Annotated in this window: 36 protein-coding genes; 27 read left to right on the plus strand and 9 right to left on the minus strand. The window is 45.6% G+C overall.

Translation table 11 applies throughout. From position 1 onward, the window contains the following. Positions 1-335 precede the first annotated feature (335 nt). The gene (locus YWE_RS0115230; protein WP_029095318.1) at positions 336-2087 is read right to left on the minus strand and encodes a sigma-54 interaction domain-containing protein; all 1752 of its coding nucleotides are present in this window, start codon (positions 2085-2087) and stop codon (positions 336-338) included. 446 nt (positions 2088-2533) lie between these two features. On the opposite strand from YWE_RS0115230, the gene dpaL reads away from it, so the two are divergent. The 9 genes from dpaL (at position 2534) to dinG (ending at position 16344) form a co-directional block, all read left to right on the plus strand. Further along, positions 2534-3751: a diaminopropionate ammonia-lyase gene (gene dpaL / locus YWE_RS0115235; RefSeq protein WP_029095319.1), complete on the plus strand. Its 1218-nt coding sequence runs from the start codon at positions 2534-2536 to the stop codon at positions 3749-3751. A 37-nt stretch (positions 3752-3788) separates the two neighbouring features. Next, the gene (locus YWE_RS0115240; RefSeq protein WP_029095320.1) at positions 3789-4973 is read left to right on the plus strand and encodes a YgeY family selenium metabolism-linked hydrolase; all 1185 of its coding nucleotides are present in this window, start codon (positions 3789-3791) and stop codon (positions 4971-4973) included. A 174-nt stretch (positions 4974-5147) separates the two neighbouring features. After that, on the plus strand, positions 5148-6740 hold the full coding sequence (locus tag YWE_RS0115245) for an N-acyl-D-amino-acid deacylase family protein (RefSeq protein WP_029095321.1): 1593 nt from the start codon (positions 5148-5150) through the stop codon (positions 6738-6740). Positions 6741-6818: 78 nt separating this feature from the next. Continuing rightward, positions 6819-8117: an MFS transporter gene (locus tag YWE_RS0115250; RefSeq protein ID WP_029095322.1), complete on the plus strand. Its 1299-nt coding sequence runs from the start codon at positions 6819-6821 to the stop codon at positions 8115-8117. A 961-nt stretch (positions 8118-9078) separates the two neighbouring features. Beyond that, entirely contained in the window at positions 9079-11664 is a 2586-nt protein-coding gene (locus YWE_RS0115260; protein WP_029095323.1) for an autotransporter outer membrane beta-barrel domain-containing protein, read from the plus strand. 166 nt (positions 11665-11830) lie between these two features. Continuing rightward, positions 11831-12154, plus strand: a complete 324-nt coding sequence (locus YWE_RS0115265; protein ID WP_029095324.1) for a heavy metal-binding domain-containing protein — start codon at positions 11831-11833, stop codon at positions 12152-12154. Between the two features lie 551 nt (positions 12155-12705). Beyond that, positions 12706-13581 carry a hypothetical protein gene (locus tag YWE_RS0115270; protein WP_029095325.1) on the plus strand — a complete coding sequence of 292 codons (876 nt, stop codon included), beginning with the start codon at positions 12706-12708 and terminating at the stop codon, positions 13579-13581. 52 nt (positions 13582-13633) lie between these two features. After that, positions 13634-13870 carry an autotransporter outer membrane beta-barrel domain-containing protein gene (locus tag YWE_RS0115275; RefSeq protein WP_029095326.1) on the plus strand — a complete coding sequence of 79 codons (237 nt, stop codon included), beginning with the start codon at positions 13634-13636 and terminating at the stop codon, positions 13868-13870. A gap of 302 nt (positions 13871-14172) precedes the next feature. After that, on the plus strand, positions 14173-16344 hold the full coding sequence (gene dinG, locus YWE_RS0115280) for an ATP-dependent DNA helicase DinG (RefSeq protein WP_029095327.1): 2172 nt from the start codon (positions 14173-14175) through the stop codon (positions 16342-16344). 223 nt (positions 16345-16567) lie between these two features. On the opposite strand, the gene YWE_RS0115285 is transcribed toward dinG, so the two are convergent. From YWE_RS0115285 to YWE_RS27475, 6 genes are all read right to left on the minus strand, one after another. Continuing rightward, on the minus strand, positions 16568-17833 hold the full coding sequence (locus tag YWE_RS0115285; protein WP_407641167.1) for an amino acid deaminase: 1266 nt from the start codon (positions 17831-17833) through the stop codon (positions 16568-16570). Between the two features lie 88 nt (positions 17834-17921). Further along, entirely contained in the window at positions 17922-19364 is a 1443-nt protein-coding gene (locus YWE_RS0115290; RefSeq protein WP_029095329.1) for a sodium:solute symporter family protein, read from the minus strand. Between the two features lie 49 nt (positions 19365-19413). Continuing rightward, positions 19414-19803 (minus strand): RidA family protein, encoded by a 390-nt coding sequence (locus YWE_RS0115295; RefSeq protein WP_029095330.1) that lies wholly within the window; start codon positions 19801-19803, stop codon positions 19414-19416. Positions 19804-19875: 72 nt separating this feature from the next. Continuing rightward, on the minus strand, positions 19876-21318 hold the full coding sequence (locus YWE_RS0115300; RefSeq protein WP_029095331.1) for an N-acyl-D-amino-acid deacylase family protein: 1443 nt from the start codon (positions 21316-21318) through the stop codon (positions 19876-19878). Positions 21319-21368: 50 nt separating this feature from the next. Then, on the minus strand, positions 21369-21992 hold the full coding sequence (locus YWE_RS0115305; protein ID WP_029095332.1) for a 2-dehydro-3-deoxy-6-phosphogalactonate aldolase: 624 nt from the start codon (positions 21990-21992) through the stop codon (positions 21369-21371). Between the two features lies 1 nt (position 21993). Next, positions 21994-23025, minus strand: coding sequence for a 2-dehydro-3-deoxygalactonokinase (locus YWE_RS27475; protein ID WP_051323370.1), 1032 nt, complete (start codon positions 23023-23025; stop codon positions 21994-21996). A gap of 279 nt (positions 23026-23304) precedes the next feature. On the opposite strand from YWE_RS27475, the gene YWE_RS0115315 reads away from it, so the two are divergent. Both YWE_RS0115315 and YWE_RS0115320 read left to right on the plus strand, forming a co-directional pair. Next, a complete protein-coding gene (locus YWE_RS0115315; protein WP_029095333.1) occupies positions 23305-24066 on the plus strand; it encodes an IclR family transcriptional regulator in 762 nt (253 codons plus the stop codon). Positions 24067-24289: 223 nt separating this feature from the next. Beyond that, positions 24290-24511: an FMN-binding negative transcriptional regulator gene (locus YWE_RS0115320; RefSeq protein ID WP_029095334.1), complete on the plus strand. Its 222-nt coding sequence runs from the start codon at positions 24290-24292 to the stop codon at positions 24509-24511. Between the two features lie 343 nt (positions 24512-24854). On the opposite strand, the gene YWE_RS27480 is transcribed toward YWE_RS0115320, so the two are convergent. Next, positions 24855-27467, minus strand: coding sequence for an autotransporter outer membrane beta-barrel domain-containing protein (locus tag YWE_RS27480; protein WP_051323371.1), 2613 nt, complete (start codon positions 27465-27467; stop codon positions 24855-24857). An 840-nt stretch (positions 27468-28307) separates the two neighbouring features. Between YWE_RS27480 and YWE_RS0115335 the strand changes: the two genes are divergently transcribed. The 16 genes from YWE_RS0115335 (at position 28308) to idnR (ending at position 46388) form a co-directional block, all read left to right on the plus strand. Further along, positions 28308-28949, plus strand: coding sequence for a 4Fe-4S dicluster domain-containing protein (locus YWE_RS0115335; protein ID WP_029095335.1), 642 nt, complete (start codon positions 28308-28310; stop codon positions 28947-28949). Then, the gene (hyfB, locus tag YWE_RS0115340) at positions 28949-30967 is read left to right on the plus strand and encodes a hydrogenase 4 subunit B (protein WP_029095336.1); all 2019 of its coding nucleotides are present in this window, start codon (positions 28949-28951) and stop codon (positions 30965-30967) included. Before YWE_RS0115335 ends, hyfB begins: the two co-directional genes overlap by 1 nt. Before the next feature lie 55 nt (positions 30968-31022). Further along, positions 31023-31946, plus strand: a complete 924-nt coding sequence (locus YWE_RS0115345; RefSeq protein WP_099044324.1) for a respiratory chain complex I subunit 1 family protein — start codon at positions 31023-31025, stop codon at positions 31944-31946. 18 nt (positions 31947-31964) lie between these two features. After that, complete coding sequence (locus YWE_RS0115350) at positions 31965-33404, plus strand: hydrogenase 4 subunit D (protein WP_029095338.1); 1440 nt, start codon at positions 31965-31967, stop codon at positions 33402-33404. Between the two features lie 11 nt (positions 33405-33415). After that, complete coding sequence (gene hyfE, locus YWE_RS0115355) at positions 33416-34066, plus strand: hydrogenase 4 membrane subunit (protein WP_029095339.1); 651 nt, start codon at positions 33416-33418, stop codon at positions 34064-34066. Between the two features lie 6 nt (positions 34067-34072). Next, on the plus strand, positions 34073-35626 hold the full coding sequence (locus YWE_RS27485) for a hydrogenase 4 subunit F (protein WP_051323372.1): 1554 nt from the start codon (positions 34073-34075) through the stop codon (positions 35624-35626). Between the two features lie 25 nt (positions 35627-35651). Beyond that, positions 35652-37364 (plus strand): hydrogenase large subunit, encoded by a 1713-nt coding sequence (locus YWE_RS0115365; RefSeq protein WP_029095340.1) that lies wholly within the window; start codon positions 35652-35654, stop codon positions 37362-37364. A 15-nt stretch (positions 37365-37379) separates the two neighbouring features. Further along, the gene (hyfH, locus tag YWE_RS0115370; protein ID WP_029095341.1) at positions 37380-37934 is read left to right on the plus strand and encodes a hydrogenase 4 subunit H; all 555 of its coding nucleotides are present in this window, start codon (positions 37380-37382) and stop codon (positions 37932-37934) included. Next, the gene (locus YWE_RS0115375; protein WP_029095342.1) at positions 37931-38719 is read left to right on the plus strand and encodes an NADH-quinone oxidoreductase subunit B family protein; all 789 of its coding nucleotides are present in this window, start codon (positions 37931-37933) and stop codon (positions 38717-38719) included. The genes hyfH and YWE_RS0115375 overlap by 4 nt, the downstream gene beginning before the upstream one ends. Further along, complete coding sequence (locus YWE_RS0115380; protein ID WP_029095343.1) at positions 38719-39129, plus strand: formate hydrogenlyase maturation HycH family protein; 411 nt, start codon at positions 38719-38721, stop codon at positions 39127-39129. Before YWE_RS0115375 ends, YWE_RS0115380 begins: the two co-directional genes overlap by 1 nt. Next, positions 39129-39599 carry a hydrogenase maturation peptidase HycI gene (hycI, locus tag YWE_RS0115385; RefSeq protein ID WP_029095344.1) on the plus strand — a complete coding sequence of 157 codons (471 nt, stop codon included), beginning with the start codon at positions 39129-39131 and terminating at the stop codon, positions 39597-39599. The genes YWE_RS0115380 and hycI overlap by 1 nt, the downstream gene beginning before the upstream one ends. Before the next feature lie 521 nt (positions 39600-40120). Beyond that, positions 40121-40666, plus strand: coding sequence for a 4Fe-4S dicluster domain-containing protein (locus tag YWE_RS0115390; protein WP_029095345.1), 546 nt, complete (start codon positions 40121-40123; stop codon positions 40664-40666). Positions 40667-40705: 39 nt separating this feature from the next. After that, positions 40706-42850, plus strand: coding sequence for a formate dehydrogenase subunit alpha (gene fdhF / locus YWE_RS0115400; protein WP_084167114.1), 2145 nt, complete (start codon positions 40706-40708; stop codon positions 42848-42850). A 223-nt stretch (positions 42851-43073) separates the two neighbouring features. Further along, a complete protein-coding gene (gene idnO, locus YWE_RS0115405; protein ID WP_029095348.1) occupies positions 43074-43838 on the plus strand; it encodes a gluconate 5-dehydrogenase in 765 nt (254 codons plus the stop codon). 153 nt (positions 43839-43991) lie between these two features. Continuing rightward, complete coding sequence (locus YWE_RS0115410) at positions 43992-45248, plus strand: MFS transporter (protein WP_029095349.1); 1257 nt, start codon at positions 43992-43994, stop codon at positions 45246-45248. 147 nt (positions 45249-45395) lie between these two features. Continuing rightward, complete coding sequence (idnR, locus tag YWE_RS0115415; RefSeq protein WP_029095350.1) at positions 45396-46388, plus strand: DNA-binding transcriptional regulator IdnR; 993 nt, start codon at positions 45396-45398, stop codon at positions 46386-46388. Between the two features lie 21 nt (positions 46389-46409). Here idnR and YWE_RS27490 read toward each other — a convergent pair whose 3' ends face one another. After that, positions 46410-48053, minus strand: coding sequence for a sigma 54-interacting transcriptional regulator (locus tag YWE_RS27490; RefSeq protein ID WP_051323373.1), 1644 nt, complete (start codon positions 48051-48053; stop codon positions 46410-46412). Positions 48054-48977: the final 924 nt, after the last annotated feature.

Here is a 48977-nt window from a genome sequence, read left to right on the forward strand (position 1 = left end):
CTTGCCCTTGCCCTTGCCCTTGCCCTTGCCCTTGCCCTTGCCCTTGCCCTTGCCCTTGCCCTTGCCCTTGCCCTTGCCCTTGCCCTTGCCCTTGCAGTAGGGTCGTCATCCCGTTGAAAAACGGGATCCAGTCCTTGAATTTGACCTTTGGTCTTGGTCTAGTAACCTAAGCTCAAATACTGGATGATTCGCTATGCGATGTTTGCTTCGCCTGCGGCTACGCGTTGCGTTTTTCAACGGGATGACAGCCTGAGGAACAAGGCTTAGAGCCATCAGAAACTAAGAGTAAATCCAGCGCCAAATATTAAATGACCTATACCCAAAAACTCAGCCAATTATCCCAAATCATACACTTTAATCTTGCGGTACAGCGTCGCAATACCGATTCCAAGTTCTGCTGCCGCCTGTTTTTTACCCTCAACGCTGGTACCGCAACGGGCTAATGCCTGTTCGATAATACTCCGTTCGGCGCTACGCCCCTGTTTATCCAAAGACTGAAGCCCTTCACTGGTTTTCTTTATATCTCCGTTCATCGAACTCAGTAAATGCGGCGGCAAATGGCTGGCATTCATACCGGAAGCGTCGCCCTGCATCACATAAATGTATTCAATGACATTACGCAGTTCTCTGATATTTCCCGGCCAATGATAGGCATAGAGTAGGTTAATAATTTCAGCGGGAATCTTTCTGTTAGGCCGCTGATAATTTTCAGAAAACTCATCGGCAAAATACTGAGCCAGACTGGCAATATCTTCACGGCGTTCACGCAGCGAAGGTAACACTAGCGGAACAACATTGAGCCGGTAGAACAGGTCTTCGCGAAACTGGTGGTTTTCCACCATGTCATAAATATTTTTATTGGTCGCGGCAATAATCCGCACATCAATATTAATCACATTGTTAGAACCAACCCGTGTAATCGCTTTCTCCTGTAATACCCGCAATAGCTTAGCCTGCAAGTGCAGAGGCATATCCCCGATCTCATCTAAGAACAGGCTTCCGCCATTAGCCAGTTCAAACTTACCGACTCGCCCTTTGGGGTCAGCGCCGCTGAATGCGCCACGCACGTAGCCAAATAGCTCACTTTCCAGCAGTTGTTCAGGAATCGCCGCACAGTTAATCGTGACGAAAGGCTTATCTTTACGCGGGCTGTTTTGATGGATAGCAAAAGCGACTACTTCTTTGCCTGAACCACTTTCACCGGTAATCAGTACGCTGGCGTAGCTATTGGCTATCTTGGCAATAGTACTTCTCAACTGCTCCATTGGTTGAGAATGGCCAATAAGCCGGGCCCGACGATCTGATTCATAAGTGGTGGTAGTAATCTGGCTCATATAGTCACGAGCATCGTGAAAAATGACCATCGTAAGGCTTTCATTTTCCAATGACGACAACGTAATTTGCTTACATAGCACATGACGCTTTTGGTCTTCTAAGGTTATCCAGGCTTCTTCATCGCCATAAAGAATATCGCCGGTGGTCTCAATGCTCAACGAGCAGCCTATAACCTCACGGTTAAACAGCCGGGCGGCAGACACATTGGCATGCCAGACCCGATTATTACCGTCAATCGCTACCACGCCGCGATCCATAGCATCAATCAATCGGCGAAATGCCCCCAGCGTTTCCTGTGCCCGTAGCCGCTCCAGGCACTCAAACACCTTGCTGGAAATCATCACCGCAATCTGCTCAATAAAAGTGACAAATTTATCGATTTGACTAAGCAGAGTGTTACGCTGTTCTTCGGTTGAGCAAATAATACCGATAACACCAATAACTCTATTATTCAAAAAGATAGGTGCATTTAAATCGAGCATTTCAGAACAGTACAAATGCTTTTCACAGTGCTGACACAGCGCATTCTCACCGGGATTTTTAATCAGAACGGTTTCCTGTACCCGTAAAACATGACGATAGATATAGCCATTCTTAGAGACATTCTGGTTCAGCATATGTCGGTATTTTCCGGTTCCGGCAATCCGCATTAGTGACTCATCAATAATTTCAACGTCTGTACCTGTGATGCCCGAAATAGCATCGGCATAGTTACAAATATCGTCCTGAATATTACTAAGAACAGAAATCATGTTTATTCTTCCTGGGCGATGGCTAAATTTATCACTTTTGATAAAAATGATTTTTAAAATAAAAACCCGAACTGACATTTAAATTAATTATTTGATTATTAATTATTATTTAAGTTTATCTACGGACATCACATAAATTATCAATATTGATAATTTATCACCATGATGATAATCAACAAAATGGCACTCAAGCAGCCGGCAAGAAAAATTGAATATATAATTCATTAAAAATCAAATGGTAACAATATAATCTTCCATAATTTTTTAATAAAATCCAATTTGGCACAGGGATTGCTCTTATAACTTCATGAGACCCTTTATTTTTATTCTTCACTCACTGGTGTGAAGAAATATTAAAACGACACCCCAGGTCATTTGAGATGGCAATGTTGTATACCCGCCATACTTCAAATACTCCGGGTCAATAAGACCATGAGGCTTTTTCCATGCAAGACAAATTACAATTTTTCATAAACCAAACCTCTTTTACAGAACGACCAAGCGCACCGCTAGCACCCTTTCAGTATCAAGAATTAATAAAAGCGCTAAATTTCCACCGTTCTATCCCCGGATATGCGCCAACGCCGCTATATAGCCTACCGGCCTTATCCCAAAAATTAGGTATAAAAAGCCTCTGTCTGAAAGATGAGTCACAACGCTTTGGATTAAAAGCATTTAAAGTGCTCGGCGGCGCCTATGCCATGGCCTGCCATATTGCCGATATTTTAGGCAAAGATATCAGCGAACTGCCATTTGACGTGATGACCAGCGATGAAACCCGCAAGGCACTGAAAGAAGTCACCTTTGCCACCACAACCGATGGCAACCATGGTCGGGGCGTGGCATGGATGGCCCGCCAGCTCAAGCAAAAATCCGTGGTTTATATGCCGAAAGGCTCTTCAGCAGAGCGTCTGGCGGCGATTCGGGGGGAAGGTGCAACCGCTGAAATCGTTGATATGAACTATGACGATGCCGTACGCATGACCGCAGAACAGGCTGAAAAATATGGCTGGGTTGTGGTTCAGGACACCGCATGGGAAGGGTATGAAAAGATTCCATTATGGATTATGCAAGGCTACGGGTCGTTGATGCTTGAAGCATTAGACCAGATACATCAGGTTTGCCCGACTCACGTTTTTGTTCAGGCCGGAGTAGGTTCATTCGCCGGTATGGTTCAAGGCATGCTAACCGCCACCTACGGCGAAAACAGACCAAAAGTAATTGTCGCTGAAGCGTTAATTGCTGACTGCCTGTATCGCTCAGCGGTCTCTAAAAAAGGTGAAGCTATTGCCGTTGGCGGCGACCTGCAAACCGTCATGGCCGGGCTGGCCTGTGGTGAAGCTAACAGCATTGGCTGGGATTTACTGCGCGATTACGCGACCGGCTTTGCCTCCTGCCCTGATTTCGTCGCCACCCACGGCATGCGTATTTTAGGTAATCCGCTGCCGGGCGATCCGCACATTATTTCCGGTGAATCCGGAGCCGTAACAACGGGCCTGTTATCCATTTTGATGCAATCCCCGGCTATGGCAGAAACCCGCAAACAGCTGGGTTTAGACCAGAACTCACGCGTGTTAGTCATCAGTACTGAAGGTGATACCGACCCGCAACGCTACCTGGACATAGTCTGGGACGGTGAAATTCCAAGTTTTAATAAATATTAAAAACCAATTGATATCAGTAAAAACGGAGAACAAAACAATGTTATCAGAAAGTCGTTTTGATGAAGTAATCAAGAACTGTCAGGCCCTGATCCGTGAGAAAAGCTATTCCGGTCAGGAAGGCGACGTGGTTAAAGCTATCGAAAAGATAATGAAAAGCTACCAGTTTGACGATATCCACGTAGATAAATACGGCAATATTATCGGTGGAATCATCGGCAATAAACCCGGAAAAACCTTAGTCCTTGATGGCCACATTGATACCGTTCCGGTGAACGAAGAGAAGTGGAGCCGTAATCCGTACGGCGGTGATATCGAAGGCGATAAAATGTATGGTCGTGGCACTACCGATATGAAGGGTGCCGTTGCTGCAATGATCTCTGCCGTTGGTTTTTATGGCCAAGACCACCAGCGTAACTTTGCCGGTAAAATCTATGTTGCCTGTATCGTTCACGAAGAGTGCTTTGAAGGAATTGCCGCCCGTTTAGTGAGTGAGCGCTATAAGCCTGACTACGTGATCATCGGTGAAGCCTCTGAGCTTAACCTGAAAATTGGCCAGCGTGGCCGGGCAGAGATCGTGGTTGAGACCTACGGCAAGCCGGCTCACTCGGCGAACCCACAGGCCGGTATCAACTCAGTGTACAAAATGGCTCAACTGATTGAAAAAATCCGCACCGTTACACCACCGACACATCCGGTATTAGGTTTAGGGATTCTTGAGCTGACTGATATTAAATCTTCGCCGTATCCGGGTGCTTCCGTTGTGCCTGATTACTGCCGAGCTACCTATGACCGCCGTCTGTTGGTGGGTGAAACCAAAGAGAGCGTACTGGCTCCGTTGGAAAAAGCGCTGGCAGAAGTTGCTGCTCAAGACCCTGAATTTAAGGGCAAGGTATCTTACGCCTTTGGCCAAGAGTCCTGCTATACCGGTTCAACCATTGAAGGTGAGCGTTTCTTCCCTGGTTGGGTATTAGATGAGTCTGATGAATTCGTTCAGGCCGTACTGAGCGGCGTACGTCAGGCCGGTATCGAACCGACTATCACTCAGTACTCTTTCTGTACTAACGGTAGCCATTATGCGGGCGAAGCGGGTATTCAAACCGTTGGTTTTGGCCCATCACGTGAAAATCTGGCCCATACCATTGATGAGTTTATCGAGCTGAAACAGCTGACCGGTTCAGCTTCCGGCTACTACGGAATTCTCCAGAGTATTTACGGTAAGTAAAAACGGTACCTGACCTTATTGGGGTTGCATCAAGGCGGTAAACCTAGCCCGCCATGGTGTAACGCCAACGGCCAGAGATACCGCAAGACCATCTGAACGTAGAACATCGATAATAATATGAGAATGATGCCTCTGCTGCCCTACACAGTCAGACATCATTCCGGAGAGTAAATAATGAAAACGATATTCAAAAACGGAAAGATCATAGACGGAACGGGTAATGACGGATTTATCGCTGATGTAGTGGTTAATGAAGGGCATATTGTTGCTATCGGTCACGCAGAGATCGGCGTTAACGATCAGGTGATTGATGCCACCGGTAAAGTCATTTGCCCCGGTTTTATTGATACCCATACCCACTCAGACCTATCCGCCATCATCAATCCGGCACTGTCAGCCAAAATTCGCCAAGGCATAACCACTGAATTATTAGGTCAGGATGGCGTAGCCTTAGCCCCGCTGCCGGAACAGTATATTGCCGCATGGCGTAAAAATATTGCAGGTCTGGACGGCGATACCGACAAGATCGACTGGAAATTCAAAAATACCGAAGGCTACTTAAACCTGCTGGAAGAACACAAGCCGGCTACCAACCTCGCCTATTTAGTTCCACACGGAAACGTACGTATGGAAGCAATGGGTCTGGAAGGTAAACCTTCGACCCGCGAAGACGTGGCTAAGATGTGTGAAATTCTGGAGCGTGAGCTGAAAGCCGGGGCTTTCGGTCTGTCTACCGGTCTGATCTACATGCCTTGTGCCTTTGGCGATACCGCTGAAATGATTGAGTTATGCAAAGTTACCGCCAAGTACGACGGTCTGTTTGTCGTCCACCAGCGCAGCGAAGCCGACGATATTCTGACGTCAACCCAAGAGCTCATTGACATCGCTAAAGCCTCCGGCGTATGGCTGCATATTTCCCATATGAAAGTATGCGGTAAAAAGAACTGGGGCCTGATAGATCAAATGCTGGGCATGTTAGAACAGGCTCAGAAAGAAGGTATTCGTATCTCCTATGACCAATATCCTTATGTTGCCGGCAGCACTATGTTGGGCGTTATTCTGCCACCGTGGGTTCACTCAGGCGGAACAGACAAACTGTTAGAGCGCCTGGAGTCTCCGGAACTACGGGAAAAAATGATTGCCGATATCAAACAGGGCATTCCGGGCTGGGACAACTTTATTGACTTCGCCGGACTGGACCAGATCTTTGTAACCAGCGCCAAAACCGCAAAAAACCAAGATACCGTCGGCCTCAACCTTATCCAGTTGGGCGAACTGCGCGGTAAAGATCCATATAACGCCACCTTTGATCTGCTGTACGAAGAGGACAACGCGGTCGGCATGGTGGATTTTTACGGTACCGAAGAACACGTTATCAAGTTCCTGTGTCGCCCGGAGCAAAACGTCTGCACCGACGGTCTGATGGGTGCTGGTAAGCCTCACCCTCGGGTGTTCGGTGCATTCCCTCGCGTACTGGGCAAATACGTTCGTGAAGAAAATTGCCTGAGCTGGGAAGCCGCAATTCGCAAAATGACAGGCAAACCTGCAGAAGTGATGGGCCTGAAAGATCGCGGACTAATTAAGGTCGGCTATGCCGCCGATATCGTGATGTTCAACCCCGAAACAATTATGGATAAAGGAACCTTTATTGAACCAAACCAATATCCGGAAGGCATTGATATTGTGATGGTTAATGGACGACTTGCGTTAATTAACGGCATCGAAAGTTACGCATGCAGCGGTAGTGTAATTAGAAAAACATATTAATAAATAATTATAACAATAAGGCTATCCCTCGCAGATATCGATTATCTGCGAAGGGTGCCCCTACCCAAGGATATCAACATGAACATTAAATCTGATTTATCGGATCTTCCTAAAGCCGGTCAGGCAAAGACCTGGAAGGCCCGATATACCATCCTTTCACTTATCTGGTTAGCCTGGTTACTCTCATTCCTTGACCGTATGGTCATGAGCGTTTCTCTACCGTTTATTGGTCGTGACTTAAATTTGGATACCACAGAGCAGGGCCTTATTATCAGTGCATTCTTCGTTGGCTATGCGGCATTCCAAATACCCGGCGGCTTTTTAGCGGATAAATTTGGTGCGCGCAAAATAATGGCTATCGGTATTGCCTGGTGGTCAATCTTTACCAGCTTAACCGGCATGGTTTTCACCCTACCGTTATTATTAGCCGTGCGTTTTCTGTTCGGTATTGGCGAGGGTTGCTTCCCGTCTGCGTCATGGAAAATGATCTCAACTTACTTCCCGTCCAAAGAACGTGGTCGGGCAACGGCAATTCAGTCAACGGTTAACACACTCGGCCCGGCACTGGCCGTGATTGTAGCGGCCAGCATTATCGGTGCATTTGGCTGGCATATGGTATTTATTGTTCTGGGTATTCCGGGACTGTTAATCGCTGCCGCTATCTACTTTTTTACCCGAGATAATCCCAAAGATCACCCGAGCATCACTAAGGCCGATCTGGATGAGTTAGCCGCAGATGGTTCAGATGTTGCCTCTCAGGGCGAACCGGTGCCATTTAGAGAGATCGCTAAAATGCCGGTATTGTGGCAAATGGCAGCAATCTGGTTCCTGTTTGATATTACATTCTGGGGCTTTTCAACCTGGTTACCGAGTTACCTGATCACCGTTCGTGAATTCTCTTTAGCGAAAACCGGCGTCATGGCGGCGATTCCATTCCTGTTCGGCGCTTGCGGTACTTTATTAGGCGGCTACTTCTCCGATAAATTTAAGCCACAGCGTAAGCTTCTGTATGTTTCAACCTCCGTGGTTGCAGCAGCCTTCCTGTATATGACTTTCACCGTCGTTAGCGCTGATATGGCCGTGGTCTATCAGTGTATCTCTGCCTTATTTATGTTCTTCGCGATGGCGATGTTCTGGGGCATTTTGATGGACACCATTCCGAGCAAAATCATGGGGCGGGCATCAGGTATTGTTAACTTCGGCGGACAAATGGCCGGCGTAGTTTCAGCGCCAATTATGGGCTTCCTGATTAAGTCGAGCGGAGGCAGCTATAACAGTGCCTTTATCTTTATGATTATCGCTCTGTTAGCCTCTGCAGTAGTGACCCTGACGGTTAATAACGCGCATTCGAATAAGGCGGCGGTAAAGCCTGCGTAAACACTCCCCCGGTTGTCATTAAGTGACAGCTCAAGCGTTTGGTCAAAAAGTGACTTCAGCCCGTAAGCTGAAGTCACTTTTTTTATGCCATCAGGTTTCTCGGCGGAGAAAAGGGATAGTTTAATTGCGGGCCATAGTAGCCACCTGATGACTGATGATGGCACTACCCTTGAAATTTATCGGTATACCTTATGGCCGGACTCAGCACCTTCTCACACTCAAATTGTCGTATTTTTGTCTACTGAAGTAGATGCGGGCTATGGAAAGAGCGACTCTAATATTAAAAATAAAAACATGGCGAATTGTTCAAACTAATTCAACAGATATCAAAAATGTTTAAATAGCTCATTTATCAAAATTTGATTTAAGTACGAATTATTTCACTTTCGCAATGACACATTCAAATCAAAATTGTGACACACATCAAATTTAATAAAAAATTCCTTTTTAATCATAAAGATAAAAAATAAATTCAATTATTTAATTGAATAAACTTTAAATCATAATATTTAAATAAAAATAAAAACCAATTTAAATAAAATTAATTTATAAAATAACCAATGACAACAAAATAAATAACCAACTCTTATAATTCACGATATAAAAATAATTAAAAATCATAATAACATTTAAATTATTTTCATTAAACAATTAAAAAATTACTTTCACAAAAAATAGCAACCATAGTTACAAAAAATTAAATGTCATTGATTTAATTGAATAAATTTAAAAATAAAACGATATTAAAAGATAGATAAAGACCTCCCGCAACCATAATACCCAAACAACATCACAACGCATTGATGAGCAAGAAAATAATTCAAAACACAATAACAAAAGATTAAAAAAACACCAAAAAGAAACCCTTTAGAACGATCAATAGGTGGATCTTTAATTCATTATGGCTTATATTTTAGCCCAATGAACGACCCGTGGACGTTGTATTACAGGATGTATTCTAATGAAAACAAAATTATCTTTTGTTGCTCTATCTATTTTCTCTGCTCTGACGTTTAGCCAAACGGCTGCGGCTGATACCTTCTGTCGCGCTGACCAAAGTGCTACTTGGGGTGGTGGCTCAACGTTTGAAGGTGAACTGACAGGCCAGGAGTGCATTGAAATCGGTGCAGGCCCTTCTGATGGCAACGGTATCGACTATGCCGGTACCGGAATTAACATGGAGCTGCAAGACGGCAGCATTGTCAGCGTTCTTGGCTACTTAAAAGATTCTAACGTCAACAGCGGCGCAACGGTATTCGTCGGTAAAGTCGCTAACATCGCCTGGGATGGCTACGTATTTAATGCGCCGGCTCTTGCCACCAACATTAATATCAATACCGGTGGATTAGTCCGAGTTCAGGACGGCGGAACGCTTAAAGATTCTACGGTAAATGGCGGCAAGGCTTACATCTCGAACTCTGGCACCACTGATTACGCAGGACTTGCGGTTAATAACACCGTTAGCAATGGCGGTAATCTGTATGCCTACCTTGGTGGTATATCCGAAGGTACGCAGGTTAATAGTCAAGGCTTTGAATATGTACAGCAAACCGGTCAGTCTACAGGTACCGTTGTTAATAGTGGCGGCGTTCAAATGCTGACCTCCGCGGGTACTGCGATCAACACGACGGTCAATGCCGGTGGCAAACAACAAATTAGCAGCAACTCTATCGCCGAAGGCTCTGTGATCAATAAAGATGGCCTGCAGTACGTGATCAATACCGGTACGGCCAATAACACTATCGTTCGCGGCACTCAGTTTATATTTATGAATAACTCAGTTGCGGGTACAGCGACTAATACCAAGCTGTACGATGGCGGAGTTCAAAATGTTCAACAGGGTGGCAAGGCGATTGGCGTAGAGCTGTTTGATAACTCTATCCAGAAAGTCCTTGCAGACTCTTTTGCTGAAAATGTTGTTATCAATAACAATGCCAAATCATGGGTCACCGCTAACGGTAAAATCTTCAATACCACGGTGAATGACCAAGGCCAGCTACAGCTAGTTGCCGGCGAAGGAGCCAGCGGTGCCTATGCAGATTCAGTTAAGCTAAATGGCACAGATACCGCGCTGTTTGTTATTGCCGCCGCCAACGATACTGATAGCGTCCAGATAGACCGCCTTGAAGGCAACGGGAAAGTACAGTTTAAAACTACCGCTGCAAGTGACGATACCCTGACCTACTCTCAGCTCAACGTTGATAATTTGTCGGGTAATATGCACTTCTTTTTCAATACGTCGATTGAAAATGGCCGCGGAGATTACTTAACCATTAAGCAAAGCAGCGGTCAGCATTTAGTCACCGTCGCAGATTCAGGCGTTGAAATTACCGACCCGATGCAGCGCTCTTTAGACCTGATTACTGACACAAATGGCGGTTCGAGCTTCAGTCTGGCAAGTTTAGGCGGTACCCAAATCAACGCCGTTGATGGCGGCACCTATATGTACTATCTGAATAACCGCACCGAATCAGGAAAAGGTGAAATTTGGTATCTGAGCGCAAAAGAGGGTGAAGCTGTGACTCCTGAGCCTGAACCACAGCCAGAACCAGAGCCGGGTGGTGAAATTCCCGGAGGAATTATTCCGTTACCTGAAGTTGAAATTCCGGGTGAAATTCCGGGCACCGGCGGAATTACAACGCCGGGTACTGATGCGATTTTATCAATGGCCAGCGCTCCTCAGCTGATTTTCAACAATGAGCTGAACAACCTGCGCTTCAGAAAAGGCGCGTTACAGCAAAATGATGGCGCCGCCGGCGCATGGGTACGGACCATTGGCAATAAAACCAACGTAAGCTCCGACCATACTCACTTCAAGATGGAACAATCCGGCCTTGAGATCGGTGCTGACAAAGTGGTTAGCTATGACAGTGGTAAAGCCTTCTTCGGTGGTTTTACCAGCTATGGCAACGTTGATGTCAAACATCAGCGCGGCGGCACCAGTAAAGTAGACAGCTATAGCGTAGGCGTTTATGCAACCTACTTTGATCGGTCAGGTGTTTATATCGATAGCGTTTTGAAATATAACCACTTCAAAAATGACCTACAGGCCCAATCGACTAACGGTTCTGCCATCAACGGCAGCTATAACCAGAATGCACTGGGTGGCTCGGTTGAAGTGGGCTATAACACCATGGTGGCCGATAGCTTCTGGATCGAACCTTATAGCAAACTGTCTTACGTTCAGGTTCAGGGTAAAGATGTTGCGCTAAATAACGGTATGAAGGCCAATATCAATAATCAGGATTCATTGAATACTGAATTGGGTATTAACGTAGGCAAAGACTTCACGGTTGGCGCATCCAGCGTGGTGACACCTTATGCTAAAATGGCATGGAATCATGAATATATTGATAACAATACCACCGTGATCAACCACCGTAATTCTTTCAACACCAACCTGTCTGGTGATGTGGCTAAAGTCGGGCTGGGTGTTAATGCCAGCCTGTCTAAGCAAGTCAGCCTATTTGCTGAAATGGATTACAGCAAAGGCAATAAAATTGAAAACCCAATCGCGGCTAATCTAGGCCTGCGCTATAACTTCTAATTGCCCAGCTTGATTAAACGCCGCTATGTAGTTACTGATGACAGAGCGGCATTTTTATATCTATATGATTATTATAATTTATATCAGATTTTACCACTAAACTTATCGTCATACCGGTACCCCTTCATATATGATTCAGCTTATATAACATGATAAGGAGATAACAATGTACCTGACGACAACCCCTTCATTTGATGGCTTTACCATTACTGATTATCACGGCATTGTGACCGGTGAAGCTATTCTAGGTGCAAACATTTTTAAGGACATTTTTGCCAGCATCCGGGATATCGTCGGCGGACGCTCAGGGGCCTATGAAAAAGAGCTACGTAAAGCGAGGGAAATCGCTTTTGCTGAACTGGAACAAGAAGCAAAAAAGTTAGGTGCAAACGCCATCGTCGGTATTGATATTGACTATGAAACCGTTGGCTCGAATGGCAGCATGTTAATGGTTACCGTAACCGGAACCGCGGTATGGGTTCAAGTATAGGCTGAGCCCGATTTGAGACTACTAACAAAGAGATTTAACCACATTTCAACTTACGCTTCATCCGCGAAAAGAGCCCCTATATACGCTCCTTTTAAGGACTGGCTGCAATAAAAAATCAGCAGTTTAAGTGGCTTTATCCTAATAGGCTAAAGTCACTTTTTTATGTCACTTCATGCCATTAAGAAGACGTTCAGTCGAGGACAACAAAAGTTTTCAATGGCTGGCAATCAGATTACCTACATATCCTTAGGGGCACTTAATCCGGCATGCTATCAAGAAGCCCGAGGTATTTCCGACGACCCAATAGTAAGAAAAGTGATTTATATCGCTATTCAGGAAGCATCGAAAAGTGGGGTATATCGATAACAAAATAGCTTTAGCCGATAAACCGTTTTATTATCGAATTCGAAGATCGACTAATTGGCCATATTTGATGAAATGGTAGTTACACAGAACTATGGACAGGGTCAAGAGTGCCCATTATTTAAAGGCGCTGTGCTGCTAAACGCATTTGCATCATCAGCTTATAGGAACATCAGTTAAGGAAAACCATGAATATTATTGTTAAATCAATACTATTGAGCATACTTTGTATAGGCGTTTCACAAGCTAAAGTTATCTGGCCTGCGGCAACGGATGTGGAGATGACAAATAAAACGGGGACATTAACAGAAGGTCACGCTAAAAATGCCCTTCAAATCCTTGAAAAGATGCCTTGGATTGAAGAGGGAGCTCAAAAAGGGCAAGGTAAATACCTATATGTATTTTTTAATCCCGCCTCTTCTACCAGCAAAGACCTCTATACCAAAACACGCCCTTATCTTAACTACGTCAATATCCGCTGGATCCCAATAAGAACAGATGAGACAAATGTTAATGGCCTTTATGAGACCCGCACGCCACAAGCATTGGCAGATGCCTTTAATAAAGGCGTGATGCCCAAAATACGCAATCAAAAACAGATGAATGCTGTCGAAAATATGACGTTTACAGGCTTTATAATGATGCGTGGCGGAAGGATGCTTTCTCCAGAGGGTGAATCTTATTTCCCGACGATGATTTATGGCGATAGCGATAAACTCTCTGTTGTTAGCGCCCCGGGCTATATTGAAGGGATGATGAATAATATTCCACTCACGCTGCCCAATATCACCCAGCCCACGATTGTTGAATTAGCCGAACGCCAACCAGTGACTTTACATCGTTTTAAAGAAGATACACGTTATCAGACCCAAGAAGGTGAGCGTGCACCAATGTTACTGTACCCTAGTGATGATGCAGTAAGAACCGGGTCTTTAGGATCAGACAATCCACCGGTTATTATTGATGGCATGACCGATAACGGTTATCTTGCGATTGATTTTAATGGTATGGGTAATTTTATATATATTAAAGATGATCCAAGCATCATACGCCTCAGTAAATAACTTCGATTAGATAACACCCGGTATCACCAATCGATATGGGTGTTATCTAATTATGCCAGCGATCGTTAAAAACTTAGTGAACCATGAATATATTGATAACAATACCACCGTTATCAACCACCGTAATACCTTCAATACTAACCTGTCTGGTGATATGGCTAGAGCCGGGCCGGGTGTCAGTGCGAGTCTATCTAAGCAAGTCAGCCTATGTGCCCAAATGGATTACAGCAAAGGCAACAAAATTGAAAAATCAATCGCGGCTAATCTGAACCTGCGCTATAACGTCTAATCATCGGACCTGATTAAACGCCGCTATGCAGTCACTGATGACATAGCGGCGTTTTTGTATATATAGCTGATTATATTAAACTTTATTTATAATTACCCCTATACAGTATTTTCCAGTTCACTCTCTTTGCTATTATCTTTTTTATCTCACGGGTTTTTATCTATAAATTAATTAAGTGTATTTCTCAGGCTAATAACTGTATAAATACTCAGTTATTTTATGATGTAGGCTGACTACGCTAGCTGTCTGTGTGACAATAGACCCCAGATATATTCCTATAACCCCAATCCAATAAGAGATTAATGGCCCTTTCCTCCGCAGTTAAAGAGCAGATAAGTCAGTGGTACAAAGCCCTGCAACAGCAGATCCCGGATTTTATTCCTCGCGCCCCCCAACGCCAAATGATCGCTGAGGTTGCTAAAGCATTTTCCGGTGATTCCGGCCGCCATCTGGCTATTGAGGCGCCAACCGGCGTGGGTAAAACCTTGTCTTACCTAATCCCGGGCATTGCCGTCAGCCGTGAAGAAGAAAAGCCCCTGATAGTCAGCACTGCTAACGTGGCACTACAGGATCAAATCTACAGTAAAGACCTCCCTCTGCTGAAAAAAATCATTCCAGACCTTAAATTCGCAGCGGCCTTTGGCCGTGGCCGCTACGTTTGCCCGCGCAATCTGGCAGCAATCAGCGACGAAAGTCCGCAGGGCGATCTGGGCCTGATGCTTGATGACGAGCCGATTACCTCCAGCGGCGAAGAGATGAAAATGGCTAAAAAGCTGGAGACGGCACTTTCGCGCTACGAGTGGGATGGCCTGCGTGACCATTACAAGCTGACCATTCAGGATCCGCTGTGGATTAAAATTAGTACCGATAAAGCCAATTGCCTCGGGCGCAACTGCTACTACTTCAAAGAATGTCCGTACTTTGTGGCGCGCCGAGAAATTGAAAGTGCCGACGTGGTAGTAACCAATCATGCGCTGGTCATGGCGGCACTGGAGTCTGAGTCGGTGCTGCCACCGGCCAAAGATCTGCTGTTAGTTCTGGATGAAGGCCACCATTTACCCGATGTCGCCCGTGATGCGCTAGAAGTCGAAGCAGAGATCACCGCCGTCTGGAACAATTTGCAGCTCGAAGGATTCGTACGTCAAATTGAACAATGTCTGGCATTCTTTACCCCCAAAAATCCACCGCCGTTAACCAATGCCGAGCGGCTGAGCAACCACTGTGGTGAAATGCGCGAGCTGCTGTTATTGATTGAACAGCAGGTTAGTCAGTACTTACCGCCGGACCTGTCCGACGCTGAGTATCGTTTTGAGATGGGAGCGCTGCCCGCAGATCTGACTGACCTGTGCGCCAGATTATTCAAACTGACCGATGCATTAACCGGCCTGGCGGAATATATGGTCAATGACCTGAGTGAAAAAACCGGCAAACACGATATCGTGCGTCTCCACAGAGCTATTTTGCATATGAGCCGTATGCAGGGCTATTTTGAAACCATGAGCAAACTATGGCGTCTGGCCGCCATGGAACAGGCATCTAATGCACCTATCGGTAAGTGGATAACCCGGAAATATATCGACAACCAAACTCATTTGACGTTCCATGGCGTGGGTATCCGGGTCAGCGATCAGCTAGAACGGCTGCTATGGCGTAAAGTTCCTCATGTCGTAATAACCTCTGCCACGCTGCGCTCATTGAACAGTTTTTCACGTTTACAGGAAATGAGCGGGTTGAGTGAAAAATCCGGCGATCGTTTTGTCAGCCTGAACTCTCCTTTTAATCACTGGGAACAGGGCAAGCTGGTCATGCCGCTGATGAAGAATGAACCCATGATGGCCAATGAAGCAGCCCATCTGCAAGAAATGGCTGATTTCTTTCGCAGCGAACTCGCCAAAGATCTGCACAAAGGTCAGTTGGTATTATTTGCCAGTAATCGGGCGCTGCAACAGTTTGTCGCCCTGCTGCCGGATTTGCGCCTGACGCTGCTAGTACAGGGTGACCAACCTCGTTACCGGCTGGTAGAAGAGCACCGCAAACGGGTTGAGGCCGGAACCACCAGCGTGCTGGTCGGGTTACAGTCTTTTGCCGAAGGCCTTGACCTGAAAGGAGACTTGCTGACTCAGGTGCATATCCACAAAATTGCCTTCCCGCCTATTGATAGTCCGGTGATTGTCACCGAGGGTGAGTGGCTAAAAACCCTAAAGCGTTATCCGTTTGAAGTACAGAGCTTACCCAGCGCCTCATTCAACCTGATTCAGCAGGTTGGAAGATTGATCCGCAGCCATGAATGCCGGGGTGAAATCGTGATTTATGACAACCGATTGGTTACTAAAAACTACGGTTCTCGTTTATTAAGCGCCCTGCCCGCTTTCCCCATTGAATATCGTGAGATGCCTGAACCGGGTTCAGTAAAACGACCCGGTCTGCTAAAAACAGCGGCAAAAACCGTTAAGCGCCGTGGTAAATCTACATAGTCATTTCGCTGAGCGGATACCGATAAATTAAAATCTATTCACTCCTTTACTGCTCACGTAAATGCCGCTATCAATAAACACTAACTTATTCTTATCGTAACAATTAAAAAAAGCCGGACCTATTTTCATAGGTCCGAGGCGTAGAGTAAAACAGGAGCTTAATTCCTAACGTTGCCTGAATATCATCGTCAGAATCGCCGTTCGATGCTCAATATAAGTAGAGTTAAAAGTACGTATCCATTTGTTCTAAAATGGTATATTCCTCATCGACTAAAAATAACGTTTTCCATTTATCAAACGTTAGACAAGGGTGAGAGGTAGAGAAAACGAGAATATCGCCAACCTGTAATTGCACACTTTCAGGGTAATGAACCATAGCATGCTGATCCATGATATCTACTGTAACCATAGCGTTGTTAATAAAAGGCTGCTTTTCACCCTGACGATAATGCGCCGTAGGCTGTGGTAAACCTGCATCAAATGCGGCATCACGCTTACCAAAACCAATAATCGCCAGGCCTTTTTCAGGTAATGACTGAACATAAGCACACAGCTCTAAAGCCGAGACCAATCCCCCGTCAAGACTACAGGCAAGGCTGTCACGTGCAGTTAATGCATTTTGTGACTGCTCATATACGCCTTTATCATGAGTAATATAACAACCCGGGCGGATAACATAGCGCAAGTTATCCGGTAAGTTCGCCTCTATCAGCTGATGACAAACAATGTCGTACCACACAGATCCAGCACCGGTTAACAAAACTTCATTGCAATGGGCAAAGAGGCCTTTCTTAGTTAACCGATGAGTCAGTTCAATTACTTCATTAAGAAACGCATGAATTATTGCCAAATCGGCCTGTTCATCATGACTATGAATAATACCCTCATAAAATTCAACGCCTGCCAGCCTTAAGCCCGGTAAAGTCGCAATATAATCAGCCAGATTTTCGGCTTCGTCAGCCGAACGACAACCACAGCGACCGCCCGGCAGTCCCAGCTCAACCAACACATTCATTGTCTGGTTATTTGCTGAAAAGAATTCAGACAATTGCAATGCATTCGATTTGCTATCAACACAGCAAAATAACGAGGCCGAGGATTGCTGTTTTAATTGCGAGACCAGTGCCATATTGGCTCGTCCGATCAGTTGGTTTGCCATAATGACATTAGGAACGCCGGCCGCGATTGCCACCTTGGCCTGATATGCAGTTCCGACACCAATCCCCCAAGCTCCGTTAGCTATTTGCAGTTTAAAAATAGCCGGCGTCATAGTTGTTTTACCGTGCGGAGCTAAAGAAATACCACAGCGTTCGGCATAAGCTTGCATCCACTGAATATTATTCTCTAATGCACTCTTTCTAATGGTTACAGCCGGCAAACACACATCTTCGTTCATAATATGAACATTTCCGACATCGTCAGCAAACATGATAGTGGCTTTATTCTGCAGGTTTTGTAGGCCGTCAAATTTATTGTTCATTGATTTCATAATGTCTCTCTTAGATCGGAATATATAAAGAACACACCGCTGGTGTATTCTTTATATTTCGTGCCAGTATCAATAGGTCATACAATGACTAAGCGTTATTTTCCCGCTCGTCGGTAATCAGTTTTAATACTTCTTCCCGGCTCAGTTTATTCTTCGGAGTCACTAAGGTAACAACCACAGAAACAACCAAGCTCACCGTCAATGCTGGAATACTTGGATTACCCCAGAATTTAGACCATTCAGGGGTCAGGATGATAGCTAACGAAGTTAAACTTCCGCCTAACAGCGCGGCAACACAGCCTTGCCAGTTAAAACGATGCCAGAACCTGCCGAACAGTACTGAAATACACATACCGGACATAATCATCGAGATCATTTTTGTGATATAGCCGATAATATCATTGGATGTCAGAGCAAATAGTAGTGCCAGAGCAATAACCACTAATAAGAACATTCTAGATAGGTTAATGGCTTTTTCCGGTGGCGGCATTTTTCCGGTAATCAGGGTATATATATCACGTAAAATAATAGAAACGCCGGCAATCGCATCGGAACTACCTGAGGACATATTGGCAGACATACCGGCAATCAGAACCACCATTGCTAATACGTGAGGTAACGCATTTGTAGCATACAAAAAGGCAAAGCTGCTATTTTCTAAGCTAGGATCCATAGCATGGGTTGCCATGCCTATAATTGCAGGTAAGAATGAGAACCCCATATATAGCAAGCCCGTAATCACGAATGATTGTCTGATTGCTTTTGTTGAATTAGCAGAATAAATACGTTGACGATAAGACGGCGTCGCTAGAACACCTATACAGATAACAACTGCGAGCGACATTGCCGGATAGATACCTAACTTACCAATACCAAACAGCGTATATGCTTTAGGGTCCGTACTCGCCACCACCACATCCCATCCACCGACATAGCTTACAGATAGTACTGCTAATAAAATAAAGCCGGCAAACAGAACTATCGATTGCAGCGTATCAATCCAAGATACTGCTTTATATCCACCGATACCGACATAGAATATAAATCCAACGGCAACGATAATTTTAGCAGTATTAATATCAATACCTGAAGCCCAAGCTAAATATAATCCACCGCCTAAAATATGAGCACCTAGCCAGCCAATTGAGGCTAAGAATATAATAATAGCCACCATATTTTTAACGATTTTACTACCGCCGGTATAATAACAAAGCTCTTCACTCATGGTCATAAAGCGCAGTTTTCTGACCGGAGCAAATAACCAGGCCGTCAACAAAATACCGGTGGCACCACCAATACCATATAACATTCCAGCCCAGCCGTTAGCATAGCCAAAGCTTACTGCACCAATACTTGAACCTGTACCAACCATGGTGCCAACCGTTGAACCAAGCGTAAGTAACATCGGTAATTTACGCCCGCCGAGAATAAAGTCTTCTCCGGTCTTCTGATGTCGGGTTACATACCAACCGACAAACATCATGCATGCAGCATAGATCAGAAACCACATTAAAAAATTATTATCATTCATAAATGATATCCTTATATATAACTGTAATAAGATTCAAATAAGTGGTTTCTTATTTAAATTTTTGATTAAAGCAGGTGATATCAACTTCCACCATGCAATCAACAACTAAATCAGCAACGCAGCACACCCTTGCCGGTGGATGTTCATGAAAAAATTCTTTAAAGACTTTATTGAAAGATTGAAAATAGCGAGCATCAGTTAAAAAAACCTTCATATGAACGATGTCTTCTTTGCCGTATCCGGCCTCAGCCATAATGTCTAAACAGTTTTGGATAGCCAATTTAGACTGAGCAATAATGCCGCCATCAATAATCTCGCCATCGATCATCGGTGTCTGACCGGAAACGTATAGCCAACCATCTGCAGCAACTGCCTTGGAAAAAGGTAATGCCTGCTCGCCGGTTCCTTTACTGCCACCCACTCCATATCTTTTAATCATGTTCTTCACCTGTTCCATTACGTTTTGTTTTATAAAAACATTTATAAATTAATATGTTCTGATAGTTATTTATTATTGGTTCTTTTCTCTTTCCATAAATCTACCTGCCCTATTGCCAGTCATTTGCTTATCGGTGTAAGCCACTACACCGTTGACAAAAACATATTCAATTCCATCGGCTCGTTGTTTTGGTTTTTCAAACGTCGCAGTGGCATTAATTTTATTTGCATCGAATAACACAATATCGGCGAAATAATTTTCTTTAATAAAACCCCGGTCGGAGAGAGAGAATCGTTGTGCAGATAAACCGGTCATTTTGTGAATGGCCGTAGCCAGAGAAAATAATTGTTCATCACGACTATAGTGTCCTAACACCCGTGGAAAAGTTCCCCATAGGCGTGGGTGCGGATTAGGATCGCGAGGTAAGCCATCAGAACCAACCATTGAACTAGCGTGTTGTAATACTCTTCTGACATCATCTTCGTGCATTTGGAAATAAATCGCGCCAGCAGGCTGTAAGCGCGCCGCCGCTTGATGTATATCCGTTGACCAAGCGGCAGCAATTTCTTCTAATGTCTTACCCGACATTTCAGGATGGGGCGTTGACCAGGTAATCAAAATATCGTAATCCGCCGTAACCTGAGACAGGTCTAGGTTTGACGAGCCAGCGCGGTAAGGGTAGCAGTCGCAGCTGATATCTTGTTCCAGACGGCACTTATCAATCAGGCCTAGCGTCTCTACCGTTCTGCCCCAGTTTTTAGCTCCGGCACATTTATGGTGTGATATTTGAACCGGTACCTTGGCATGTCTGCCAACCAAAAATGCCTCTTCCATTGCACCGATAATGCCATCATATTCGGTACGCATATGGGTGGCATATAAGCCACGATAAGCGGTTAAAACCTCAGAAAGCGCACAGATTTCTTCCGTTGAAGAGTTAATCGCATTTCCATAGGACAATCCGGTACTTAAGCCTAATGCCCCTTGCTCTAACGCCTCAGTCAGCTTAGTTTTCATCACTTCAATATTGTCTTGGGTGGCCGGTTTTAGCAGGCTTTCAACGCAGTTATTTCGTAATGTGGTATGGCCGACTAAAGTGCCGACATTCACCGATGGTGAAATCTGATTAATTCTTTCTTTATAAGAAGTGAGATCGGGGAACGTAAATTCATCCAAGCTCCCTAATAGATCGATTGGATCGGGAACAACGCCGTGTAAAGTGGCACATACCGCGCTGATACCACAGTTACCAACAATAATACTGGTCACACCTTGAGAGGTTTTTTCAATATAATCCGGTTTCTGAATGACAATTAAATCGTCATGGGTATGAACATCAATAAATCCAGGAGATAAAACTAAGCCAGTACAATCAATGGTGATATCAGCATCATCGGTAATCTGCGGGCTGATTTTAGCAATACGATCGTTGTTAATGGCAACATCAGAGCTGAAGCTATCATTTCCAGTACCATCAAAAACCGTTGCATTCTTTAATAGATAATCATATTTCATGTTAAATATCCTTGAATAAATTTCGCTTTAATACGGATGCATGGCCTGTATTACGCTTGCTGTTGCCATTGTTTGTAAGCGTGAATAAAGGCTTCTGCCTGCCGTTTAGTTCTTTCAGGCGATTGCCCTGCTTTATATAAGTCACCACCTAAGCCGGCACCAACACACCCGGCATCGAGATATAAGTGCAGGTTGTCAGGTGTCACGCCACCTACCGCAAAAACTGAAATATCGTCAGGCAGAACCGCTTTTAGTGCTTTAACATAGTCAGGGCCCAGCGTCGAAGATGGGAAAATCTTCAAATTAGGTGAACCGGCCTCTAGTGCAATAAATGCCTCAGTGGCAGTCACGCAGCCGGGGCAAACGGTCATGCCATATTCAATGGCCTTACGGATAACCCCGGGATGAATATTGGGAGTTACAATTAACCGGCAACCCAATTTTGCAAGCTGATCGACATTCTCAACTCGCAACACAGTACCGGCACCGATTAATGCCTGATGGCCGTAATGCTGAACTGCCTGCTTTATACTGTTCTGCCAATCTGGTGAATTTAGAGGGATCTCTATCGCGTCAAAACCGGCCTCAATTAATAACGGGATATGCGTATGGATCTCATCGGGTGTTATGCCCCGCAAAATTGCAATCAAGGGCATTTTGGTATTCCACGCCATATTATTCTCCGGCTAACCGCTGTATGGGTTGGTGATTAAATTCATTTATCCGTTCGGCAATCGATATCGCGCCGATAACGGAAAGTGGCTTACTGTTATCTTCATCTACCGCAATAATCTTGCCGGTAAAAAACGCATCATTTTTAATAAGTATTTCTAACGCTTCTTTTAAAATTTTTTTTCCGCAGATAACGATGGTTGAATCCGGTTCACACGCCAATGCCTGACTATTTTTAATCGTCAAAATGTCGGAGTACAAAATAGTACCGAGTAAAAAATTAGCGCGTTGATTGAGGGTTGTTTGGCTAAAAAGATCTAGAATTCGAACAGAAAAGCAGCTGCGGGCTAATCCAACCTCTCGGCACAACTTAGCACCTTGAAGTAGATATTCTTGGTCAATAATGTTGGTGAATTGGTGATCAAGTGAATTAGCAAGAATGGTATTCTGTGTAACCACACTGAGTAACTCACCGGCAATCGTTGTGGCACTGCTGACAATATTATTATTGTTATCCAGCTTGACGAATTTAGAGTGAGAGCCCGGCAGAATAACTAGCGCGGGGCCGGTGATATCAAATAATGATATTACTCCGATAGTTTCGGTCTCTTCACCGCGCATGACATCCATCATTTCACAAGAAGCCATATCAACCGGAGAGACACTGTTTTTAACGCCCGGAATAAACCAGATCGGATGATCAATGATTTCAGGTAAGACTTTTTGTACCGCCCCGTAGGCTAAGTCATCACGATTAACGGGGGCTGAGATATGGGAAATTTCACACAACCCCATATTTGAAGTAATCATGCCGGAAGCTAAAATCTGCATCTCATCACATTCAACGTTCACATTAGCCTGACTTAACGCTTGGCACAGTACGTCTCTCACGCCTTGTACTAATACACATTGACTACCGGTAATCGCTGTATCTCTAACGCCAACGGCTCCACTCGCTTCAGCAATGACAGTGTTGCCTTTACATACCCTGACCCTAGTGTTGGTTGTCCCTGAGTCAATAGTAACAATAAACATGGTTATTCCTTAGTTGAAGAGATGCACAGCATCTATCTTTGAAATGCAATTCCATCTCAGCGCCTATTAATCAAGTAAAATGGAACGCTATTCCTTAATCATAATATTTACTCAAATAACGGAATGCAATTCCATTTTATTGGCATCGTGATAGTTATCACACAAAGAGATAAGAGAGCAGCGAAACGGCAGGTAGGGGAGAAACGGGGGAGATTCTATTCAATCTATATAAATTAAGGTTATAATGGATTATCGTTCCATAAACAGAACTCAATATTTATGTCAGATAAACTCAATTCATCAAGTATAGATAAAGTATTAACAATTCTTGAAAGTGTCAGTAAACATCCTACTGGTATCTCATTAGCTGACTTAGCTAAAAATACAAAAATTGCTAAAACAACCGTATTCAGAATTTTAGAAACGCTGAAACTTAGGGAATATGTAACATTAGATAACCTCACTGAGCGTTATATATTAGATATAAAATCACTGGAGCTCGGAATTAAGGGCCTAATGAATGTCAACTTGGTCGAAGTTGCTATTCCTTATTTAAAAAAACTTTCCAGTCTGACACAAGAAACCTGCTTTTTAGGTGTTTATAATCATGGACATGTCGTCTATCTCTATAAGAGCGAAGGCACGCTAGCTATTCAAACCAATGCACATTTAGGTAGCCGAATGCCTGCCTATTGTACTGGCATTGGTAAAGCCTTATTAGCTTATCAGCCACAGGAAGAAATTGATCTACGGCTTAAAGAGCCGTTAGTTAAATATACTGAAAATACCATTATCGACCGAGTTGGCTTATATGAAGCACTTGCAGATATACGTTTAAAAGGCTATTCATTTGATAATGAAGAAAATGAAGAAGGCCTGACCTGTGTGGCAAAACCTATTTTTAATTATACCGGTAATGTTATAGGCGCAATTAGCGTTGCAGGCCCGACGAACCGAATGAAACCTAAAATTGATCAAGTCATTAACGAGCTTAAGAATGTCTGTCAGGTCGTTTCCCGGCGCTTAGGCTACATAGAATAGAATATCATTCCATCAGGTGTGGTTATTTTTTCACCTTGCCGTTCATATCCAACTCATATGCAGGATCCCACGGATCCTGCCTCGGCTAAACGCTCAGATGTATAAAAACCGCCACTAGCACGGTATAACGCTACCTTAACGATCGCTTTTTTTCGCCTTTGACTCGCAGCGTAAATACCGCTATCAATAAATGCTGAATAACTGATTCTTAAGGAACGTCGCCATGTACTTACCTTCGGCATTTAAACAAAATGATTTAATCGCTCAGGTTGAATTGATCCGTCAATATCCGCTAGGGCTGTTGATCTCCTACAGCGCCGAAGGCATTGAAGCAAACCCCATTCCATTTTTAGCTGACGTTGATGACACCGGGCAGCTCATCCTGCGCGCTCACCTTTCACGAGCTATCGGCAATAAAATGCGAGTTGACCAATATTTTAAATAATACAAAGTACTCTTTTACAACTTAAAAGATTTTTCTATTTATCTTCGCAGTCAAAAAATTCATAAATCCTGCAATTTATCTATTTCTCATTACACATGGCCTACTGTGGTACTTTCCATCCCTCCTTTCCCGACCAAAACCGACCAATTATCCACTGCCGACACGAATGTCGACAAACACTTGCTATCGCTCAAACCATGAGCAAAAAACCCGGAGGGATAGCTATGAGCCTCTTGGTCATCACAGAACCAAAAGATTACATCGGATATGGCACCTGTAATGAAAAAAGGCCTGCAATTGATAATTGCAGGCCTTCACTTAACCGTACGACATACGTTGGCTATCAGAACTTATATTTAAACCCAAGGGTAACCGCTGTATCACTATAGCCATTATCACCCATTTGTTGGGCAACGTTAGACCACAGGTTAAGGTGCTGATTCAGTCGACCTTCAGCCCCTACTTTCAGTTCACCAACGTTAGTATTTCCTGATTGCTTGATAGACACCCCGTCCATCGTGGCTCCGGCCTGTTCGGTATTATGTAACCAGTTGACTTCGGTATAGACGGTAAACAACTTGTCGCTGCCTTTATCTATATCGTTTACGCCGTCACGGGATAACTTGACGCCTAAACGAGTCTGAACGTTATTGTTACCCTCGGACGTAACGCGTGTACCGTTAGCTTCAGTATGGTCATCTGCTTTAATGCCGTTCCAGGTAATTTGAGCCTGAGGCGTGACAAATACATTGCCGTTTTCACCCTGATAAACCGGCATACGATAGCCGCTCTCTACCGAGGCACTAAAGCCATTCATATCATAGCTTTCGCCGGATAGTCGATCGCCATCCACTTCTCCGTTCAACATACTGTACTGAACCCAGCTATCAACATACAGGCCATTCAGAGTATTAGCATCCTGATACCAAGTGGCGTAAACGCCGCCGCTGTAACCGTCAACCTTACCTTTAGAGTTATAACCGCTGTGGCTATTTCCACTCTCGCTGTCTGACTTGCCGTAGCCTAACATCAGGCCAAGACCTAAACGGTCGGTATTACTAAACTGAGTTTGCGCAACTTCACCACCACCCTGAATCACGTAAGTATTGGTAGCCGTTTTGATCTGACCGCTGGAATCTCTGAACTTGGTGCGGTTGCCTTGCTGGCGCAGCCACATGCTGGAGTTTTCTGCCCGGCCTTCACGGTCCTCTAAGCGCAGATTAAATAGCTTACTGGCTGCCGCCATATTAGCCATATAGCTACCCGCTTCTGGACGATAGACCGGTGTAATATCTTCGCCCGGAGTCGGAGGAACAACAATCGGTGGTGTAATATCAGACACTAAATACCAGTTCTTCGCATCTGCCCCGGCAATTGAAGCGCCTGAACGAACGGAGTAATCAAACGCACCGGCAACAATACGTCCGCTATTGCTAAATGTTCCTGCCGAATTACCATCAACCTGAACAATCTCAATGCCCTGAATCGTTTGTGCGCCTTGGCCACCAAGATTGTTAATTGCCACATTGGTATGCCCTGCGGTATCACCATTTACCACCAGCTTATCAGTTAATGAACTATCATCACCCAACACGCTGTTTAGCACCAACGTACCGTTATTACCGGTGTAATTTCCGGTCACGGTCAGCGTTTTTGGCACCATTGGTGAACCTGAAATATCGCTATATTTTAATGTCGCACCGTCTAACGTCAGATCGGTCAACGTTGAGTCACCGGTCATATTCCAAATGCTGTTAGCACCTGAGATGGTTAGATTAGTCGTGCCAGGAGTAGCACCAAATAGAGACTGACCGGTGAACGTTGAACCGTTGGTCATCGACAGATCGATAGCACCGTCTGAAGAAGATAGGATATTGCCGGTTACGGTATATTGAGCCGCATTACCGGTTAAAACGCTATTCTGGCCGCTGGCATAAAACGCTCTGGCGTCAGCAGCATTAATGGTAGCGCCGGCCAACGTTATCGATCCGCCAGAAGTAGCAACAACGGCGGAAGAATTCACGCTTCCGCCTGAGATAGTTACCGTAGTCGGCCCGGTAAAATCGATAACGCCGTTACTTGCAAACAAACCATATAACGCAGCCGTACTGTCCGTGGTGGTATTGTTGACCGTTACCTGTTTTGAAGCAGTCACAAGGCTGCCCGCTAAATGGGCCAAAATACCTGCGGTACCGGAGCCTCCATTAACCATATTGATGGTGGTCGTACCATTAAGCTCTACCACCCCACCGAGTGCTGGGTATTCAGAAAGACCCTGTGCCCGAATACCGTAAACGGTTGAGTTATTTTCGGTATTAACATTAACCAGTAAGCCATCTTTAGTCTTGATCTTAGCGCCGGAAATATAAGCGTGTAGCCCTACGGAGTAATTGCCAGCCTTATTTAACGTTACCGTGGTATTTTCATTTAAATAAGCCGTCATCTCAGGAATCAAAGGATCGCCGACGCCATTAATATGATAGCGCCCTGCCTCAATATTTACGCCAAGTAACTCAGTGTTATTATTGCCGTTAATGGTAATCGTTGAACCTGCACCAAGCTCAGCCGTTACCGTTTGAGCCAGCGTAGCCGGAAGCGAAGATGTACTACCATTTTTTAATCTAACGCCTGAGATATAGCTGGACCCCGCTATAGCATCGGTTATATTGACCTCCAGCTGGGTTTTTCCTAATTTCATAATGCTATTAAAAGCACTGATACCGGAACTATAAGCACCGGATGGGGTATTTAACGTCTGAGTTACGCTAACATCACCAGCGTAAGTAAAATTATCTTTATTAAGCGCGCCAATACCAAACTGATTAACGACGTTAACTATTCCGCCACTCGCAGCTAATTCTGTAGGATCTTCAATAGTCGAGGTTGCAGGGGCTGCACTGACGGTACCGGTCAACATAAGATATGTACTAATAGCGAGGACTTTTTTATTATCCATTTCATAACTCCCTTTTGTAAACATACCATTGTTTACTTCTAGCGTTCCATATAGCAACTTAATGAACCATGTAACAACAGCTCAATTAAACACAATTTACATTAATTAACACAAAGATCCAATGCGTTAATTAATTATTTTTAAAATAATGAATGAAAAATAAATAACAAATAAAAACAACGTAGTAATGTTATCAAACAGATCTAAATAAACCTTAATTTGTTAAAATTAACAACATTTAATTTTTATAATAAAATCAACTAAATGCAATAAAATAAGCATAATAATCAAAGCGATAATCTCGATAATCTCGATAATCTCGATAATCAAATAATAAAACAACTTTTTAATTAATTTACACATGTTTAATCAATAAAAACAAGAACCGGTATTTATGGTTAAAATCAATAGAAACGTGATTCATCTAAAAAACCAAAACAATATTTTATATTAAAGTTAATTACGATATGAATTAATATCAAAAAAACCAACATTTTCATAACCAAATAACAGCCCGCTAAGCGTTCATTATCAAAGGTAACTAGGCGACTAGTGCCGTCATATCCACCCCGACGAGTTTTCAGGTGATACCCACCATAAACGCAATATCACGACTCTGGCACAGGCTGTAGCATTTCTTATCATTCCAACCTCCGTCACTAATGTCGATAGACACTTTTCATCACCATCATCTCGTCACCAATAAAAATTTAATTCTTACATATCAATCAATTAATTAAATTAGAGATATGGCATGGAATATGCTTACAAAGAGGTAATCGTTTAGAGGTATGACACTTTTATCGTTCGGACTATGACCAGAACACCGGAGGGATGGCTATGAACCGCTTTGTCATCGCGGAGCCAAAAGATTGCATCGGATGTAACACCTGTATGGCCGCCTGTAGTGAAGTACATAAGGCAGTAGGCCTACAGTCACATCCCCGATTAACCGTGATGCGTGATGCCAGCAGTACAGTACCTATTCTGTGCCGCCATTGTGAAGACTCACCTTGTGCCAGGGTTTGCCCGGTACAGGCGATTACTCATAGTGATAACGCCATCGTGCTTAATGAAAGCCTGTGTATAGGCTGCAAACTTTGTGCTATCGCGTGCCCGTTTGGGGCAATTACTCCACACGGCAGCAAGCCGTTGGCGGCACCAACGGCCTATGAAAGATTTTCACAGGCAGATGCTCATCAGCGTGAGGCCCGTACAGCGCCTTACAATGCAGGGCTCGATGCGATGCTCGCCTGGGCTCCGGGTATGCGTAATGTGGCTGTGAAATGCGACTTATGCAGCTTCCTGCCAAATGGTCCGGAATGCGTACGCGTTTGTCCGACTAACTCACTATTTCTAGTTGATGAACATACCATTGAGCAATCAAGCGCTGCCAAGCGCCTTGAAGCCATGCAGGTATTCCATACGGATTCTGCGTTCAGTGACTTCACTACTGGTCAGAACAACGGGGAGCAGGAATGATGGGCAATCCTCTTGAATTACTTCTAATTTCCCTCGCTATCTATGTTGCCGGAGCTATCTTACCTCTGCTGTTTAGCCGTAGTGAACAACTGGTCATTAAGCTTTCGGGCATTGCCAGCATGATCGGTGGTGCATTCGGATTACTGGCCGTCATACCCGTTCTGTTAAGCGGTCAAATACTCACATTTGCCATTGCAGGTCCGTTCTCATTCGCCAACTTTGTTGTGCGCTTAGACGGACTGGCTGCCTTTATGGTCATGGTTATCTCGTTACTGGTGGTAGTGACCTCACTGTATTCGCTGTCTTATGTTCAGGAGTACATCGGCAAGGGGGCAAGATATATGGGATTCTTTATGAATCTCTTTATTGCCTCAATGGTCGCACTGGTCGTCGTCGACAACGCCTTCTACTTCCTCGTGTTCTTTGAAATGATGTCACTGGCATCCTATTTTCTGGTTATTACCGAACAGGATGAAGAAGCCGTTAACGCTGGCCTGCTGTATTTCTTAATTGCTCACGCCGGCTCTGTATTAATCATGATTGCCTTCTTTATTCTATATAAAGAGAGCGGCAGCATGGACTTCGACAGTTTCCGACAGGCAACATTGTCGACACCAACGGCGTCGGTGGTGTTCTTACTCGCCTTCTTCGGCTTCGGTGCTAAAGCAGGTATGATCCCGCTTCATGGTTGGCTGCCACGCGCACACCCGGCAGCACCGTCTCATGCATCGGCCTTGATGTCTGGGGTCATGGTTAAAATTGGTATCTTCGGCATTATCAAAGTCGGTATCGATATCCTTGGGGCCACCACCGCATGGTGGGGTTTGGTCGTTCTGGCCTTTGGTGCGGTGTCTGCGGTGCTAGGGGTACTTTACGCTCTGGCTGAGCATGATATTAAAAAGCTGCTGGCTTACCACACCGTAGAGAATATCGGCATTATTTTGATGGGCGTCGGCGTCGGCATGATTGGTATTGCCACCCAACATCCTGTATTAGCCGTTGTCGGTATATTAGGTGGCTTGTACCACCTGTTAAACCACGCGGTGTTTAAAGGATTGCTGTTCCTCGGCGCAGGATCGGTAATGTATCGGGTGCATACCAAAGACATGGAGCTAATGGGCGGTCTGGCAAAATTAATGCCTTATACCGCGATTACCTTCCTGATCGGCACCATGGCTATTTCCGCACTACCGCCTCTGAATGGCTTTGTCAGTGAATGGTTTACCTATCAGGCGCTGTTTACTATGAGCCATGAAGGTCCGTTTATCATGCGAATTGCCGGACCAATCGCCATTATCATGCTGGCCATTACCGGCGCACTGGCCGCACTGTGCTTTGTTAAAGTTTACGGTATCAGTTTTGCCGGTGCTGCCCGCAGCGAGAAAGCCGCTCAGGCAACGGAAGTCCCTATGCCGATGGTTCTGGCCATGGTGTTACTGGCCATAGCCTGTATCGCACTGGGGGTTGGTGCTCCGTTTGTGTCACCAATTATCGCCAATATCTCTTCTGAATTAACCGGCCAAGCTGCGATGTCGGTTGCCAGCGGTTCAGTGGTCTATCCGGGAACATCGCCACAAACCGTATTATCGACGCCGATTATTGCACTGCTGCTAATTGGATTCTTTGTTCTGCCACTGCTGATTTATGCCGTGTTTAAAGGCCAGCGTCTGGCTCGTCGCCATAAAGGCAACCCTTGGGCCTGCGGCTATGGTTATGAAGATCAAATGGCAGTGTCTGCCGGTGGCTTTACTCAGCCGCTGCGCACTATGTTCGCTCCGTTATACCGCATGCGTAAAACGCTGGACCCATCAGCGGCTATGGCCCGCGGTATGAAGGCCACCATTAATGGCGCAACCCGCGCCGAACCGTGGTGGGAAGAAAAGGTGGTACTGCCTATTGCTCAGGGCGTGCTGTGGTTAGGTAAACGCATTCAGTGGTTACAGCACGGTGACTTCAGGGTTTATTGCCTGTATGTCGTTATCGCGCTAACGGCCCTGATGCTAGTGACAGTGATGTAAGGAGCTGACTATGCCAATCACACTTTCTACCTCAGAAATCATGACCTCCTTCGGCATGTTCGCCTTTGCAATAGTTCAGGCAGTGCTGCTACTAGCGCTGTCTCCACTAATGTCGGGCATCTCGCGGGTGATTAAAGCCAGAATGCAGTCGCGTCGCGGCCCCGGTGTACTACAGGAGTATCGCGATATATTTAAGCTGTTGAAGCGTCAGGATGTCGCACCTGAAGCCTCCGGTATTATTTCCCGCATCATGCCATTTGTACTCATCAGCTCAATGTTAGTAGTCGCTATGGCGCTACCCATTGTGACGCTGGGTTCACCTTTTGGCGTCGGTGGCGATCTGATTACCGTTATTTACCTGTTTGCTCTGTACCGCTTTTTCTTTGCTCTTGCGGGGCTGGACTCCGGCAGTATTTTCGCCGGTATCGGTGCCAGCCGTGAAGTCACCTTAGGCGTGCTGGTTGAACCTATTCTGGTGCTCTCTTTGCTGGTCATTGCTCTGATTGTCGGTTCAACCAATCTGGGGAGCATTAGCACTTCACTGGCGACCAACCCACTACAGTCACCCAGCGCCACCTTATTAGCGATAGGTGCCTGTGCTTTTGCCGTGTTTATTGAAATGGGGAAAATTCCCTTCGACGTAGCAGAAGCAGAGCAAGAATTACAGGAAGGTCCGCTGACCGAATATTCTGGCCCGTCACTGGCGCTGGTTAAGTTAGGTCTGGCCTTAAAACAAGTGGTTATCGCTTCTCTGTTTGTCGGCGTGCTGTTGCCATTCGGCAATAGCGAAATCCTAAGCTTCACATCACTGTCAATCGCCATCGTACTGTTTTTAATTAAGTTACTTGTAGTGTTTGTTATTGCATCACTATTTGAAAACAGCCTGGCCCGCGGTCGCTTCCTGCTGACGTCACGTACTACGTGGGTTGGTTTTGGCGTCGCTGCACTGGCATTTGTGTTTTATCTCACTGGTCTGTAAGGAGCTAAGAAACCGATTATGGAAAATATCGCTCTCGCGGCCATTTTGGTCCCTTTTGCCGGCGCAGTTATCACCGGACTGGCACCGCAGCGCATGGCAAAGTGGCTTTGTGTACTGTTTGCCGCTCTCGCTTCGCTGGCCACCGTGTTGCTCGCCATTGCCTGGTTTAACAACGGTAAAGTTGACGTTGGCTACCAGTTAGTCAGCTTTGGTCATACTGAGCTGTTTGGTCTAACCATCGATCGCGTCAGTACACTGATTGTTTTTGCCGTTGTGGTACTTGGTTTGTTAGTGAGCATTTACTCAACAGCCTACCTGACAAAAGAGAACCGCGAACACCCACACGAAGGGCAGAACCGTTATTATGCCTTCCTGTTAGTGTTTATCGGTGCAATGGCCGGTCTGGTTCTGTCATCAACCTTAGTGGGCCAGTTACTGTTCTTTGAAATCACCGGCGGATGTTCATGGGCGCTGATTGGTTATTATCAGAAACCTAAATCACTCAGATCTGCCCTTAAAGCCCTGCTAATCACTCACGTAGCCGCCATCGGTCTCTATCTGGCTGCGGCTTATCTGTTTGCTGAAACAGGCACGTTTTCACTAACGGCTATTTCACAGCTAAATAACGAAGCCAAAACTATCGTACTGTTCGGCATCCTGTTTGCAGCTTGGGGTAAGTCGGCTCAAATACCGTTACATTCATGGTTGCCGGATGCGATGGAAGCACCGACTCCGGTAAGCGCTTACTTACATGCCGCATCGATGGTGAAGGTCGGCGTATACATTTTTGCCCGCTCGCTGATCTCTGCCGGCGACATTCCTGAGATTGTGGGAACCGTCGGTGTGGTAATGGCAATGATCACGCTGATTTACGGCTTTATCATGTACCTGCCGCAAACCGACCTTAAGCGTCTGCTGGCTTATTCCACTATTACTCAGCTCTCTTATATCTTCTTAGCCCTGTCACTATCGGTGTTCGGCTCTAAGATGGCCTTTGATGGCGGTATTGCTTACATCTTTAACCATGCTTTTGCTAAGAGCCTGTTCTTCCTAGTTGCCGGTGTACTGAGCTATAGCTGCGGAACCCGTATGTTACCTCGTTTACGCGGCATCATGCGCTGTATGCCATTAATCGGCATCGGGTTCTGCGTTGCGGCACTCGCCATTACGGGTATACCTCCGTTTAACGGTTTCTTCAGTAAATTCCCGCTGTTTGCTGCCGGTTTCGATCTTTCTAATGCCCACTGGTGGATTATGCCGGTGATGATTTTGGCGTTAATCGAATCGGTTGCCAGCTTCGGCTGGTTCCTCTACTGGTTCGGCAAAACCGTACCGGGTGAGCCATCTGAAGAAGTAGCAAACGCTTCACCTGTACCTGTTGCGATGCAAGGGGTGCTCATCATTCTGATTGTAATGTCCCTGTGCTCGAGCTTTATCGCTGCCTGGTGGCTTGGATAACGGAGTTGATAATGACCGGAACGCTTATTGTAAATAATCTGGCGGGGCTGCTGATTGTCAGTTCATTGCTCGTCATCGGCGCCAGGCAACCTAAAAACTCTGCTCTGTTCTACGCTCTGCAGTCGATGATCTTGGTGCTTATTTTTATTGCGCTAGCCTTTACTATGCACGCCGAAGAACTGTTCCTGTGGTCAGGAACGGCCTTCGTCACCAAAGTACTACTGGTTCCTTACATTATGTATAAGGCGCTGGGGAAACTTCAGGATCCCAAAGCAGATACGCCGGTTATCGGACTGGGCCTGCTCATTCTGATCGCTGCCGTCATTATTGTGCTGAGCTATCTGGTGGTGGATTCAGTGCAGTTACCGATGGTCGCAGAGCTAAAACCGGCCCTGAGCGTATCGCTAAGCCACTTCTTCTTAGGCCTGCTGTGTATCGTTAGCCAACGCAATATTCTGAAGCAAATCTTCGGCTATTGCCTGATGGAGAACGGCGCGCACCTGACCTTAGCGCTGATGGCTTATAAAGCGCCTGAACTGGTGGAGATCGGTGTTGCTACTGACGCCATTTTCGCCGTGATTATTATGTCCGTGATGGCGCGTAAGATTTATCACACGCTGAAAACCCTGGACGTACGGCAACTGACTGCGTTGAAGGGGTAACTGAAAATGACAAATACGGAATGGATCTACGCACTCCTGCTGGTGCCGCTGATTATCTCAATGCTATGTTTTGCCTGCCGCTTTGCAGGACCGGCATCGCGCAAAGCAGTAACCGCCGTCCACGTTGTGGGGATTGTGCTGATGTGTATTCTTTCACTGCTGGTTGTGTGCGGTGTTATGCAAAGCGGTTCACTCATGGCGCTACATCAGTGGATATATATCGATAGTCTGGGAGCCATTTTTATTGGCATCGTCGGCGTTATCGGCCTGCTGACCGGCCTCTACTCTATCGGCTATATGGGACATGAAGTTGACCACGATGAAATCACGGTTACCACGCTGTGTCACTATTATGGTTTCTTCCATCTGTTTTTATTCACCATGCTGGTGGCGGTAACCGCGAATAACATCATTATGATGTGGGTTGCCATCGAAGCTACCACTCTGAGTTCCGCTTTTTTAGTCGGGCTTTATGGGCAGCGCTCATCACTGGAAGCCGCATGGAAATACATTATTATCTGTACCGTTGGCGTAGCCTTTGGCCTGTATGGAACGGTATTGGTCTATGCCAATGCTGCCAGCGTATTAGCTGACCCCAGTACGGCTATCTTCTGGACGGTGCTGCATGAAAATGCAAACCTGCTGGATCCTACTCTGATTCATTTAGCCTTTGCTTTCGTTCTGATTGGCTTTGGGACTAAATCCGGCCTGTTCCCGATGCATGCATGGTTACCGGATGCTCACAGTGAAGCGCCAAGCCCGACCAGCGCCATGCTGTCAGCCGTGTTACTGAACTGTGCCATGCTCATTGTGATTCGCTACTACATCATCGCAAATAAAGCGATTGGCCCGGCCTTCCCGCAAACCTTGCTATTGGTATTCGGCTTGCTGTCCGTTGCCGTGGCTGCACTGTTTATCATTGTACAGCGTGATATGAAGCGCCTGCTGGCTTATTCCAGCGTCGAGAACATGGGCTTGATTGCTCTGGCTTTTGGTATCGGCGGCCCTTTAGGCGTGTTGGCTGCGCTACTCCATACCATTAACCACAGTCTGGCAAAAACTCTGTTGTTCTGCTGCTCCGGTAACGTGTTATTGAAATACGGCACCCGGGATATGGACGCAATAAAAGGCATTATGAAAGTGGCGCCGGTCACCGCAGTGCTATTCGCCGGTGGTGCTTTGGCTCTCGGTGGCATGCCACCATTCAACATATTTATCAGTGAATTTATGTTAGTGACTGCCGGCATTCAAGCCGGAAAAGTGACGGTAATCGTCATTTGTCTGATCCTGCTCACTATCGTGTTAGCCGGATTAGTGAGAATGGTCGCCAGCACCGTACTCGGCCCTAGACCGGAAGCGGTCGCAAAAGGTGAATTAGGCGTAATGACGCTTTTACCGATTGGTGTACTGATGGTTCTGATGCTGGTGATGGGATTACATATTCCACAGCCTGTTTTGCAACTGTTAGAAAGCGCCACCAGCATTGTTCTGGATAATGGCGGAGCGCCGTTAAGCGATAGCTTTACATTACCTTGGCAGTCAATAACTTCCGGTCAATAGACCAGATCGACAGGAGAAAGAAATCGTGAACACATCCACTGAAACTAAAGTCGGTCATGGCTACGTTGAAGGTTTAGTACAAAAGTTTCCGAATACATTATTAGAAGAAAGTTGGCAGACCGAGAATCAGGTCACCCTAACCGTAAAGCTAAATATGCTGCCGGAAGTGGTTGAATGGCTTTATTACGAACAGGGCGGCTGGTTATCTGTGTTGTTCGGTAATGATGAGCGCTCACTCAACGGCAGCTACGCCCTATATTACGTCATCTCCATGGAGGCTACGGTTAAGAGCTGGGTTACGGTCAAGGTTCTGGTTGATGAGAATTCATTAGAGTTCCCTTCCGTTACGCCACGCGTACCTGCCTGTGTTTGGGGTGAGCGTGAAGTGCGTGATATGTACGGCTTACGCCCGGTAGGATTACCGGATGAGCGCCGTCTGGTGCTGCCCGACGACTGGCCGGAAGATCTTTACCCGCTGCGTAAAGATTCAATGGACTATCGTGAACGCCCTGATCCGACCACCAATACTGAAACCTATAAGTTTATCAATGAAGGCGGAGAAAGCCGGGTTGTTCCTATTGGCCCGATGCATATCACCTCTGACGAACCGGGCCACTTCCGCCTGTTTGTGGACGGCGAAGACATTGTCGATGCCGACTATCGTCTGTTCTATGTCCACCGCGGCATGGAAAAACTGGCCGAAACCCGGATGGGCTATGATGAAGTCACCTTCTTAGCAGACCGGGTATGTGGTATCTGTGGATTCACCCACAGCGTGGCTTATGCTAACTCGGTTGAGAACGCATTAGGCATCAAAGTCCCTGAACGGGCTCAGATGATCCGCACTATCTTGCTGGAAGTGGAGCGTTTACACAGCCACTTGCTGAACATTGGTCTGTCTTGCCACTTTGTCGGCTTTGATACCGGCTTTATGCAGTTCTTCCGCGTACGTGAAAAAGCCATGAAGATGGCAGAAATGCTGACCGGCGCACGTAAAACTTACGGGCTTAATCTGATCGGCGGCGTACGCCGCGACATCCTAAAAGACCAACGTCTTCAGGGCCTGAAAATCATTCAGGAAATGCGTACTGAAGTGACCCAGCTAGTCGAAATTCTGCTGGAAACACCCAATATGCATCAGCGTACTTCCGGTATCGGTTTGCTGGATCGCAAAGTCGCCCGAGACTATAGCCCGGTAGGACCAATGGTCCGTGCCAGTGGCTATAACCGCGATGTACGTCGCGACCATCCGTTTGCCGCCTACGCCAATATTCCTTTCGATCTACAAGTGCTCGACGGCTGCGATGTTAATTCACGGGTTATGGTGCGTATTCATGAATTCTTTGAATCCATAGCCATTATTGAATACGGTCTGGCAAATATGCCTGCCGGTCCGCTACTGACCGAAGGTTTCAGTTACCAGCCGCACAAGTTCGCATTGGGCTTTACTGAAGCACCGCGCGGTGAAGACGTTCACTGGAGTATGTTGGGAGATAACCAGAAGCTGTATCGCTGGCGTTGCCGGGCTGCAACCTACGCTAACTGGCCAACTCTGCGTTATATGCTGAGAGGAAATACCGTCTCTGATGCACCGTTAATTATCGGTAGCCTCGATCCTTGCTACTCCTGTACCGACCGCGTCACCGTGGTTGATGTGCGCAAACGTAAATCTCAAACGGTGTCCTACAAAGAGATCGAACGGTATGGCATTGAGCGTAAAAACTCGCCGCTGAAATAACGGAGATTAACCAGTATGCTTAAGTTATTAAAAACAATAATTAAAGTTGGCGATACCACGGTTAAATATCCGTTTAAGCCATACGAAGTTTGTGAAGACTTCAGGGGCAAGCCGGAATACAACGCGGAACAGTGTATCGCCTGTGCCGCTTGTACTATGGCCTGTCCGGCCAATGCTCTGACAATGAACACCGATCGTTCTACCGGAGAGCGTAAATGGCTGTTATTCCTCGGCCGCTGCATTTTCTGCGGCCGCTGTGAAGAAGTTTGCCCGACCAAGGCAATCAGACTTTCTCAAGAGTTTGAAATGGCGGTCTTCAACAAGGCCGACTTATTTCAAGAAGCCATTTTTAAAGTGGCCGATTGCCACGTTTGTCAGCGCCCCTTTGCGCCGCGTAAATCGATTGATTACGCAATATCGCTGTTAGTGCAGTCAGGTATGGATCCGGTTGAAGCCGAGGCCCGGCGCCATCAGTTTGAAACCTGCCCTGAATGTAAGCGTAAACAAAATATCATCAGCTCCCCCGGTGTTTCTCTGGGTCAGCACCTTAATCAGGAGGCGGCTAAATGAACATTAATGTTCCAACGCCGGTTAACGGTATATCAACCCCGATGTCCGTTGACGCTCAGATCGCAAAATTAAAAACCACGCTGCTTAAAGACATCCAGCGTTCAGCCTACGTTTATCGGGTGGACTGCGGTGGCTGTAACGGCTGCGAAATCGAAATATTTGGTACCATCACGCCGGTATTTGATACCGAACGGTTTGGTATCAAGGTAGTTCCTTCCCCGCGCCATGCTGACATTTTGCTGTTTACCGGCGCAGTAACTCGGGCAATGCGTACCCCGGCCCTTCGGGCATATGAATCTGCCCCGGATCCTAAAATTTGCATCTCTTACGGTGCCTGTGGCTGCGGTGGCGGTATCTTCCACGACCTTTACTGTGTATGGGGTGGAAGCGATCAGATCGTGCCGATTGATGTCTATATCCCGGGCTGCCCTCCGACTCCGGCAGCGACCATCTATGGTTTTGCCATGGCGCTGGGACTGCTTGACCAGAAGCTGAAATTGAACAATCACACCGAATCTGAAGGTGAGCAGGCGATGCTACGCTTCCCGTCACTGCCACCTGATTTACGCGTTGCCTTAGAACGTGAAGCCAGAAGAATGGCCGGTTATCGCCAGGGCGGTAATATTGCCAACGAATTTATGCAGTTACTGGCTCAGGATTCTGCTCAACCAGTTAACGACCGTATTTATCAATATCTCAAGCAGCACGATGACCCAAGGCTTAGTGAGATTGTTACCCATCTGCAGGAGATCTGTGCTCCGTTAATCAATGGAAAATTATCCTAATGAGTGAAGATAAAGTCGTTTTCTATTCGCTTAACCAAAAGTTTGTAGACAGTGATGACGACCTGCCTGAACAAGCCCAGCAAGTGATGTATTACTCGCTGGCGATTGGTCATCACGTTGGCGTCATTGATTGCCTTAAAACCTTAATGGAATGCCCGACAGAGAAGTACCAACGGTGGATCGCCCATTTGCCCGAAGGCGGAAAAGCCCGCAGTAAAATGGAAGGATTGATGAAATTTGGTGAAATCACTATCGACGTCAGCCATGTCCAACTGCTGGCTCAGGCTTGGGATGCGGTAAAAGATGGCCTGAATGAAGAACAGGCCAGATGGACCACGATTTTGATGCAGTCTCTGCATGATATTGAACGTGAACCTGCGATTTATCTGATGGTCAGGAGACGTAACTAATGTCAGAACAGCGTGTTAAACACGTGGTATTAGCCGTTGGTAACAACATGATGGGAGACGACGGTGCAGGCCCGTTGCTCTATGACATGATGACGCAAAACCCGATTGCCGACTGGTATGCCATTGACGGCGGTTCAGCACCTGAGAATTCCGTCCATCAGGTGCGGGAACTTAAGCCTGAACTACTGGTGCTGGTCGATGCTGCCGATATGGAACTCGATCCCGGCCAAATTCGCATCATTGATGCGGACTCTATTGCTGAGATGTTCATTATGAGTACCCATAACCTGCCGCTGAATTTTCTGATCGATCAGCTGAAAGAAGATATCCCGCAGGTTATTTTCATCGGTATACAACCGTCGATAGTTTCGTTTGCTTTCCCGATGACTAACGAAGTTAAGCAAGCCGTTGAAACGGTGTATCACAGTATTGCCAATTGGCAGAACGGACAGGAATTTGAACACATTTAGTCAGACAGATGCACAAATCAATAATGAATAAACCGGTAACTTAACGAATCATAGTGAATATTGCGGTATATCAACATCAGCCTGCGTCGTCTGGTGTATCACTAATTAATAATTCCTGCTTTTCGCCTGAATGTTACCGGCATTCTATCGTTTCATTCGTTTTTACCTGTCGACACATTTGCCGAAATCTTGTCGACATTCGAAAAGTGACATTCGGCAACTTGGGTTTAAATTAAAATAAATCCTTTAGATTTAGTAAGTTATAAAAATAATACACTTTGGCATAAACCCTGCTTAGGGTTAAGTGATGAGCATACTTAACTCGGGGCTATGCCAGCGTTTATACCCAAAATAATTCGGGTTGCAGGAAGATGGTAAAAGAGTGAGTCACGATGAGCTTACTAGAGTAAGTGATTCGGGTGAACGAACACAGCCAGCGCAACTGCAACCTGAAAGATGACGGGTAACACTATTCCCTACTGTCGAACTATCGTCAGGAACCGAGTAATGGAGATGTATTTATGAACCGGTTCGTTATCGCAGATCCAAAAAGCTGTATCGGATGCCGCACCTGTGAAGTGGCATGCGTTATAGCCCACAGTACTGATAACGATGTTGCTAATCTTTCGGTAAAAAACTTTACGCCTCGTATTCGAGTGGTAAAAGGACAAACCATCAGTACAGCAATTCTCTGTCGTCACTGTGAAGATGCCCCTTGTGCAGAAGTGTGTCCTAACGGCGCTATTGTACGTAGCAATAACAGCATTCAAGTTATTCAGGAAAAATGCATCGGCTGTAAAACCTGTGCGATTGCCTGCCCTTACGGCGCAATGAATATTGTGACTAAAACCGTCACCATTCCCGGCAATGGTGCAGTCGCAAGCATGCGTCAAAAAACTGAAGCCCAAAAGTGCGACCTTTGTGAGGGGAAAGCTGATGGCCCGACCTGTATCAAAGTTTGTCCGACTAACGCGTTACGCTTGGTGACACCAGAATCATTAGAAACAATGTTACGGAAGAAACAAGAGCGGGCAGCGCTGGAAGAAGCGGCAGAAATAAATTTTTAAGCGTCAAGCATCCCCACGGACTTGAGGAGTTAAACGAGCATGAAAAAAGTAATTACCGTCTGCCCATATTGTGCATCGGGCTGTAAAATCAACCTGTTGGTTGATGGCGGGAAAGTTGTTGGTGCCGAAGGCGCTGATGGCGTGACTAACCAGGGTGAGCTTTGTTTAAAAGGTTACTATGGTTGGGACTTCCTGAATGATACAAAAATTCTTACCCCACGGCTGACTAAGCCAATGATTCGTCGTCAACGCGGTGGCGAATTTGAAGCCGTATCTTGGGAAGAGGCTATCGAATTTGCCAGTTCCCGTATGAAGAAAATTATTGAAGAGCACGGTCCTGACGCCGTGATGACTTCAGGTTCATCTCGTGGCCCCGGTAACGAAGTGAACTATATTATGCAGAAGTTTGCCCGTGCCGCTATCGGCACCAATAACGTGGATTGCTGCGCTCGCGTTTGACATGGCCCTTCGGTTGCAGGTCTGCACCGCTCAGTGGGTAATGGCGCGATGAGTAACTCCATCTGCGAAATTGAAGATACCAAATGTGTTTTTGTCTTTGGCTATAACGCCGCAGACTCTCATCCTATCGTTGCCCGCCGTATTCTTAAGGCCAAGGCGAAGGGTGCAAAAGTGATTGTTTGCGATCCGCGCTATATCGAAACTGCGCGTATTGCTGATATCTACCTTCCGTTGAAAAATGGCAGTAACGTTGCCTTACTTAACGCATTTGCTAATGTATTAATTACCGAAAATCTTTATAACAAAGAGTATGTGGCTAATTATACCGAAGGCTTCGATGAGTACTGGAAGAGCGTTGAGAAGTACACGCCAGAATACGTTGAAGAAACCACCGGGTTATCCGCCCAACAAATTCGTGAAACCATTCGTATGTATGCCGCCGCACCGTCTGCCACTATTTTATGGGGCATGGGCGTTACTCAGTGGGGTCAGGGCGTTGATACCGTAAGGTGCTTAACCAGCCTGGCATTGCTCACCGGCAATTTGGGCAGACCAAACGTTGGCGTTGCACCGGTTCGCGGTCAAAACAACGTACAGGGTGCCTGTGATATGGGGGCACTTATTGATACCCTTCCGGGCTATCAGTACGTTAACGATCCTGAAGCCAGAGCAAAATTTGCGAAGGCCTGGGGCGTTGAATCCCTGCCAGAGAAGAAAGGTTATCCTCTCAGTGAAGTTCCGCACAATGCCATTTCAGGCAAAGTGAAAGCCTTCTACGTCATGGGTGAAGACCCGATGCAGACTGAACCAGATCTTTCTATGGTTCGCAAAGGCTTTGAAGCAATGGATCTGGTGATTGTTCAAGACATCTTTATGACTCAAACCGCCGCTATCGCTGATGTTATTTTCCCTGCCACCTCTTGGGGTGAGCATGAAGGGGTTTATACCAGCGCAGACCGCGGGTTCCAGCGTTTCTACAAAGCCGTTGAGCCTAAAGGCGATGTAAAAACTGACTGGGAAATCATCTGCCTGATGTCGACGGCTATCGGCTACCCGATGAAGTACAACAATACTCAGGAAATCTGGGATGAGCTGCGTGAGCTGTGCCCTAAATATTATGGCGCAACCTACGAGAAGATGGCCGATCTTGGCTATATTCAATGGCCATGCCCGACACTAGATCATCCGGGTACACCGTATCTGTACGAAGGCAATGTATTCAGCCGCCCGAACGGTAAAGGTGAACTTTATGCCTGTGAATGGCGTCCACCAATGGAGCTTACCGATGAAGAGTATCCGCTGGCATTAGCCACGGTGCGTGAAGTCGGTCACTACTCCTGTCGCTCGATGACCGGTAACTGTGCGGCATTACAGACTCTGGCCGATGAACCTGGCTACATTCAGATGAATACTCAAGATGCAGCTAATCTGGGCATTAAGCAGGATCAGTTGGTCTGGATTTCATCTCGTCGCGGTAAAGTCATCAGTCGGGCAACGATCAGTGACCGAACCAACAAGGGGGCGGTCTATATGACTTACCAATGGTGGATCGGAGCCTGTAATGAGCTAACGCTGGATGAACTGGATCCAATATCCAGAACGCCGGAGTTCAAACACTGTGCGGTGAAAGTAGAACCGATTCCCGACCAGAACTGGGCTGAAGGTTACGTTCAGAAAGAATACACTGCATTAAAAGCACGTTTACGTAAGGCAGTTGAAGTCTAAATACTGGCTAAAATCACCTGACGGAAGGGTCGCTATCATCATTGATAGCGGCCCTTTATTTTTTCCCTTATTCACAGATCTCTTTTTACCCCTCCCCCACTCAAAAAAAAGACATTCATCACAAATTAATAAAATAAAACTCAAATCAATATAAATATTACTTTTTAGTTTAATGTTACGCGTATAAAGTTACGCATAACATTAAACTAAAAAGAGGTATTTTATGAAAAATCTATTTAACCTTAACGGAAAAAGAGCTCTGATAACAGGTTCAGCTCAGGGAATTGGTTTCTTATTGGCTCAGGGGTTAGGTCATCAGGGTGCTGAAATCATCGTTAATGACATTACTCAGGAGAGAGCTGAATCCGCAGCGCAACAGCTGCGTGATGAGGGTATTACTGCACATGCCTTCGGATTCAACGTAACCTTATCCGGTGAAGTGACAAACGCCATTGCGAACATCGAAAACACTATCGGGCCTATCGATATTCTGATTAATAATGCCGGTATTCAGCGCCGCTATCCGTTTACTGAATTTCCTGAAAGTGAATGGGACGCGGTAATTAATGTGAATCAGAAATCGGTATTTCTAGTCTCCCAGCAGGTCGCCAAATTTATGATGACCCGCAAAGCCGGCAAGATCATTAATATCTGTTCGATGCAGAGTGAATTAGGCAGAGAGACAATCACCCCTTATGCCGCGGCAAAAGGCGCAGTAAAAATGCTAACCCGCGGAATGTGCGTAGAGCTGGCTCCTTACAATATTCAGGTTAATGGAATCGCCCCTGGTTATTTTGATACGGCGATGACCAAGGCTCTGGTAGAGAATGAAGAATTCTCACAGTGGCTGTTTAAACGCACCCCGGCAGCCCGCTGGGGAAAACCTGAGGAGTTAGTCGGTTCAGCTATCTTCCTGTCATCATCAGCATCAAACTTCGTAAACGGACATTTGGTCTTTGTTGATGGTGGTATGCTCGCAGCAGTCTAAAAACAGTTAAATAAAAATCAGATAGATTATTGCCTGTATTATTTATACCCAAAATAATTCTAAGTGCAGAAAAGCGGTCAATGCATCTGCAGCTTGAAGTATCACGGGGATATACGGGTAAGGGATTCTGCATCTCTATATTTGGAAAACATCATGACAACAGTGAAGAAACTCGCCAGCCGCCGCTGGTGGTATTTAATGCCGATTATTTTTATTACTTACAGCCTCGCCTACTTAGACCGCGCGAACTATGGATTTGCAGCCGCAGCAGGTATTGAACACGACCTGAATATCAGTAAAGGCACATCATCATTAATCGGTGCTCTGTTCTTTCTGGGATATTTCTTCTTTCAGGTTCCCGGTGCTATCTATGCGGTAAAACGCAGCGTTCGTAAAATGATATTTGTCAGCCTGATTCTTTGGGGCGCCTGCGCTGCTGCTACCGGCTTCGTGAGTAATATTCCCATGCTGATGGCAATCCGTTTTACGCTTGGTGTGGTCGAAGCTGCCGTAATGCCAGCGATGCTGATTTATATCAGTAACTGGTTTACCAAAGGCGAACGCTCCAGAGCCAATACCTTCCTGATATTAGGTAATCCGGTTACCGTTCTGTGGATGTCGATCGTTTCTGGTTACCTGATTACTGCCTATGGCTGGCGTGAAATGTTTATCATCGAAGGTGTTCCGGCGATTATCTGGGCATTTTGTTGGTGGGTTCTGGTCAGAGATAAACCTTCAGAAGTTTCATGGCTCAGCGAGCAGGAAAAGAAAGACCTGCAGGAAGTCATGGACAGCGAACAGCAAAATATAAAGCCTGTGCGCAACTATGGCGAAGCACTACGTTCTCGCAACGTTATTATGCTGTGTGCAGTACATGCCTTATGGAGCGTCGGAGTTTACGGTTTTATGATGTGGATGCCTTCGATCATTAAGTCAGCGGCATCATTAGATATGGTGACCGTTGGCTGGTTGTCTGCCGCTCCTTATCTGTTTGCCGTTGTGATGATGTTAACCGTTTCCTGGCTATCTGATAAATTGCAAAATCGGAAGCTATTCATCTGGCCATTGCTCTGCGTTGCCGGTGCCGCGTTCTTTACTTCGTACCTGATTGGCCCTGACCATTTCTGGATTTCATACACGCTGTTAATTATTGCCGCTGGCTGTATGTATGCACCTTACGGACCTTTCTTTGCACTGATCCCTGAGCTACTACCGCGTAATGTTTCCGGCGTATCTATCGGCTTAATTAATAGCTTTGGCGCACTAGGCGCATTCCTAGGTGCATGGTTGGTTGGCTACCTTAACGGCCTGACCGGAAGCCCAAGTATGTCTTATACCTTTATGGCTATTGCTCTTGTTCTCTCCGTCGTTTTAATGGCGAATGTTCGCACGCCAAAAGAAAATCATTAATAAATAGAACCAGTGGGGTGATAAGCTCACCCCACTATATAAAAATTGATTAATAAATAAAGAGTTATAATCACACACTCAGGAGCGTTTATTTTTTATTAAAAACTTATCGTGTATACTCATCACTGTTTATCTGTAGGAGCGGTTATGAAGAGCACCAGAGTGACATTACAGGATATCGCCGAATTAACCGGCGTAACCAAAATGACGGTCAGCCGCTACCTCCGCAATCCTGAACAGGTCTCCGCTAAAAATAGAGAAACAATTGCTAAAGTACTAGAGGATATTAATTATATTCCTAACCGGGCACCCGAAATTCTGCTAAATGCCCGTAGTAAGTGTATCGGAATTCTTATCCCGTCATTTACTAACCAAATCTTCTCTGATGTACTTGCAGGCATTGAGTCTGTCACCTCAAAGCAGCATTACCAAACCATTATCGCCAACTATAACTATGAGCCACTGACTGAAGAACAGAAGGTTATCAATCTACTCTCCTACAATATTGACGCCATCATCCTCATGGAAAAAGTACATACCAGCCGCACCGTTCAATATCTGCGTTCGGTAAATATTCCGGTAGCTGAACTGATGGACATCACTGAAGAACATTTAGGTATACAGGTCGGTTTTGATAATGAAAAAGCCGCTTTTGATATGACTAACGCTATCTTAGAAAGTGGCAAACGAAACATCGTTTACTTTGGTTCAATGGCAGATGCCCGTGACGCGAGCCGGTATCGGGGCTTTAGCCTCGCCATGGAACAATGGGGCTGCCAGCCTCAAATTATGATGCCTAAAACCATATCGTCGATTAATGTAGGAACATCGCTGTTTAATCAGGCTTATAAAGAATTTCCATTACTGGATGGCATATTCTGTACTAATGACGATATTGCCGTGGGAGCCCTGCTGGAATGCGAAGTGCGGGGAATTGATGTTCCTTCTCAAATGGCCATTGCCGGTTTCCATGGTTTAGAAATTGGCAGAGCAACCACCAAAAAGCTGGCCAGCGTTATTACCCCTCGTTTCGAGATCGGAAAAACGGCAGCAGAGCTGCTATTAAAGAAACTAGACGGAAAAGAGACCAGAGAAAGCATCGACCTTAATTACCAAATCTATTTTGGTGATACCGTTTAAACGCTCGAAATAATTTAGTGACTAAAGATTATTTTCGTCCTGAATATCTTTTACTGAAATCCCTAAGCGCTGCATGCGTGACAACAGCGTCGTTCGCTTCAATCCCAGCTTTTCCGCTGCACCTTTAGGGCCGGCGACAATACCGTTAGTCTCTTTCAACACCCGAATAATTTCCTGCCGTTCTGATTCATTATCATCGGCCAGCTTAGGCGGATTATATTGATGCCTTTTTGGCGGCTTACTTTCGGTAACCGACTTAGCTGACATAGGTGAAAGATGATAGTTCAGCTCTTCGGCCCGCAGGTTTAATACCGTTCCCCGAGTAAGAATAACCGCCCGCTCAATGACATTTTCAAGCTCGCGCACATTACCCGGCCACGGAAGCTTCATCAATAAATTGATCGTTTCTGTCGGAATACATTCAATATGCCGGTTCATACGACGGGCAATTTTTTTAGTGAAGAAACGCGCTAAAGGTGGGATATCTTCAGGCCGATCTCTTAATGGTGGAATCACTATAGGAAAAACGTTAAGCCGATAGTACAGGTCGCTACGGTACGCTCGATCGATAACCATCTGTTCTAAATTACAATTGGTTGCTGCAATAAGGCGAACATCAACCGGAATAATTTTATTACTGCCAAGACGCTCAATTTCCCGTTCCTGGATCACCCGCAATAGCTTAGGCTGAAGCTCGAGAGGAATATCACCAACCTCATCGAGAAATAATGAACTGCGCTCCGCCAGCTCAAACTTACCAATTCGCTGAGAGGTTGCACCGGTAAATGCACCTTTTTCATGGCCAAATAAATCGCTTTCCAGAAGTCCTGATGGGATGGCCGCACAGTTAACTTTAACCATAGTACGGGAACCACGCTGGCTAAGGTTATGGATCGCTCTGGCGATTAGCTCCTTTCCGGTTCCGGTCTCACCCAAGATAAGCACGGTACAGTCGCTATCGGCTACCATTTCTACCTGTTCTAAAACAGCGGCCATAGCGTCGCTTTGACCTATAATTTCGTCAAAATTCTCAAAATTACGGATCTCTTCAGTAAGGTACAAATTTTCATGCAGTAAATTATCTTTAAGGCGGGAAATTTCTTCGTAAGCAAGCGCATTATCAATTGCTATTGATATTCGTGCGGCTATTTGCTGAAGTAATTCTAAATTTTTCGGTGAAAATACAGTGTCATCAATACTGCCTAAACAAAGAATACCTAACACTTTAGAATTAAAAACCAAAGGTAAAAGACAAAATACCGGTAATGAGGTTTTCAACATCATTGCGATATATTCATCCTTCTTTGCCAGTGCGTCTAATTTACTGCTGTAAACCAAACGCGTTTCTTTATGATTTATCACAGAGGCTAGCATTGGGCTAAGCAGAGACTGATATTCTTGGCTGCGTTTAGGATTATTAACCACAAAATGAGTAGTGTAACAACGCAATCGATCATCAGCGATATCAAGCAGGTCTAAACCGATATAACTAATATTAAAGAAATGGTGAATTTCATCAGAGAGTTCGTTGGATAACTCGTTAAGATCCCTTTTCGCAATAACGGTATTGGTAACATCAACTAAAATGCGAAAGCTCTCTAACTCATCCCTAAGAATATCTTCTTCAGCAAGACGGGTAGATTGTTCTATCTGTAACAATGCCATAGCCCTATCACCATTAAAGTCAGTATGTTATTCAAGAAATGGATATTGATTTTTATTATCATTTGAAATCAAAAGTTATAACGCTATGTTCCACTCCTCATATAGGCCTGCTGTCTTTAAGACCACTATTTTACTCAGTTAGTTTACGACATTACCCCTTGCGGTTATATGGGTTTACCCCACTAATTTAATAAAAATGAACATAGATCAAGTTTAAATAGACATTAACTTTAGACTTTTTACCATAACTCATAATTTGGAACAATTATCGCTACAAATTACAACACCTATTATTTTCTACTCAATTAACAATATGATTTTTAGCTAAAATAAAACGCTATTATCATTCTTCTTAATTAAGAAAAACGCATCTGGTTATACATATGAAAGAAAGTAGGATTAAAATCAGATAAGGTGCTTGCTGAAATGATATAAAAAGAAAAGCCCTCTGTTTTACTCGCCCCATCCTGATACTCGCCCTTCGGGGCCAGCGCAAGCGCTGTGGTACCTTTCCATACTCGAGTCGGGATTTCCATAGCCCATAAAAGCAAAACCCCCAGCTTACGCTGAGGGTGATCACTTTTATTTAAAGTCTGGCAGTTTACGCCGGGCTTCCTGCCCGTCGCCCTTCGGGCCGTCGCAAGCGACGTTCAAATGTGTTCCCGACACATTTGTCCTACTCTCTCGAGACGCTTACCGACAAGCTACAGACAAAACAAAAAGGCTGCAGTTCCCTACAATACGCGTATCATCCTGATACTCGCCCCTCCGGGCCCAGCGCAAGCGCTGTTCCAAATCGTTCCCGACGATTTGGTCGCATGTTACGCACCTGCGGTACGTTCCCATGCTCGAATAGGGATTTTCCATATTCCATAAAAGCAAAAACCCCCAGCTTACGCTGAGGGTTATTACTTTTAATTAAAG

It is taken from the genome of Budvicia aquatica DSM 5075 = ATCC 35567 (genome assembly GCF_000427805.1).
GTDB classification, from domain to species: Bacteria; Pseudomonadota; Gammaproteobacteria; order Enterobacterales; family Enterobacteriaceae; genus Budvicia; species Budvicia aquatica.

Bases quoted from the DNA above. Each gene is read 5' to 3' on its own strand.
- YWE_RS0115230 (WP_029095318.1), bottom strand. From the start codon at position 2,087: ATGATTTCTGTTCTTAGTAATATTCAGGACGATATTTGTAACTATGCC.
- dpaL (WP_029095319.1), top strand. From the start codon at position 2,534: ATGCAAGACAAATTACAATTTTTCATAAACCAAACCTCTTTTACAGAA.
- YWE_RS0115240 (WP_029095320.1), top strand. From the start codon at position 3,789: ATGTTATCAGAAAGTCGTTTTGATGAAGTAATCAAGAACTGTCAGGCC.
- YWE_RS0115245 (WP_029095321.1), top strand. From the start codon at position 5,148: ATGAAAACGATATTCAAAAACGGAAAGATCATAGACGGAACGGGTAAT.
- YWE_RS0115250 (WP_029095322.1), top strand. From the start codon at position 6,819: ATGAACATTAAATCTGATTTATCGGATCTTCCTAAAGCCGGTCAGGCA.
- YWE_RS0115260 (WP_029095323.1), top strand. From the start codon at position 9,079: ATGAAAACAAAATTATCTTTTGTTGCTCTATCTATTTTCTCTGCTCTG.
- YWE_RS0115265 (WP_029095324.1), top strand. From the start codon at position 11,831: ATGTACCTGACGACAACCCCTTCATTTGATGGCTTTACCATTACTGAT.
- YWE_RS0115270 (WP_029095325.1), top strand. From the start codon at position 12,706: ATGAATATTATTGTTAAATCAATACTATTGAGCATACTTTGTATAGGC.
- YWE_RS0115275 (WP_029095326.1), top strand. From the start codon at position 13,634: ATGCCAGCGATCGTTAAAAACTTAGTGAACCATGAATATATTGATAAC.
- dinG (WP_029095327.1), top strand. From the start codon at position 14,173: ATGGCCCTTTCCTCCGCAGTTAAAGAGCAGATAAGTCAGTGGTACAAA.
- YWE_RS0115285 (WP_407641167.1), bottom strand. From the start codon at position 17,833: ATGAAATCAATGAACAATAAATTTGACGGCCTACAAAACCTGCAGAAT.
- YWE_RS0115290 (WP_029095329.1), bottom strand. From the start codon at position 19,364: ATGAATGATAATAATTTTTTAATGTGGTTTCTGATCTATGCTGCATGC.
- YWE_RS0115295 (WP_029095330.1), bottom strand. From the start codon at position 19,803: ATGATTAAAAGATATGGAGTGGGTGGCAGTAAAGGAACCGGCGAGCAG.
- YWE_RS0115300 (WP_029095331.1), bottom strand. From the start codon at position 21,318: ATGAAATATGATTATCTATTAAAGAATGCAACGGTTTTTGATGGTACT.
- YWE_RS0115305 (WP_029095332.1), bottom strand. From the start codon at position 21,992: ATGGCGTGGAATACCAAAATGCCCTTGATTGCAATTTTGCGGGGCATA.
- YWE_RS27475 (WP_051323370.1), bottom strand. From the start codon at position 23,025: ATGTTTATTGTTACTATTGACTCAGGGACAACCAACACTAGGGTCAGG.
- YWE_RS0115315 (WP_029095333.1), top strand. From the start codon at position 23,305: ATGTCAGATAAACTCAATTCATCAAGTATAGATAAAGTATTAACAATT.
- YWE_RS0115320 (WP_029095334.1), top strand. From the start codon at position 24,290: ATGTACTTACCTTCGGCATTTAAACAAAATGATTTAATCGCTCAGGTT.
- YWE_RS27480 (WP_051323371.1), bottom strand. From the start codon at position 27,467: ATGGATAATAAAAAAGTCCTCGCTATTAGTACATATCTTATGTTGACC.
- YWE_RS0115335 (WP_029095335.1), top strand. From the start codon at position 28,308: ATGAACCGCTTTGTCATCGCGGAGCCAAAAGATTGCATCGGATGTAAC.
- hyfB (WP_029095336.1), top strand. From the start codon at position 28,949: ATGGGCAATCCTCTTGAATTACTTCTAATTTCCCTCGCTATCTATGTT.
- YWE_RS0115345 (WP_099044324.1), top strand. From the start codon at position 31,023: ATGTTCGCCTTTGCAATAGTTCAGGCAGTGCTGCTACTAGCGCTGTCT.
- YWE_RS0115350 (WP_029095338.1), top strand. From the start codon at position 31,965: ATGGAAAATATCGCTCTCGCGGCCATTTTGGTCCCTTTTGCCGGCGCA.
- hyfE (WP_029095339.1), top strand. From the start codon at position 33,416: ATGACCGGAACGCTTATTGTAAATAATCTGGCGGGGCTGCTGATTGTC.
- YWE_RS27485 (WP_051323372.1), top strand. From the start codon at position 34,073: ATGACAAATACGGAATGGATCTACGCACTCCTGCTGGTGCCGCTGATT.
- hyfH (WP_029095341.1), top strand. From the start codon at position 37,380: ATGCTTAAGTTATTAAAAACAATAATTAAAGTTGGCGATACCACGGTT.
- YWE_RS0115375 (WP_029095342.1), top strand. From the start codon at position 37,931: ATGAACATTAATGTTCCAACGCCGGTTAACGGTATATCAACCCCGATG.
- YWE_RS0115380 (WP_029095343.1), top strand. From the start codon at position 38,719: ATGAGTGAAGATAAAGTCGTTTTCTATTCGCTTAACCAAAAGTTTGTA.
- hycI (WP_029095344.1), top strand. From the start codon at position 39,129: ATGTCAGAACAGCGTGTTAAACACGTGGTATTAGCCGTTGGTAACAAC.
- YWE_RS0115390 (WP_029095345.1), top strand. From the start codon at position 40,121: ATGAACCGGTTCGTTATCGCAGATCCAAAAAGCTGTATCGGATGCCGC.
- idnO (WP_029095348.1), top strand. From the start codon at position 43,074: ATGAAAAATCTATTTAACCTTAACGGAAAAAGAGCTCTGATAACAGGT.
- YWE_RS0115410 (WP_029095349.1), top strand. From the start codon at position 43,992: ATGACAACAGTGAAGAAACTCGCCAGCCGCCGCTGGTGGTATTTAATG.
- idnR (WP_029095350.1), top strand. From the start codon at position 45,396: ATGAAGAGCACCAGAGTGACATTACAGGATATCGCCGAATTAACCGGC.
- YWE_RS27490 (WP_051323373.1), bottom strand. From the start codon at position 48,053: ATGGCATTGTTACAGATAGAACAATCTACCCGTCTTGCTGAAGAAGAT.